The sequence below is a fragment of the Roseobacter sp. genome, from assembly GCF_039970775.1.
Lineage (GTDB): Bacteria > Pseudomonadota > Alphaproteobacteria > Rhodobacterales > Rhodobacteraceae > Roseobacter.
The window spans coordinates 57,672-114,200 of the sequence record NZ_JBDVLG010000052.1; the positions used below are offsets into that span (position 1 = coordinate 57,672).

The window sequence follows — 56,529 nt, forward strand, 5'->3', positions numbered from 1 at the left end:
AAAATAGTTCTTGCGGTCAAAGGCCGACGTCAGGTTGATCGCCGCCTTGAGGCCCAGACCCGTGCGCACGGCCTGTTCAACGCAATATTCGTTGATCGTGGGCAGCATGCCGGGCATCGCCGCATCGACAAAAGATACGTTGTTGTTGGGCTCGGCTCCAAATGTGGTCGAGGCGGCAGAAAACAGCTTGGCGTTCGAGGAGACCTGCGCATGCACCTCCATGCCGATCACGAGTTCCCAGTCATGCTTGGCCCCGGCAATGGTTTTGGGGGTCGGGGTGTCATAGGTCAAATCAAGCATCGCGGTCCCTCGTCAGGCGTGTCTGAGTGTGGGTGCGGTCTTAGGCCAGCGGGCGCGCTGCTGCAAGCCCCGCGATCACCTAGACTAGAGGGCGGTGGGCAGATCCGTCCAACGCATTTCCAACACGGTGTCACTGCTGGGGGGCAATTGTTTGCGCGCGACCATGCGGGCCTCTGAGGTAAAGTTCGTTTTGATGCGCACCACAATCAGGCAGCAAAAAGGCCGCACGAGATTGATGTGAACGATATTATTGGTAGCATATGGGGGCAGGGCGATGACCTGCACACCCTCTGGGGCGTCGGCGGCCAACAGCGGGTCCGTGGCGGGCAGATCCAGCGCGATGGCGGCGTGGACCCGCGCGATTTCGTCATAAATCGGCAGGTGCTGGCCGGTCAGGTCCAGATAGCCGCGCGCGCTGTGCAACAGGCGTGTGTGCAGGGCGTGCAGGCGGGCGATGGGGTCGTCTGAGGGGGCCGTGTAAAACCCCACACGTTGCTCAGAGACAGCGCTGGTGCGATGCCATTCGATCCAGTCTCCGCTGTCCCAGTGGGTGGCGTCTGCGGGGATGTTGCCCATGATCGTCCTTTCGGCGCCCGTGCGCGCAATGCTTGCTCAGACAATCACCTATAGCGGTGCTTTTTGTCTGAAACATGGCAGCAACACGGCAGCGGCGCGATGATATCCCGTGTGCCTGTTTCCTGACGCGCGGCGCATGTCAACGGCTGACGTGTATGTGGGGCCTTGCGCCCGCTATTTCAAAGAAAACACGCGGATGAGCCGTGCGAGGGAGCCGCGATACACGCCAGCCGTGTCGCGCAGGCGCAAATTTCGCCAACCGGGGCCGTGGTAGGCCAAGACAGTTGCGCAAGGTGGGCGTCTCGACGCATAGAAGACGGATGAAATTTACAGCTGTTCTTTTGACCGCCCTGATGTGCCTGCCGGTGTCGCCGATTGCCGCGGACACCGGCACCACCACGCCATTGCCCCCGATGCGGTGGAGCCATATGGACAATCACACCCAATGGAACGCGCGCGCGCTTGAGGCGCTGCGCACCCATGGCCAGCCGTTGGTCAGCATGGTGCCCCGCGATATTTCCGACTGGTGCCCTTATTACGAACAAGCCGGCCAAGCGGGCCGTGAAGCCTTTTGGGTCGGGTTCATGTCGGCCTTGTCGAAACACGAAAGCACCTACAAACCCTGGGCCGTGGGCGGCGGCGGCAAGTGGTATGGGTTGCTGCAAATCTTGCCTGCCACGGCGCGCGGGTACGGCTGTCAGGCGCGCAGTGGGGCTGCGTTAAAAGACGGCGGCGCCAATCTGAGCTGCGCAATCCGCATCATGGCGGTGACTGTGCCGCGCGACGGGGTCGTGGCGGGGCGGGATGCCAAATGGCGCGGTGTGGCCGCAGATTGGGGGCCGATGCGGGTGGCCTCAAAACGCAGTGATATCGCCGATTGGGTCAGCGCCCAGCCCTATTGCGCCGCCCCTCCGGCCCCCGAACCTGTCGTGCGCAAGAAGCCACGGTTTATCAGCGGGTCTGACAGGTAGCCTGCCCAACACCCTGTCGGAATAGCAGGTTAACGGCCCCCCGTGACATCCAGCGTCGACCCGGTCACGTAGCTCGCATCGTCGCTCAGCAACCAGACCGTGGCCCGGGCGACCTCTTCGGCAGTTCCTTTGCGTTTCATAGGCACCATATGGGCCAACCGGTCGGCGCGGCCGGGTTCGCCGCCTTTGGCATGAATTTCGGTCTCAATCAGCCCCGGCCGCACCGCCATCACGCGGATGTTTTGCGCGGCGACCTCATCAGACAAGCCTTTGGTAAAACAGTCAATCGCGGCCTTGGACGCCGCATAATCAAGGTACTGATTGCCAGACCCCAGCCGCGCCGCCGCCGAAGACATATTTACGATTACACCACCTGTGCCCTGCGCCTGCATGCGGATCACGGCTTCTTTGGCGACCAACATCGCGCCAATCACGTTGATGTCGAACATCCGGCGCAAGCGGGCGTGGTCGATATCGGTCAGGCGGGCGGTTTGATCGACCACCCCGGCATTGTTGATCACCGCATTCAATCGGCCAAATTCGGCATCGATTTTGGCGTAGATGTCGGCAATTGCCGCAGGGTCAGACACGTCGCCCTGGCACAATACCACCTTGGATCCGGCGGCGCGGCAATCTGCGGCGATGGCCTCTGCCTCTGTGGCGCTAGATCGGTAATTTAGCGCGATATCATAGCCTTGGGTTGCGGCGATCCGGGCGCAGGCGGCGCCAATGCCGAGCGACCCACCGGTGATCAAAAGAACAGGTTTCATGGTTTAGGATCCTCGGATGCGGGTGAGCATTTCGGTGGTGTCGCGCGACAAATCAGGCAGCGCAAGAATACGGTCCAGCTGTGCCGCGACGCGCGTTTGACGGTCGGTGTCATAGCGCGTCCAGGTCTGGAACACGGCACACATGCGCGCGGTGGTTTGCGGGTTGACCGGGTCAAGCTTGATCAACCAGTCGGCCAGCAGGCGGTAACCTGCACCGCTGGCGTGATGAAACCCTGCGTGATGCGTCGCCAAAGCGCCCATGACCGCCCGGAAACGGTTGGGGTTTTTCCAATTGAAATCATCGTGCTGGGTAAGGTTTTCGGCGATTTTCACCACCGTTTCCGGGGTGGCTTGCATGACTTGCAACCCAAACCATTTGTCCATCACCAGACGGTCATGCGCCCATTGGTTTTCAAAGGCGTGCAGTGCCGCGTCGCCCGCGTTTTGGCGCAACAAAACGGCCAATGCAGCCAGTTGTTGGGTCATGTTATCGGCGCTGTTATATTGCGCCTGCGCCCGGTCGGGGCCTTCGCGGCGCGCCAACAATGACAGGGTGGCATTGGCAAGGCTGCGTTGGCCTGCTTGATCGGCGTCGGGCGCGTAGGACCCTTGGACCTGATGGGCGGTGTAAAGGCCCGGCAGCAGGTCTGCGAAATGGTCCGCCTGTGCGTCGCGCATGGTTTCGGACGCGGTCCAGATCGCATCGGGGTCGGGCGTTACGCCGTCATCGTGCAACGCACGGGCCAGATCGGATTGTGACGGCAGCCCCAACATCAGCGCGCGGTAGGCAGGGTCGAGCGTCTCATCCGCCAAGACAGCACGCAACCCATCGAGGTATTTGGCGTCAGGCGCGGCGCCCTCGCGGATCATGCTGCGCAAACTGGCGCGGGCCAGATCGCGCCCGGCTTCCCAGCGGTTGAACGGATCGGTGTCGTGGGCCAGCAAGAACGCGGTGTGGTCTTCAGCCAGATCGTGCTTTAGCACAACCGGCGCCGAAAACCCGCGCAACACCGACGGGATAGGCCGTTCAGGCAACCCTTCAAAGGTGAAGGACTGGGTGCGGTCGGTTAGCTCTAAAACTTGGCTTGGCAGCAGTTCGTCACCGCTGGGCGACAGCAGGCCCGTGACAATCGGGATCACCTGCGGTTGCGGCGTTGGGGTGGTTGCCGAAGGGGGCAGATCTTGCGTGAAGGTCAAGGTGTAAACCCCTGACGTCCAGCTATCGGTGACAGTGACGGTGGGCGTGCCTGCTTGGCTGTACCAGCGCTTGAATTGGCTTAGGTCGCGGCCGGTGGCGTCTTCGAACACCTGCAACCAGTCTTCGATGGTACAGGCCTGCCCGTCGTGGCGGTCAAAATACAAGGTCAGGGCGGCGTCATAGGCTTGCTTGCCCACCAACCGGCGCAACATGCCGATCACCTCGGCGCCTTTGTCGTAAACCGTCGCGGTGTAAAAGTTGTTGATCTCTTGAAAGCTTTCGGGCCGCACCGGGTGGGACAGGGGGCCTTGGTCTTCGGGGAATTGCCGCCCGCGCAGGTCGATCACGTCCGAAATACGTTTGACAGGCGTAGACCGCATGTCGGATGTGAACTGGCTGTCTCGGTAGACGGTCAACCCTTCCTTGAGGCACAGCTGGAACCAATCGCGGCAGGTGATACGGTTGCCTGTCCAGTTGTGGAAATACTCGTGGGCGATGATCGCTTCGATGCGTTCAAAGTTGCTGTCGGTGGAGGTCTCGGGAGAGGCCAAAACCGCGGAAGAGTTGAAAATGTTCAAGCCCTTGTTTTCCATCGCCCCCATATTGAAGTCATCCACGGCCACAATGTTGAATATGTCCAAGTCATATTCGCGGCCATAGACCTGTTCGTCCCACGTCATACTGTCTTTGAGCGCCTGCATCCCAAAGGCGCATTTGCCTTCGTCGCCGGGCCGGACATAGAGGTTCAGCGCGACCTTGCGCCCGGATTGAGTGGTAAATTCCCCCGGATGCGCGACCAGATCACCGGCCACAAGCGCGAACAAATAGGCGGGTTTGGGCCAGGGGTCGTGCCATTCTGCGTGGCCGTCCGTTGCCGTGACCGGGTTGCCGTTGCTTAGCAACACCGGGTGGGGGCCGTTTACCGTTACGTTAAACGTGCTCATTACGTCGGGGCGGTCCGGGTAATAGGTGATCTTGCGAAACCCTTCGGCCTCGCATTGGGTGCAATACATGCCGCCCGACATATACAGACCCTCCAGCGCGGTGTTGCCTTGCGGGTCGATCTCGACCTCGGTCTCCCAGATAAAGGGCGTGTCTGGCACCGGGCAGGTCAGGCCTTCGGGGGTCACGTCGGGGGTGACGGCCACACCGTCAATATGCGCGGAAATCAGCGTTAGGTTTTCACCGTGCAAAAACATCTCGGGCGCGGCACCGGGTTTGGGGGCAAAGGCAATGCGGCTTGTGACCCGCGTGGCCGTTGGATGCAGGTCAAAGGTCAATGCGACCGAGGTCACATCAAAACCGAAGGGGGTGTAATCTTTGAGATAAATTGTCTGGGGGGCCGCGTCGCGCATCAGGTCACCTGCATCTTTCTTGAAACCGGAGAGAATGAGGCGACGTTAGTTAAGCGCGCTCGGGGTCGCAACCCGGCATTCGCAGGCTATGTCGGTGTAGAGGAACCGGCCCGCGCCCCGCGCAGAGATATCTGCCGCACAAATCCGCGAGGGATGCAGGGGTCAACAGACACGAGGTAAGCCACATGCGGCGCAAGAAAGATCTGCCACAAAAGACCTGTGCTGTGTGTGGCTTGCCCTTCACGTGGCGCAAGAAGTGGGAAAAGGTCTGGACCGAGGTGCGGTATTGTTCGGATCGGTGCCGGCGCAATCGCAACCGCGGCGACACGCAGAAACTGGTCAAATAATCCGACCAGTTTTGTTGCCTATCGGAAACATTCGCCCTACACCTTCCCCCAAATATCGGAAAAATCTGTAAGGAGCGCCCCGAATGGCTGGATATCAGCAGAAAAATGAGTTGCAGGTGGCACAAGCGCTTGCCGAATTTATCGACACGCGCGCGCTGCCCGGCACGGGGATCACACCCGATACGTTCTGGCAGGGGTTCAGCGACCTTGTGGGCCAGACGGCGCAGAAAAACCGCGACCTGCTGACGCAGCGCGAAGACATTCAGGCCAAGATCGATGCATGGCATGTGGGTCGCAAAGGCCAGCCCCATGACCACGACGCCTATTGCGACTTTCTCCGTGAGATCGGGTATTTGGTCAAAGAGGGCGATGCGTTCGAGATCGACACCGCCAACGTGGATGACGAGATCGCGCATGTGCCGGGCCCGCAGCTGGTGGTGCCGATCACCAACGCGCGCTATGCGCTGAATGCGGCGAACGCCCGTTGGGGCAGCCTGTATGATGGGTTTTATGGCACCGATGCGATGGGCAGCGTGCCGCCTGCGGGTGGGTATGACCATGGGCGCGGGGCGCGTGTTGTTGCCCGCGCACGGGTATTCCTGGACGAAGCCTTTCCCGTCACCCGAACCAGTCACGCGGATGCGCAGCGGTATTACGTGCACAAGGGCGCGTTGCTGATTGACGATCAGTTCTTGGTCGAGCCCGAGAAATTCGTGGGCTACACCGGCGACGCCAAGGCGCCCGACACGGTGGTGCTGTGCAACAACGGGTTGCATGTGGTGCTGGTGTTTGACCGCACCCATGCCATCGGCAGCCGCGATCAGGCGGGTTTGGCAGATGTTCTGATGGAAAGCGCGGTATCCGCGATTATGGATTGCGAAGATTCGGTGGCCTGCGTGGATGCCGAAGACAAAATAGGCGCTTATTCCAACTGGCTGGGCCTGATGAAGGGCGATCTGGAAGAGCGGTTTGAAAAGGGCGGCGCGCAGATCACCCGCGCGTTGAACCCCGACCGCATTCTGACGGGCCCTGATGGCACCAAGGTCACGCTGAAGGGACGCGCGCTGATGTTGGTGCGCAACGTGGGCCATCTGATGACCAACCCGGCCATTCTGGACAAGGACGGCAATGAGGTGTTCGAGGGCGTGATGGACGCCATGATCACCACCGTGATCGCCATGCATGACCTAGCGCGCGAGGGTGGCAATTCGTTGACCGGGTCGGTGTATGTGGTCAAACCCAAGATGCACGGCCCCGAAGAGGTCGCATTTGCAGACAGTATATTCACCCGCGTCGAAGAGATTTTGGGCCTGCCGCAGTACACCGTGAAACTGGGGATCATGGATGAGGAACGGCGCACGTCGGTGAACCTAAAGGAATGTATCCGCGCTGCGAAATCGCGTGTGGCGTTCATCAACACCGGGTTTCTGGATCGCACCGGCGACGAGATCCATACGTCGATGGAGGCGGGCCCCTTTAGCCGCAAAGATTTCATCAAGCGTAAAAGCTGGATCGGTGCGTATGAAAACCAAAACGTGGATATCGGGTTAGAATGTGGCCTGTCGGGGCGTGCGCAGATCGGCAAAGGCATGTGGGCCATGCCTGATCTGATGTCGGCGATGTTGGAGCAAAAGCTGGAGCACCCCAAATCGGGGGCCAATTGCGCCTGGGTGCCCAGCCCGACGGCCGCGACATTGCATGCGCTGCATTACCACAAGGTCGATGTGTTTGCGGTGCAAAAATCGCTGCGGGCCGGGGGGCGGCGCGCCTATGTGGATACGGTGTTGAACATCCCGCTGGCGACCTATCAAAAATGGACCGATGCGCAGAAAATCCGTGAAGTTGAAAACAACGCGCAGGGTATTTTGGGCTACGTGGTGCGGTGGGTTGATCAGGGCGTAGGGTGCTCTAAGGTGCCGGACATGCAGGGTGTCGGCCTGATGGAAGACCGCGCGACCTGCCGGATTTCTGCGCAACATATTGCCAACTGGCTGCACCACGACGTGGTCGATGCCCAGCAGGTCATGGCCGCGATGCGCAAGATGGCCGAGGTTGTCGATGGTCAAAACACCGGCGATCCGCTGTACCAGCCGATGGCACCGGGGTTTGACGGGATCGCCTTTCAGGCGGCTTGTGATTTGGTGTTCAAGGGCCGTGTGCAACCGGCAGGCTATACCGAACCGGTGTTGCACGCGCGCCGTCTGGAGCTGAAAGCTGCGACGTAACGCATGAATTGGGGGCCTACACCCCCGCCCGCAGCACAGATCTGCGATAGGACATAAGGAAACAACATGACGATTAACCTAAGAAAAGCCCGCACGATCATCCGCAAGACCTTTGAAAAGGGCCGCGAGATGGGTCTGAAACCACTGTCTGTGATTGTGTTGGACGCAGGCGGCCACCCCCAAGCGTTTGAGCGCGATGATGGCGCGGCACCGGGCCGGTACGAGATCGCGTTTGGCAAGGCATATGGGACGGTGATGTTGGGCATGCCCGGTTCGGCGCAAATGGCGCGCGCCGAAAGCCAGCCCTATTTCATGGGCTGTGTGAACGGCGCCTACGGCGGCAATGTGATCCCTGTTCCCGGCGGGATTTTGCTAAAGGACAAAAAGGGCGTCGTGATTGGTGCGGTCGGCGTGACAGGCGATACATCTGACAATGACGTCGTGGCGGGCTTGGCAGGTATTGAGGCAGCGGGTCTTATTGCTGAAAGCTAAGGCACTTTGCATTTTTGCACATATCTTTGCGCGGTGAGAGCCTATTAACCTTGTCCGTGCAAAGATAGGGTTTGCAGAGATAATCGAAAGGACTTTGTCATGACGCGGCCTGTTGTTGGCGTATTTTGCAACCATTATATGCTGAATGACGAATACCCCGTGCACGCGGGGGGCACCATGAATTCCGACGCGGTATCGGTTGTGTCGGGGTGCATCCCGATGATGGTGCCGACGGACCCCGACTATATCACCGTGGATGAACTGCTCGAGACATGCGACGGGTTCTTGTTCACCGGTGGGCGGCCAAACGTGCATCCCGAGGAATACGGCGAAGCCGCCACAGAGGCGCATGGCGATTTCGACCGGGCGCGGGATGCTTTGGCGTTGCCGCTGATCCGCGCCTGCGTGGAACGGGGTCAGCCGTTTTTGGGCGTTTGCCGCGGGTTTCAAGAGGTGAACGTGGCCATGGGCGGGTCGTTGCATCCCGAAATTCGGGATCTACCGGGCCGTATGAACCACCGTATGCCCCCTGATGGCACGTTGGAGGAAAAGTTTGAGCTGCGTCACACGGTGTCCTTCACCGAAGGGGGTGTGTTCCATGAATTGATGGGCGCCCGCGAGGTGATGACAAACACGCTGCACGGTCAGGGGATCAAAACGGCGGGGTCGCGCGTGGTGATCGATGGTGTCGCGTCCGACGGCACACCGGAGGCGTTGTTTATCAAGGACGCGCCGGGGTTCACGTTGTCGGTTCAGTGGCACCCGGAATATGAAGCAGACCGTGATCCTGTGTCGCGGCCGTTGTTTGCGGCCTTTGGTGAGGCCGTGCGGGCGTGGTCTGACGGGCGCAAGATGAACCCGGCGCAGGTGGCTTAAAGCGCGGGCAGGGTGCTGTGGTATATGTCTGGCGCGCAGCGCTGGGCGTGCCCGGCATAGAACGATGCATCGTTAAAACCGGGGGAGCAGAAAAGTCTGTTCGCTTGGCCGCAGCCCGCGAATGGCCCCACCAAAGGCCGCACTCCAACAGTTGTCGGCCCTGCGGCGGGAACATCGCCAGCGAAACCGTGTGACAGGCCACGGCGATAGGGCATTCCCTAGGCGTCTTTCCCGATCAAAAGTGTCTCGACGCTCTCAATTTCGGGCATAGATCGTCCCGCGATACCCTGCAGATCGCCGTGCATCCCAACCGTTGATGCAATCACCAGGTCGATCTGTTTGGCCCGTAGCGCCCATTGCCTTTCGATAAAGACCCGTTCTTTGCGCAAATTGTCCTGCATGTCCTCAAACCGCTCTACAATGGCGTCGACACGTTGTTTGAACTGCGTGCCCGTCAGGTAATCATAGATCATTTCCATCTTGGTTTCCTGCCCCATCGCGCGGCCTTTGGCACCGGCGACATCAATCAACCCCTGCCGCAACGACGACGCCAGCGGCACCGCATAGCGCGGCGCACACACCCAGATGCCGTCAACCATACCAAAGCTTTCGACCCCATCCGGCAGCGCCTGAGAGGTGATGACCGCGATCTCGCAGCCTGACGTCCTTTGGTCATCACGCAGTTTGGCCAACCAGCCCGCTGTCCAGTTTTTCGTGCGCTTGCTTTCCCACAAAATACTGCCTGCGACCCCGTTTGGCCCCGTCACGTTTTGGCGCACATCCGCGCCGCTAACGCCTTTGGCCACTGGCACAAACGCATCAATCGGAAAGGCCGCAGCCAAGGTTTCTTCCAGAACAATTTCAGCCGCCTCGCCTTGGGTCTGCATCGAGCCTTGTTCTGATTTTTGCTTTAACGCCTCGATCTGGCGCTTCATGCCTTCCATGACCTGCGCCTGTTCGGCCATCTTTAGTGCCGCCTTTTCATCCGCCTCTCGGGCCAGTTTTTCGGCCAAGGCCGGACGTTCCTGAGCGAGCATTTTCTGTAACGTCAGCTCCATCTCGGCCTCTTTGTCTTTTAACTCTTGCTCGCGTTTCAATGCAGCGGCTTGGGCGGCCTGCGCCTCGCGCAACTTTTCATCTTGGGCCTTTACTCGGTCGTGCAACGCGGCCTGTTCGGCGGCTGTTTCTGCCTGTGCGGCTGTTTTGGCCTGCGCGTGTGCCGCCGCCAATGCGTCTGCGGCCTTGGCATCGCGGGCGGCCAATTCGGCGTTAAACGACGCCTGAAGGTCGGCCACCATCGGGCCCGCCAATTGCTCGGTCAGCTCAATTTCGTTGGAACATTTGGGGCACTGGATTTTCAGCTCGGACATGCGGCTACCTTGGCAATTTTCAGAAGATCCACCCTATCATGGAACATGGCGCGTCTCCAGCCTGCACGCGCCGTGCGATGTTGTCTCGCCCGGATGCACGGGGTAGTTTGCGCCTAACAACAAAGGGGTGCGGTATGCGCAGCATAAACGAACATTCCCGTCGGCCCGACCTAACAGGCGGCCCCTTGCGGCGGGTGTCTGGCGGCATATCCACAGATTTCGGTGGTATGGCCCGATGAAATGGGTCGATATGCCGCCGGTTTGGTTGATTGGATGCGCTGCATTGGCTTGGGCGCAGGGGCGGCATCTGCCCTTTGGGCTGAGCCTTGCGCACCCTGTGACCCTGTTGTTGGCGGGGATATGCGTGGGCGGCGGCCTTATGTTGGCGCTTTTGGCGGTGATCGAATTCAAAAAACACAAAACGACGATTATCCCGCATGAAACGCCCGCCACATTGATTCAGTCGGGGGTGTTTGCACGCACACGCAACCCGATTTATCTGGCGGATGTGTTCATCTTGGCGGGGCTGTGTTTGTATTGGGATGCGGTGTTGGCATTGACGTTGGTGCCCATCTTGGTCTGGATCCTTGAGCGGCGATTTATCGACCCGGAAGAAGCCCGAATGCGGCGGGAATTTCGCGCCGATTTCGCCCGTTATGCCAAAAAAACACGCAGATGGGTTTGAGAAATGCCCGCCAAGAGGCGTTGCATGTTCTCGCGCGACTTGTACCTTAGGAGATCAAGCGGTAGTGGACAGGCCACGTCTGCGTACCAATTTGCGTACTCACGCATCAAAGGGGGGAGTTTCAGTTGAAGATCGGAACACCAAAAGAAGTTTTTGAAGGCGAAGCACGGGTGGCAATGACACCTGATAGTGCCGCGCAGCTTCAAAAGTTGGGTCATGAATGCATCATAGAAGCGGGGGCTGGCGCCAAGGCCGGCTTTGCGGATGCTGATTATCAAGCCGCGGGCGTCGAAATCGCCAAAACGGCAGCAGCCTTGTGGAAGGCCGCAGATGTGGTCGCCAAGGTTCGGGTGCCGGATGACGCCGAAATGAAACGCCTGCGGGCGGGTCAGACGCTGGTGTCGTTCTTTAGCCCCGTTGCGGATGAAACCAAAATGAAGGCCGCCGCCAAAAAAGGCGCCACGGTCGTCGCGATGGAAATGATCCCCCGGATCAGCCGCGCGCAAAAGATGGATGCCTTGTCGTCCATGGCCAATATCGCCGGTTACCGTGCGGTGATCGAGGCGGGCAACAACTTTGGCCGGTTCTTTACGGGCCAGATCACGGCGGCGGGCAAAGTGCCCCCGGCGAAGGTTTTGGTTGTGGGCGCTGGTGTTGCCGGGCTGGCGGCTATTGGCACGTCGACGTCGCTGGGTGCGATCACCTATGCCTTTGACGTGCGTCCCGAAGTGGCCGAACAGGTCGAATCTATGGGCGCCGAATTTGTCTATCTGGATTTCGAAGAAGAACAACAAGACGGGTCGTCTGCGGGCGGCTATGCGTCGGTGTCTTCGCCTGAATTCCGCGAGGCACAGTTGGCCAAGTTCCGCGAACTGGCACCTGATATCGACATTGTGATCACCACTGCGTTGATCCCCAACCGCGACGCGCCAGAGCTGTGGACCGAAGACATGGTCGCCGCGATGAAGCCCGGTTCGGTGATCATCGATTTGGCGGCTGAAAAGGGCGGCAACTGCAAGCTGACCGTCATGGACGAAAAGATCGTGACCGAAAACGGTGTGACGATTGTCGGGTATACCGATTTCCCCAGCCGGATGGGCACGCAGGCCTCTAGCCTTTATGCCACCAACATTCGCCATTTGTTGACAGATCTGACGCCCGAAAAAGACGGTGTGATTGATCACAACATGGAAGACGATGTGATCCGTGGGGCGACGATTGCCCACGCCAAAGAGGTCACCTTTCCGCCGCCGCCACCCAAGGTGGCCGCCATCGCGGTAGCCCCCAAGAAGGAGGCCCCAAAAGAGCTAACCGCAGACGAAAAACGCGCGCTCGAAACGGAAGCCTTCAAGGCGCAGACCCGCAATCAGGTCGGTTTGTTGGCCATCGGTGGCGCGCTGTTGTTGGCGGTTGGGCTTGTGGCACCTGCCAGCTTTATGCAGCACTTTATCGTGTTCATTCTGGCCGTGTTTATCGGGTTCCAGGTGATCTGGGGTGTGGCGCATTCGCTGCACACGCCGTTGATGGCGGTCACAAACGCGATTTCATCGATCATCATTCTGGGTGCGGTTATCCAGATCGGGTCGAGTTCATTTTTGATCACGCTTTTGGCGGCCCTTGCGGTCTTCATGGCATCGATCAACATTTTTGGCGGCTTCCTTGTGACACGGCGCATGCTCGCCATGTTCCAGAAATCTTAAGGGGGTAGGGGACCATGGAATACGGATTTACGATTGCGGCCTATGCGGTCGCGGCGGTTCTCTTCATCCTGAGTTTGGGTGGTTTGAGCGGCCAAGAAAGCGCAAAACGCGCGGTATGGTACGGAATTGCTGGGATGGGGATCGCAGTTGCTGCGACCTTGATCGGCCCCGGACAGGGGTTGGGCTTTGTCTCGATCATCCTGATCGCGCTGGGTGCGGCGGTTGGCTATCAACTGGCCACCAAGGTGCAGATGACGCAGATGCCCGAATTGGTTGCGATCATGCACAGCCTTGTGGGCTTGGCGGCGGTGTTTGTCGGCTTTAACGCCGATCTGATGATCAACGATGTCAGCGCGCTTTATGCGGAAAACGGTGGCGTTTTGGGTGCATTGTCGGCGGATGGCTACAGCGCCGTTGGCCTGCCCAAAGAGATCTACGAGGGGCTGTCGTCTTTCGGTCAACTGATCGCCAAGAAAACCGGCGTTGAAATCAGCATCCTTCGGGTTGAACTGGTGCTGGGTATCTGGATCGGTGCGGTCACTTTCACCGGGTCGGTCATTGCGTATGGCAAACTGGCAGGCAAGGTCGACAGCTCTGCGTCGAAACTGCCCGGTGGGCACATGCTTAACGCAGGTGCGGCGGGTTTGTCGCTGATCCTGGCGATCATGTATATGGGCGGATCGGGCAGCTGGACGTTGGTTGTGCTGACGGTGCTGGCGCTGTTTATTGGCTATCACTTGATCATGGGCATCGGCGGGGCGGATATGCCCGTCGTTGTATCCATGCTAAACAGCTATTCTGGTTGGGCGGCAGCGGCGATCGGGTTTAGCCTTGGCAATGATCTTTTGATCGTTGTGGGTGCGCTTGTGGGCTCTTCTGGGGCGATCCTTAGCTATATCATGTGTAAGGCGATGAACCGGTCGTTTGTCAGCGTTATCTTGGGTGGCTTTGGCGGCCCTGCGGGCGAACAGATGGCCGTGGAAGGCGAACAGATCGCGATTGAAGCGGACGGCGTTGCCACAGCCCTCAACGAGGCCGACAGCGTGATCATCATCCCCGGTTACGGCATGGCGGTGGCACAGGCACAACAAGCGGTCAGCGAGCTGGTCAAAAAGCTGCGCGCCCAAGGCAAGAACGTGCGATTTGCGATTCACCCTGTAGCGGGGCGTTTGCCCGGCCACATGAACGTGCTGCTGGCCGAAGCCAAGGTGCCCTATGACATCGTGATGGAGATGGACGAGATCAACGAGGACTTTCCTGAGACGGATGTGGCCATTGTGATCGGGTCCAACGACATCGTGAACCCAGCGGCACAGGATGATCCAAACAGCCCCATCGCCGGTATGCCGGTTCTGGAATGCTGGAAAGCCAAGCAGGTGTTTGTGTCCAAGCGTGGGCAGGGCACGGGCTATTCGGGCATCGAAAACCCGTTGTTTTTCAAAGACAACACTCGAATGTTCTATGGGGATGCCAAGGCATCGCTGGATAAACTGTTGCCGATGATTGACTGATAGCACGTCTTTTGTAGATGTGATGCGCCGCTCCCGAAGGGGGGCGGCGTTTTGCGTTTGGGGGCTCGGGCGTGGCTGGCGCGCGGGTGTTGCGCCTTTTGGTATGCGATGGTATCCACTTAACGCATTGATAAATATTTAGAAAATATTTGACATCGCTGGGCCGAGCATTACCCATAAGAGGGAACTTGGAGTTCTAATATGCCCCCGATCTGCGACCACCCGTTACGTTATAAGCTGGCCAACGAGTTACACGCACGGCCATTTCCATCGATGTCTGCGCCGTGTTCTGCGGTTTATGTGGCGATCAAACAACCCGACGATGCCGTGAGCCGGGACCGGGCGCAGGATGTAGCGCATCTTGTGGCGCTATTGGACCGCCACGGCGCGCCGCACCCACAACCCGGGGCCACGCATTACTACGGTCAGATCGGGCGGTATTGGCTCAAGTGGGAGCAGCACACAGAGTTTGTGACCTACACGGCCTTTGCGGAAAACGGGGTGGGGCGGGCGTTTGACCCCGCAGCATTTGATGTGTTTCCTTCTGATTGGCTGGATGCGGCACCGGGCCAGCGCATGACGTCGATATTGTTAAATATCGTGCCCATGCCTGAAACTGCGGATGATATTTCGGGGCCTTTGCAAGACTGGTTCGTCTCTGAGAGCTTGGCGGTGTCGTCGGTGTTGGATGATGCAGCTGTTGTGGCGGGGGACTTTCGGATCGACCTGAATGGGCATCTGAGGTTCGCGGTGTTTGTGGATGCGCAGACCGGTGCACGGCGCATTGGACGGATCGTACAGCGCCTGTGCGAGATCGAGACCTACAAAACCATGTCGATGCTGGGGTTTGCGCGTGTCCGGTCGTTGCAACCGCAGTTGAACGCGCTGGATACCAAGCTGACGGGGTTGATGGGCACGATGAGCGACGATAGCGCATCGGCCGACGAGACGTTGGAGGATTTGCTGGCGATTTCGGCCGAGTTGGAGACCTTATCGGCGCGGTCGTCGTTTCGGTTTGGGGCGACGGGGGCCTATGAGGCTTTGGTGGATCAACGGATTGCCGCGCTGCGCGAGCAACGGTTTCAGGGGCGGCAGCATTTTGCGGAATTTATGATGCGCCGGTATGCGCCTGCGATGCGCACGGTACATTCCGCCGAGGCGCGGTTGGAGGCGATGTCGGGCCGGTCTATCCGGGCGTCGAACCTGTTGCGGACGCGGGTGGATGTAGAGCGGTCTGCGCAGAACCAGTCCTTGTTAGAAAGCATGGACCGGCGGTCAGATTTGCAATTGCGGTTGCAGCGGACGGTTGAGGGGCTGTCGGTGGTGGCGATCAGCTACTACGCGGTGTCGCTGGTGGGGTATGCGTTATATCCGCTGACGCAGGTCACGGGGATGAGCAAGGGCATGTTGACCGCGCTGATCACAGTGCCGGTTGTGGGGATGGTGTGGTGGATGGTGGGACGCTTGCGCAAGAGCGCTGAGTAGGCGGGCGGGACGACGCGCTTTGGGCGGTGCCAAAGACGCCCCGCCCGCCGTCCCGTATTTTTAGCGCCCGCGGATGCGTGGATCTAGGGCGTCGCGCAGGCCGTCACCGAGGTAGTTGACGGACAGCACCGTGAGCGAGATCAGGATGCCGGGTAGCATCACCCGTTCGGGGAAGTCTTCCATGCGGGGGACGGCATCTGACAGCAGTTTGCCCCATGTTGGGAAGTCCGATGGGAAGCCGACACCCAAAAAGCTAAGGGCGCTTTCGGTGATGATGGCAGCCGCCAGCCCAAGTGTGGCCGAGACCATGATCGGTGAGATCACGTTGGGCAGCAGGTGGCGCCGGATGATCGCGAAGGGGGTTGTCCCGATGGAGCGGGCGGCGAGGATGAATTCGCGTTCCTTGAGGGCCAAGACTTCGCCGCGCACGATCCGTGCCGTTTGCATCCACGATGTGATGCCGATGACCCCGACGATCAGGATGAACATCCCTGTTTCGGGCCCAAAATTCGCACGTAGGGGTTGGCGAAAGAGCGTCACGGCCACCAGCAGCAAGGGCAGGATCGGCAGAGACAAGAACAGGTCCGTCAGGCGCATCAGCGGGCCATCCAGCCGGCGGAAGTAGCCCGAACAGACGCCGATGGCTGTACCGATGGACAGGGCAAGGCCCATCGCCATCCAGCCTACTGCCATAGACGCGCGACCGCCTGCGATGAGGGTTGCGAGGATATCGCGCCCCAGATTGTCAGAGCCAAGCGGTTTGGCCCAGCTGGTGCGCGCGTCGCTATCCCACAGCAGCGTATAGAGGGGCCGCATGTCTTTGTTGCGGATATCCAGCGCTTTGGCATCCACCGACCAGATCAGCGGCCCAAGCAGCACCGCCAAGGTAACGAAGAGCAAGAAGCCCCCGCCAAACAGCGCGCCTTTGTGTTTGCGGAACTGGTCCCAGACATCGCGCCATTGGCTGCGCGGTTCTTTTGGGGGCTCTTTGTCCTTGAGCGCCCCGTATTGTGCGGCATCCACGTTTTGGTCAGTCATAGCGGATCCTCGGGTCGAGCACGCCGTAAAGCACATCGGCGATGAGGTTAAAGAGGACGATCAGGATGGCAAAGATGAACGTCAGTGTCATCACCATCGGCAGATCGTTGGCAAAGAGCGCGGTCAGCAGCAGCTGGCCGATGCCGTTCACCTTGAACAGGGTTTCGGTGATGATCGCGCCGCCAAAGATCGCAGGCACGCCCAGAGCGATCACCGTGATGATCGGGATCATCGAGTTGCGCAGCACGTGCACCAATACCACGACGCTTTCCTTGAGGCCTTTGGCCCGGGCCGTGCGCACGTAGTCTTGGTTGAGGTTGTCGAGCATCGAGGCACGCATGAACCGGCTGATCTGGGCTGTGGTTTGCAGCGCCAGAACCATCACGGGCATGATCATCTGTTTCAGTTGCACCACAAAGCTGTTCCAGTCGGTGACGACGTGGGTTGTGTCGTAGATCGATGGGAACCAGCCCAGATTGACCGAAAAGACTACGATCACCACAACACCCGAAAAGAACGGCGGGATCGAAAAGCCGATCATCGACACAAAGGTGCCGGCCTGATCGAAGATCGAATATTGTTTGTAGGCCGAATAAATACCGATGGGCAGGGCGATCATAATGCCAACGATGTAGGACATGCCCACAACCCACAGGGTTTGCGGCATACGCTGGATGACGATGTCCATCACCGGCGATCTGGTTTGCCAAGAGATAACGCGCAGTTTGCCTTCGGAAAACGACGTGCCAAACCAATGATCCATCAGGACCTGGGGTTCGACCCAGAAAAATTGCACCAACCATTTCCAGTATTGCACATGGACTGGTTCGCCCAAGCCAAGGGCTTCGCGCATCTTTTGTTTGACTTCGGGGGGGACGGTCAGGGGCACTTGGGCCATGGGGTCGCCGGGGGCCAGTTGCAGCAGCAAGAAGATCACCAAGCTGATAAACAACAGCGTTGGGATCGACAGGACCAACCTGCGGATCGTGTATGTGAGCATGGGGTGGAGCCTTTATACGGCAGTCTTATTGTTTTTCGCAGAAGCGACGGTGTGCCGGTGTCACGGGCGGGGACAAACCCCGCCCGCACGCACGCGCATCAGTTGCTGATGCGGTACCAGTCTGCGATGTTCCACAGTTCGCTATCCCAGTCAGACATTTTCACACCACCAAGGGTGTTGACGTAGGCCGATGGGTTGCCGCGGTGGACCAGTGGAATGATCGAATAGCTTTGCATGATCATGTCGTTCATCTGCTTGGCCAATGCGCCGCGCTCGTCCAGGTTGGACGTGACGGCCATTTTCTTGGTCAGAGCGTCATATTCTGGGTCACAGAACCGCTGAACGTTGTTGCCTTGCCACTGTGTTGCAGGGGACGGGATGTCCGAGCAGAGCCAGCTGGTCATATAGGCCTCTGGGTCTACGCCCGCGAAGTTGTTGGTGTACATTTCGACGTCTGCATAGAACTTTTGGAACGTGTCAGGGGACCCTGGGTCACCGCCAAAGAACACTGACGCATCGATGTTGCGCAGCTCAGACCCGATGCCGATTTGGCTCCACCAGTCTTTGATCAACGCTTGGGTGTCCTGACGGACGGCGTTGGTCGAGGTTTGGTACAGCACCGACAGTTCAACACCGTCTTTGTCGCGTGTGCCGTTGCCGTTGGTGTCAACCCAACCTGCGGCGTCCAGAACAGCCTTGGCACCTTCAAGATCTTGCGTCAGGCAGGCGTCATTCGCTGTCGAGGCATAAAGATCGGGCGCGGGCAAAACGTTACAGGTGGGCTGGCCACCAGCACCATAACCGATCTCGACGATCAGCGCGCGGTCGATCGCCATCGACATGGCTTTACCAACGGCTGGGTCAGTCAGGAAGGGGTGGGCGTTGTCGCCACCTTTGTAAACCGCACGGTCGTCAGGCCCAAGGTTGGCATCTGCGTTGGTTTGGTTCAGGTGCAGACGTTCTACGGATGTGCCGTAGGCTGCAACGACGGTGCCTTTGCCGGCTTCTTCCATACGCGATAGTACGTCGGGCGCCAGTTGCAGGTTCCATGCATAGTCGAATTCGGCGGTTTCCAGAACAGAACGCGCAGCCGCTGCGGCATCGCCGCCACCTTTGAATGTGACGCTGGCAAAGGCAGGTTTGCTGGCATCGCGGAAGGTGTCGTTAGCGGTGAACGTGATCACGTCATTGGGACGGAAATCATTGACCACGAAGGGGCCGGTGCCGATGGGGCCAAAGTTGGCCGTTGTGCATTCTGGTGCGCGGGCACCGAGGCATTCAGCAAACTGTGCCTTTTGGATAATCGGGGATTCCGCACCGACAAACGCCGTGTAGGGGAAGGGTTTTGGCGCATCAAAAGTGATCTTGACGCCACGTTCGCCCGCAGCCTCGACAGAGGACACACCGTCAAAATAGCTCAGCTGCGCGCAGCCGCTTTCGGGGTGGGTGCAATAGGCGTGGGTAAAGATCAGATCATCTGCGGTCAGCGCGCTGCCATCAGACCATGTCACGCCTTCTTTGAGCGTCCACGTGATAGAGGTCAGGTCTTCAGAGACGCCGCCGTTTTCGACCGTGGGGATGGCTTCAGCCAACCACGGAACCATCACGCCGTTTTGGTCAAACCGCGCGAGCGATTCCAAAACAAGGCTGGCCGCTTCGATTTCTTTTGTGCCGCCCGACAAGAACGGGTTCATCGTTGACGGGGCTTGCCAATAGATAATGTTAAGCTGTCCATCGCGGCCGCGTTCGCCCGAATGACCATCTGCATAAACGGCCGGTACAAAAGCGCTTGCTGCGATTGCCCCCATTAAAAGGGTTCTGATTTTCATGTTATACTCCGTGTTGGGCACGTGTGTGCCAGACTTTGCATCGTTTCGAGACGACACATGTTGTGTTGCATATCGACAGGTTCAAACCGACGCCAGACGTTCTTGAATGTGCACCTAGATTATTCGCCCCCCGCAAATGCATGTGCACATCGAAGCAGCTTTTGGCGAAAAAGCAACCCTTGTCGTTGTGCGGTTTGTCGATTGTGGCTGCTGTCTGTTTGACAGTGATGTGCGCTTGGGCATAGCGTCCAAATCAATCGATTGTCAGGAGCTACGATGCTAGACCAAGCCCCCCAAACACCCAAGGTAGCCCCTATTGCGCGGCTCAAAGGCCTGCGTGTGGAATTCCAAACCAAAGACGGCCCCGTTGTCGGGGTCGAAGACGTGTCGTTTGACATAAATCCCGGCGAAACCGTTTGCGTGGTGGGCGAAAGCGGGTCCGGCAAATCGGTATCGTCGTTGTCGCTGATGCGGTTGGTTGAATTCGGCGGCGGTGCGATCACGGGTGGTGAGCTATGGTTTGACCGGCCCGATGGCGCAGATGTCGATCTGGCGCAAACCGATGCAGACCTGATGCAGCAGATCCGCGGCAACGAGATCGGGATGATCTTTCAAGAACCGATGACCGCGCTGAACCCGGTGTTTACGGTGGGGCGGCAGTTGACCGAAGGGTTGCGGTTGCACAAACACCTTAGCAAATCCGAGGCGCGCGCGCGGGCGTTGGACCTGCTGCGCGAGGTGCGCATTCCCGAGCCCGAACGCCGGTTGGATCAATACCCTCACGAATTGTCAGGCGGCATGCGGCAGCGTGTGGTGATCGCGATGGCGCTGGCGTGCAAACCACGTTTGTTGATCGCGGACGAACCAACAACCGCGTTGGATGTGACCATTCAGGCCGAAATTCTGGCCCTGATGGATCGGTTGAAACGCGAAACCGGGACGGCGGTGATGTTTATCACCCATGACATGGCGGTGGTGGCGCAGATGGCCGACCGTGTGGTCGTGATGTTCCGTGGCAATAAGGTCGAAGAGGGCCCTGTCGCCGAGATTTTCGAAAACCCGCAGCACCCCTATACCAAGGCGCTGTTGGCCGCTGTGCCCAAATTGGGCGAGATGAGCGGCAAGGCCTACCCCGAACCGATGAAGCTGTTGGGCAAACCGGGTGCTGAAATCAAACCGATCCCAGGCACGGACGAGGTACTGCTGAACGTGCAAAACCTGACAACGCGGTTCCCGGTCAAGGGTGGGTTCTTTCGCCGTACGGTTGCGAATGTCCACGCGGTCGAAGACCTTTCGTTTACGCTCAACAAGGGGCAGACCCTATCGTTGGTAGGCGAAAGCGGGTGTGGTAAATCGACTGCGGGCCGGTCGATCCTGCGGTTGGTAGACCCGCTATCGGGGCAAATTCATCTGGATGGCACCGATGTCATGGCGCTGGATCAACCGGCGTTGCGTCAGGCGCGGCTGGACATGCAGATGATCTTTCAGGACCCGTTTGCCTCGCTCAATCCACAGATGCAGCTGAGCGATCAGGTGGCCGAACCGATCTACAACTTTGGCACGCTCAAGGGCCAAGCAGTGCACGACCGGGTTGCGATGTTGTTTGACCGTGTGGAATTGCCGCGCAGCTTCATGCGACGGTTCCCGCACGAATTGTCGGGTGGGCAACGCCAACGGGTTGCGATTGCGCGCGCCTTGGCGTTGAACCCCAAGCTGATCATCGCGGATGAGGCCGTTTCGGCGTTGGATGTGTCGGTGCAGGCGCAGGTGCTGAACCTGATGATGGAATTGCAGGCCGAATTGGGGTTGTCGTTCTTGTTTATCAGTCACGACATGGCTGTGGTTGAACGGGTTAGCCACCATGTGGGCGTGATGTATTTGGGCCGTATCGTCGAAATGGGGCCGCGTGATCGGGTGTTTGAAAACCCGCAGCACCCCTATACGCAGGCCTTGATGAAGGCGGTGCCTATCGCTGATCCGCGCCAACGCCGCGACGAAAAAGACTTGACTTTCAAACCGATCCCGTCGCCCATTCACCCCGCCAGCCATCAGGCCGAACCGTCGCGGTACCACGAGGTGGAACCGGGCCATAAAGTGCTGGCAACCGAATGGGGCGGCTATGACCGCAGCGACGTGGTTATAGCCGCCGACACTGCGCGTGCGCAAGGCACAGCACAGTCTGGGGTCGCGTCCTGATGGCCCAACGTTTGTCGCCGCTCGAGATCATGCAGCGGTTGGTGGCGTTTCCAACGGTCAGCCGCGATAGCAACCTGCCCTTGGTGGACTGGGTCGAGGGCTATCTGGCGGATCACGGCATCACCGCGCATCGCTACACGGATCCGGACCAACCGAAGGCCGCGTTGTTTGCGCATGTGGGGCCATTGGAGGAAGGCGCGGTTGTGCTGTCGGGTCACACCGATGTTGTGCCCGTCGATGGCCAGCCCTGGGATACGGACCCGTATGAGGTCGTCGCGCGTGACGGCCGTTATTACGGGCGCGGCACCTGCGACATGAAGGGGTTTGATGCGCTTGCCATTTGGGCCATGGTCGAGGCACAGCACAGCGGCGTCAAACGCCCGCTGCAAATCGCGCTGAGCTTTGACGAAGAGATCGGATGTACCGGTGCGCCCCCGATGATCGCGGCCATGCAGCCGGTGTTGCCCAAGGGGTCAACCGTGATCGTCGGAGAGCCATCCAACATGTGCGCGGTGTCTGGCCACAAGGGTGGGACAGCTTATGACACGCATGTGCAGGGTTTCGAGGTGCACAGTTCTCTGATGGATCGGGGCGTGAATGCGATCATGTTCGGGGCCAAGCTGATCGACTGGGCCAACCAGATGAACGCGCAAAACCAAGCCGCCAAGCCGACGGATATCGCGGCGCTGTTTGATCCGCCCTTTAGTACCGTGCATGTGGGGGTGATCAACGGGGGCACGGCGCATAACATCACCGCCAAAGATTGCCACTTTGCGATGGATTTCCGCATTGTCCCCGGCGAGGACAAACGCACCTGGGAAGCCCGGTACCGGGCCCGTGTCGCCGAGGTCCAAGCAGAAATGCAGGCGATTGTGCCCGACACCCGCATCACAATCACCCCGCGGTTTGATGTGCCGCCCTTGCAACCCGAGCCCACTGGCACCGCCGAACCGCTGGTGCGGGCGATCACCGGCGACAACGCCAGCCATGTGGTCAGCTATGGCACCGAGGCCGGGCAGTTTCAGCAGGCGGGGTATTCGGCGGTGATCTGCGGGCCCGGCGATATTGCGCAGGCGCACCAGCCCAACGAATACATCACGATCGCTCAATTTGACGCGGGGCACTTGTTTATGCGGCAGCTGCTGTCGCGGCTGGCGGAATGAAACGTCGCTGCAGTCAAATGGCTGTTGGTGGCGGGGTGACTGACAGGCCATGATGCCCTTCCCGATATCGGACCAAACACCGGTGCAGTTCTCGGACCCTTTGCCAGATCAGGCGGATGTGGTCGTGATTGGCGGTGGGGTTGTTGGCGTGTGTACGGCGCTGTTTCTGGCGCGTGCGGGTCTGCGGGCGGTGGTGCTGGAAAAAGGCCGGATCGCGGGCGAACAATCCAGTCGCAACTGGGGGTGGATCCGCCAGCAAGGGCGTGATCCCGGCGAGTTGCCGATTATGATAGAGGCCCGCGACCACTGGCGGGCACTGGCGGCGCAGACCAATCGCGATATCGGGTTGGTGCAGGGCGGCGTGACGTATCTGGCCGAAACCGAAAGCAAATTGGCGCGGTATGCGGCGTGGCTGCCCAATGCGCAGGCGCACGGGGTGGATACGCGGCTGTTGAGCGCGCAAGAGACGCGCAATATGCTGCCCAATGCGACGACGCCCTATGTGGGTGCGTTGCACACCGCATCGGATATGCGTGCAGAACCTTGGGTCGCCGTGCCCGCGTTGGCCGAAATCGCGGCGCGCGACGGGGCGGTGATCGTCGAAAACTGCGCGGTACGGTGCCTTGATATTCAGGCGGGGCGCGTCGCGGGGGTGGTGACTGAACAAGGGCGCATCACGGCGCCGCAGGTTGTGTTGGCGGGGGGTGCATGGTCTGCGTTGTTCTTGCGCAATCATGGCGTGCGCTTGCCCCAGCTGTCGGTGCGCGCGACCGTCGCCAAAACCACCGCATTGCCCGAGGTTACGGCGGGTGCGATGGCCGATGGTAAGGTGGCGTTTCGCCGCCGGGCCGATGGTGGCTATACCTTGGCAGCCGGTGGGTTCAACGAGCTGTTTTTGGGGTGGGATGCCCTGCGCGCGTTTCCCAAATACCTGACCCAACTCAAGGCCGACCCCTTGGGCACACGGCTGTTGCCCGCAGCGCCGCGCGGCTACCCTGATGCCTGGGGCACGCCGCGCCGGTGGTCTGCCGATGCGTCCAGCCCATTTGAACACCACCGCGTGCTGAACCCCGCGCCGAACACCGCCAAGGTGCGCGCAATGACTCGCGATTTTGCCGCGCTGTTCCCAGATCTGCCTGACATCACGGTGTCGCACAGCTGGGCGGGGATGATAGATACGATGCCCGATATTGTGCCCGTGGTCGACCGCATCGCCGCCCTGCCGGGGCTGACATTGGGCACCGGTATGAGCGGCCACGGGTTTGGCATTGGCCCCGCCATGGGGCGTATTTTGGCGGACCTTGCGCGGGGTGTGGCGCCGGGGCACGACCTGACGCGGTTCCGGTTTGATCGGTTTAACGATGGCACTATTATGGACTTGGGTCCGGGGTTGTGATGCAATATTGTGCAACCAGTCCGCTATGTCTTGTAGACCCTGCGGCGCGCGTTAATATGCCGTCAGATACCTGACACGGCCAGCATTTGGGGTCCGCCCCCGTGCTGTAGTGCTGATGCAGATATCGTCACCCCAATGGCCCATGCCACTTCAAAGAAAGAGCTTTCATGCCTGTGAAGAACCGTTTTGCCGAACTGCAAGATGAAATTACCGCCTGGCGACGTGATTTACATGAACACCCCGAACTGCTGTTTGATACGCACCGCACCTCTGCGCTGGTGGCTGAAAAACTAAAGGACTTCGGCTGTGACGAGATCGTAACCGGCCTGGGCCGGACCGGTGTTGTTGGTGTCATCAAGGGCAAGGCAAACGGATCTGGCAAGGTGATCGGCCTGCGCGCAGATATGGATGCGCTGCCTATTTTGGAACAAACCGGGGTGGAATACGCCTCCAAAACGCCCGGTGCGATGCACGCGTGCGGCCATGATGGGCACACGGCGATGTTGCTGGGGGCTGCGAAATATCTGGCGGAAACGCGTAATTTTGACGGCACTGTGGTGGTGATATTTCAGCCCGCCGAAGAAGGCGGCGGCGGCGGTCGTGAGATGTGCAAAGATGGCATGATGGACCGCTTTGGCATCCAAGAGGTCTACGGCATGCACAACTGGCCCGGGCGCCCACTGGGCAGTTTTGCGATCCGGCCGGGTCCGTTTTTCGCCGCGACTGATATCTTTGAGATCGAGGTCGAAGGCATGGGCGGTCACGCCGCCAAACCGCAAGAAACCATCGACACGACCGTTGTGGCCAGCCACATCGTGATCGCGGCGCAAACCATCGCCAGCCGCAACGCGGATCCGGTGGATCAGGTCGTGGTCTCGGTGACCTCGTTCGAGACGTCATCCCATGCGTTCAATGTCATCCCCCAACGTGTGACGTTAAAGGGCACCGTGCGCACCCTAGAAGGGCATGTGCGCGATTTGGCCGAAACACGCCTGAAAAAACTGGCGACCGGCGTGGCCGAGAGCTTTGGCGCGACCGCCAAGGTCGATTACACGCGCAACTATCCGGTTATGGTCAACCACGATGAACAAACCGCCTTTGCCGCCGAAGTGGCCGCATCTGTGTCGGGTGATTGCGACGAGGCGCCGTTGGTCATGGGCGGTGAGGATTTCGCGTTTATGCTCGAAGAACGGCCCGGCGCGTATATTTTGGTTGGGAACGGCGCCAGCGCGGACGTGCACCACCCCGAATATAACTTCAACGATGATGCGATCCCTGCGGGCTGTAGCTGGTGGGCCGAGATCGTCGAAAAACGGATGCCCGCGGCCTAACCCCTAGGGTCGTGACAGCAGGTCGCGGTAAAGCGTGACCAATGTGGCGGCTTCGGTTTCTATGGAAAACCGGGCTTCCACATGCTGGCGCGCCGCGACAGACCAATCTTGCAGGCGCTGCGGGTCCGACAGGATCGCATCGGCGGCGCGTTCCAGCGCCCCTGCATCATCCGCATCCACCAACAGCCCGGTTTCGCCGTCGCGCACCAGTGCCTCGAATGCGCCGACACGTGTGGCGACCACGGGGCAGCCACAGGCCATTGCCTCGATCGGGGTCAGGCCGAACCCTTCCCACCGTTGCGGGGCCACGTAGACATCCAAAATACGGTACCAATCCGCCATCGCCTCGGGGGGGACTTCGGGCATGAACCGCAGCCGGTCTGACAGACCCGCCGTGTCTATCCGCGCGCGCAGGTCGTCCTCAAACGCGCGGTGTTCGGCGGTGGCGCGCCCCATGACCAGCGCAGTGGCCGTCGGGTGCTTGTACAGCAACGCGATCATGGCATCTACATAGGCATCGGTGCCCTTTTGCGCGCGGATCCGCCCGTAGCATCCCAACACCGGCCCATCATCGGCCACGCCCAGTTTGCGGCGCAACGCCGGGCGGTCTAGGCTGGGAGAAAACGTATGTATATCAATGCCGTGCATGATCACTTGGGCGGGCACCTGCAGATAACGGGCGGTTTTGTCTGAGGTTGCAACAACCGCATCCATGCGCCTAATCAGCCACCGGGTCAGCCCGCTTTGTTGGCGTTGCGATGCAGAGGTAAACAGCAGTCGTAGTTTTTTGCCCAATAGGTACCTAAGTACCAAGCCGCCAATCATTTCGACATTGCGGCGCGCGTGCCAGACCCGCCAGCCCGAGGGCCCGCGCCGCGACATAAACGGCAACGCCGACAGCGCAACCTGAGGCACGTCGTCTGGCAAGACCGGGCCCGTTGCGGCAATCGCGATCTGCGCCGATTGCACCGGCACCAACCGCACAATGGTCGCCGTGACGCCGGACAACCGACGTTTGAAATTGGGGGCAATCACGTCGATGTCGCGCAAGGCGGGACGGGGTGGTGGGGTCATCGGGGGTCTTCTTCTAGGCGCAGCATGTGGATCAGTCGGCTTGCGATCTGGCTTAGGGCGTTGGATTTGTCGCGCACGACGGTTTCGGCGGCCTGATGGGCAGAAAATCTGGCGGCGTGGCTGTCGAGCAAGGTTGCAACCGCGTCTGTTAACGCACGCGTATCCGCGACGATTTGTGCCGCACCTTTGGCCTGCATGTCTGCAAAGGTTTCGGCAAAGTTGGTGACATGCGGCCCTGATATCGCAACAGCACCAGCCTGCACCACCTCAAACGGGTTGTGCCCGCCGATGGGGTGCAAGGACCCGCCCAGAAACACCATGTCTGTCAGGGCGTACCAACTGCCCAATTCACCCAGCGTATCGGCCAGATAGACGGCCTCGCCGTTGCGGGGCAGGGAGCCTTCTGACCGGATCGCAACGCTCATCTCGCGGGCGCGGATCAGTTTGACAATCTCATCGCGCCGGTCCGGATGCCGGGGCACAAGGATCAACACCAGATCAGGGTGGTACACTAGAAGGTTAGCGTGCGCATCAAGCACGGTGGCTTCTTCGCCGGGATGGGTCGAGGCTGCCACCCAAACGGGCCGCCCCTTGAGTGCCGCGCGCGATTGCGCCAGCACCGCCGGATCCGTGGGCAGCGGCGCCGAGAGCGATTTGAGGTTGGTGCCCCGCGCCACACGGTCCACGGGGGCATGCATATCGACCATCGCCTGCGCCATTTCGTCGTTTTGCGTCAGGATCAGATCAAAGACACCCAGAATAAAGGATGCAAGGGCGGGATAGCGGACCCATGTCGCGCGCGACTTTGCACTGAGGCGGGCATTGACCAGCGCCATAGGGGTGCCGCGTTCATGGGTCATGCGCAGCATCCGCGGCCACAGTTCGCTTTCGACAAAGATCGCCGCATCTGGGCGCCAGTGTTTGAGAAACCGTGTCAGTGGGCCGCGTGCGTCCAGCGGCGCAAATTGGTGCACCGTGCGAGGGGGCAGGCGTTTGGAGACCAATTGCGCCGATGTGGCGGTGCCGGAGGTGATCAGAAAATGGGCACGCGGCAGCATTTCACCCATCTTGGCGATCAGTGCCAACACCGACAGGCTTTCACCGACAGAGGCCGCGTGGAACCATATCAGGTGCCCGCTGCCCGATCGGGGTTGGCTGGCATGGCCCATCTTTTCATGGGCGCGTAACGCCGAAACACCCTGCCGCCGTAGTTTTTTGATTTCTAAGTAGGCGGCGAAAGGGGCCAAAACGACCGTCGCTGCAACATAGACATAAAAGAGCGGCGGAACGCGCATTCGCTCCGTCAGCCGCCTGTGTGGCTCATGTGGCGGGGCATTTGGCCATCGAGCGCCTGGCGCGAATAGTCAAAATCATGCCCTTTGGGTTTCAGGGCGATGGCCGCGTGGATCGCGTCTTGTAGGGGGGTGTCGTCGTCTGGGTAGTTGCGCAGAGGCGTGCGCAGGTCGGCGCGATCTTCTTGGCCCAGACATAAATAAATCTCGCCGGTGCAAGTGATCCGCACGCGGTTGCAGCTTTCGCAGAAATTATGGCTCAGCGGGGTGATGAACCCGATTTTCTGACCGGTTTCTTCAAGCCGCACATACCGCGCAGGCCCGCCGGTGCGTTCGGCTAAATCGGTGACGGTGTAATGCTCGCCGTATCGCGCGCGCACCTCTTTAAGGGACCAATATTGGTCCAGCCGGTCTTCGTTTCCAATATCACCCATGGGCATCACTTCAATCCAGGTCAGGTCGATCCCGCGCTCGGCGCACCATGCGGTTATGGTGGGCAGCTCGGGTTCGTTGAACCCCTTTAGCGCCACCGCGTTCAGCTTGACCCGCATGCCCGCAGCCTGCGCGGCGTCTATTCCGCGCAACACCTGAGGCAAACGGCCCCAGCGGGTGACAGCCGCGAATTTTGTCTCGTCCAGCGTGTCGAGCGACACGTTCACCCGCCGCACACCGGCGGCATACAGATCTTTGGCATAGCGTTCCAGCTGGCTGCCATTGGTGGTGAGTGTCAGCTCTTTTAGGGTGCCGGCATCCAGATGGCGCGACATGCTTTGAAAGAACGTCATGATGCCTTTGCGCACCAAAGGTTCGCCCCCGGTGATCCGCAGCTTTTCAACCCCCAGCCCCACAAAAGTGGAACACAGGCGGTCAAGCTCTTCTAGGGTCAACAGTTCCTTTTTGGGCAAAAAGGTCATGTTTTCAGACATGCAATAGACGCATCGGAAGTCACAGCGGTCGGTGACAGAGACCCGAAGATAGGTGATTGCACGGGCAAACGGATCGATCAAAGGAGCATTCATAAAGACATTGGTAATGGTCTGCGCCAGATGCAGCAAGAGGTTAACGGCATAGGCGGCATTCTAATGCGGATGGTTTGGCCATTCATGCACCGGCTGGGGCGGGTGTTCGGGCCTAAAATATATGCGATTACGCCGCCCTATGCCGATGTGTGGCGCGGGCTTTGGGGGCTGGAATACTGCACGGCGCGGGCGATAGGCGCCCAGTTTTTCAGCATTTCATGGTTGTGAGGGGGCTGCTGAACCCGAATACGCCAGAGCTGCAGACCAGCCCTGCGACACAATCATGGGCGCCTTGGCGCGCAAACTAAAAAACATGCGACGGATTGCGGCGGTGATCGCGTATAATGCTCAACACAGGGTTGGAGGACACGCGATATGAAATCTATTCTTACGACGTTGGCTTTGCTGGCATCATCGGCGGTTCCGATTTACGCAGAGCCGTTTTCGGCGGATGTTTGGGCCGACAACTGGTTTGAGATGCGCATTGATGGCACGCAGGTGGCCCAAGACAGCGTGCCCATTACCACGGAGCGGTCTTTTAATGCCGAAAGTTTCACCTTTGAGGCGACGCGCCCGTTTGTGGTGGGGCTGGTTGCCAAGGATTTCAAGGAAAACGACACCGGGTTGGAATACATCGGGTCGCGCCGTCAACAGATGGGCGATGGCGGTGTGATCTTGCAGATCCGGGATCAGGCGGGCGCCCTTGCGGCGGTCAGCAACGCGGGCTGGCAGTGTCTGGTGATCCATTCCGCACCGCTCGATAAATCCTGCGAAGGGTCATCCAACCCTGTTGCGGGCGAAGGCGCTTGCACGTTCGAGGCCTCCGAAGAACCGGACGGTTGGGATCAGGCGGGGTTTGATGCCTCTGATTGGCCACAGGCCGCTGTGTATTCCGAACGCGACGTGGGCCCCAAGGATGGGTACGACGACATCACATGGGCGCATAACGCCGAGCTGATCTGGGGCCCGGATCTGGAACAAAGCAATACGGTGTTGTGCCGGCTGATGGTCGAATAACCCCATAGGAGAATCTGACTATGATCTGTCCAAAACCCATCGCGATTGCCACGTTTTCGGCGATGTTTTTCCCGACGCTTGTTACGGCGCACGAGGACCATTGCGATGCGGTTGTAAGGTCGGTCGCTGAGGCGGGGTTTGGGGGGGACGTCACGGTGACTTGCACGGATGACCACGCGACACTGACCTCAGACGCCTACCCCAACCACGACATGATGACGGGGATTGTCGGCACAAACGAACAGGTGCCTGTTCCCGCAGAATATGGCGCGCCGGTTCTGTTGGCCCCGACCCTTGGGGCCACGCCGCTGACCCGCGATGCCGCCTTGGGGGTTGCTGTGAACGGTGTGCCTATCTACGATTACACAGGTGGCGGCGAGATGAGCCAAGCCGACCTTGCCCACCATCAGGCCCAACATGACACGGTCATTACCCGGCAACTGGATGTTTGCGGTGGTCATGCGGGGCGGGGCGATGACTATCATTATCACGCTGAACCCGTGTGTATGATCGCGCAGATGGCCAATGCGGGCGATGATGCCATTATCGGGTGGGCGTTTGACGGGTTTCCGATTTACGGCAGTGCAAACCCCGATGGGTCGGTGATTGCAGAGGGGGTTTTGGATGTGTGCAATGGCCAGCCCGACGACAGGTTTGGCTACCGATATCACACGTCACCCGAGGCCCCCTACATCGTGCAATGCCTCATGGGGGAGGTGCCCGATTTTGACGCATTGCCGCGTGTGCGCCCGCTTTCGGCGGCTGCGGGGGGTGGCGCCGCACCGGGCCGTCCGCCGCAGGGTGGTGTCGAGAACCTCGTCTTTACCCAGACCAGGGGCGGCGCGCGGAGCATGGATTATACCTATCACGGCAAGGATTATTTTATCCGCTACCAACCGACGGGCACCAAAGGGTGCTACATGTTCACAACACAAACGGTAACCAATGCTGGGGCGCTAAAAACCGGCGAATTTTGTCGTTAGGCAGGCGGTGGTCACGGGCCGCACCGCCAAACCGCAGACCTGTGGGTCAGCCCAGCCAGACCAAGCACATGATACTGCCAACAATCAGCGCGCACCCCAGAATTTCGACCCGGTTTATGGTCTCTTTGAAGATAAGGATGCTTGAGCCAAAGCTAAAAATCATCTCGACCTGTGCCAGCACTTTAACCAAGGCGGCCTGTTGCAGTGTGAAGGCGGTGAACCACCCAAACGTCGCTGTGGCACCGACAAACCCAACCAGCAGCGCGGGCTTCCACGCCACGCGGATACGGGCGATTTCGGCGCGATCTTTGCAGACCATATAGCTGAGCATAAAGACCGTCTGGAAGGTAATGCCAATCAACAATGTGGTGGCCGCTTGTACGACAAATGCGTCCGACACAACACTGCGCGCGGCGGTCTGAAACCCAATGGCGGCGAGGCCAAACAATGTGCCCGCCGCAAGGCCAGTCAACGCGGTTTTGCTAAACACAGACGTGATCAGCGACCGCGGTGTGATCTTAGATTGGGCGACCGATATAAGCATCACCCCCATGACGGCAATGACAATCGCAAGGATGGCGCCCGCGCTGAAACTGGCCCCAAATAGGACAAAGGCGAATATCGCCGTCTGCATTGGTTCGGTGCGCGAATACGCATTGCCCACGGCGAAATTGCGCAGGGAAAACAGGTGCACCAGTAGAAAGGTCGCCGCGATTTGTGCAAGTGCGCCGATGACCATCCAGATGGCAAACCGGCCGGTGAGCGTTGGCAGATCAAAACCAAACCCCCAGATCAGGATCGCCCAATAGAGGGCCGCAAAAGGCACCCCGAACCCAAACCGCACAAAGGTCGCGCCGGTTGTGCCCATCACACCCTTAAGGTGCTTTTGCAGTGAGGACCGCAGGTTTTGCAAGAACGCAGCACCGATGGTGATGGAGATCCAAAGTTCCATGAGGGGCTTTCGAGATTTGGGGCAATCGTGTGGGGCGGTAGGGCACCCCACGCCCTAATGCGATTTTATGGGTGCGGATACCAGTCTTGGCCACGGGTTTTTACGCATAGCCTCGCCACCATGTGCCGCGCCGGCGCTGACGGCCCGCGCGCGGCATTATTCCACGGTTACGGATTTCGCCAGATTGCGCGGCTGATCCACGTCGGTGCCTTTGGCAACGGCCGTGTGATAGGCCAGCAGTTGCGCGGGGATCGCGTATAAGATCGGCGTTAGGGCATCGGGCACGCTGGGCAGCTCGATGGTGGCAAAGGCGCCTTCACCGGCTTCTTCTAGGCCCTGCCTGTCCGAGATCAGAATGACCTGACCCTTGCGCGCCATGACCTCTTGCATGTTGCTGACGGTCTTATCAAACAGCGCGTCGCGTGGGGCCATCACCACAACGGGCACGGATTTATCGACCAGCGCGATGGGGCCGTGCTTTAGTTCACCTGACGCGTAAGCTTCGGCGTGTATATAGCTGATTTCTTTTAATTTTAGCGCGCCCTCATGGGCCAGTGGATACATCAACCCGCGCCCCAAAAACAAAACATCGCGAGCTTCGGCCAAGTGCAACGCGGCCTGTTGCATCTTTGGGTTGGCGTCCAGCGCAGTGGCGATCACGCTGGGCAGGCTGCGCAGGGCGGACAGGTGGTCAGCCAAGGTATCGGCGTCCATTTCGCCGCGGTCCTGCGCAGCCTTGAGCGCCAGAATAAACAGCACCGTCAGCTGGCAGGTGAACGCCTTGGTCGAGGCCACGCCGACCTCAACCCCCGCATGGATCGGCAACACCAAATCACTGTCCCGCGCGATAGAGCTTTCGGGCACATTGACCACAGACACGATTTTCTGGGCCTTGCCCTCGCAATACCGCAACGCTGCCAAGGTGTCGGCTGTTTCGCCCGATTGGCTGACAAACAACGCGGTGGTGCCTTTGGGGATGGGCGGTTCGCGGTAGCGAAATTCTGACGCGACATCTACATCGACGGGCAGGCGCGCGATCTGTTCAAACCAGTATTTGGCGGTCAGACAGGCGTAAGAGGCGGTGCCGCAGGCGACCATGGTCAGGCGGTCGACCTTGGCGAAATCAATGCCGGGGTCGGGCAGGTGGATATTGCCATCGTGATCAAGGTAGTTGCCCAAGGCCTGGCCGATCACGGTAGGCTGTTCGGCGATTTCTTTGGCCATGAAATGCTTGTGGCCGCCCTTGTCGATCAGGGTGTCGCTGATCTGTATGGTCTTGACCGCGCGATTGGCCAGCGCCCCGTTGTGGTCGCGTATCTCGGCACCTGCGCGGGTCACCACGGCGCAATCGCCTTCCTCCAGATAACTGATCCGGTCGGTCAGCGGCGACAGGGCAATGGCGTCCGAGCCCACGAACATTTCGCCGTCGCCGTGACCAATCGCCAGCGGCGACCCTTTGCGCGCAGCCACGATCAGATCGTCTTGGCCAGAAAACAAAAACGCCAATGCAAAGGCCCCCTGCAACCGGCCCAAGGTCATCTTAGCGGCCTCAACGGGGCCGTGGCCTTCGGTCATGTAATGTTCGGCCAACAGGGCCACGGTTTCTGTGTCGGTTTGGGTCACAAAGGTGACGCCATGGTCGGCCAGTTCGGTGCGCAATTCGCGGAAATTCTCGATGATACCATTGTGCACCACCGCGACGCGCCCGGCCTGATGGGGGTGCGCGTTTTTCACGGTGGGCGCGCCATGGGTGGCCCAGCGAGTGTGCCCGATGCCGGATTTGCCCGTAAGTGGTTCATGTACCAGCAGATCCGACAGGTTCACCAGTTTGCCTACCGCGCGGCGGCGATCCAGAATGCCATCTTCGACGGTGGCGATGCCCGCACTGTCATAGCCGCGATATTCGAGCCGTTTGAGCGCCTCAACAAGGATCGGCGCAGCCTCGTGGCCGCCCAGCACACCTACAATTCCACACATGATCAACTGCCTCTTTGGAGTTTGGCCTTTTTGGCCTTTAGGATCGTCCGGAGCTTTGTCGCCATGCCCGGTTTTTCGACTTGGGGCGCGCGGGCGATGGCCAACGCGTCGGGGTCCACATCGGAGGTGATGACCGACCCGCTGCCTGTCAGCGCGCGGTCTCCGATGTGCACAGGGGCCACCAGCATTGTGTTGGACCCGATAAAGACGTCATCGCCGATGTCGGTATGGTGTTTGAGCACGCCGTCATAGTTGCACGTGATGGTGCCTGCGCCGATGTTGGTGCGCGCGCCCAGGGTGGCATCGCCGATATAGCTTAGGTGGTTGACCTTGGTGCCTTCGCCGATTTGTGCGTTCTTGATTTCGACGAAATTGCCAACACGGGTGTTCTCGCTTAGTTCAGCACCGGGGCGCAGGCGGGCATAGGGCCCGATGATCGCACCGCGCGCCACATGGCAGCCTTCGAGGTGCGAAAACGCCCGGATCGTTGCACCGGTTTCCACTGTCACACCGGGGCCAAACACCACGTTGGGCTCCACAATCGTGTCGCGCCCGATCACCGTATCAAAGGCGAAGTGCACCGTGCCGGGGGCTGGCATCGTCACGCCATCGTCAAAGGCCTGTGCCCGCGCGCGCCCCTGAAATGCTGCCTCGGCGCTGGCCAATTCGGCGCGGGTGTTGATGCCCAATGTTTCGCTTTCGTCACAGGTGACAACGGTTGCGCGGCGCCCATCCGCGCGGGCCAGCGCGATGATATCTGTCAGGTAGTATTCGCCAGATGCGTTGTCGTTGCCCACGGCGTTGATCAGGTCAAACAGTAGGCCTGCGTTGCATGCGACCACCCCGCTGTTGCACAGCGAAATGGCGCGTTCGTCTGGGGTGGCGTCTTTAAATTCAACGATCCGTTCGAGGGTGTCGCCCTGCATCACCAACCGCCCATAACGTCCGGGATCGGCGGCGGTGAAACCCAATACCACCACATCATGGTCGGCCTGCGCGGTGATCATGGCCTCTAGGGTTTCGGGCTGCACAAAGGGCGTATCCCCAAAGAGCACAACCACCGTGCCGTCAAACCCCGCCAGGGCGCCGCGGGCCTGACCTGCGGCATGGGCGGTGCCCAATTGTTCGGTTTGTTCAACGACCTGCGCGGTCTCGTCGTGATCCTGCGCTGCGGCGCGCACAAGGTCGGCGCCATGCCCTGCCACGATCACGGTTTTTTCGGGCGCCAGGCTGGCCCCGGCGCGCATAGCATGCGCCAACAGCGGTGCGCCGCCAAGCGGGTGAAGAACCTTGGGCAGGTCCGAATTCATCCGGGTGCCTTTGCCTGCGGCGAGGATGACCAATGCGGTGTTCATGACGTTTCTCTTTGTGTTCTGCTATGCACCTCTTTATCGCTCTGACGCAGCGGCGCAAGCGTTGGGCCCATCAAAGAAGGTTGCGTGTTGCAACATGGGTGCGCGATCTGCCGCCGAAAACCATACCGAGGGGTGCTGCGATGAAAACGGTGATCTTTGATCTGGATGGGACGTTGGCCGACACCAGCGGTGATCTGATCGCGGCGGCCAACCAGTGTTTCCGGGATATGGGGGCGGGCGATGTGTTGGACCCCGCGCAAGACGCAGGCACAGCGCTGCGCGGTGGGCGCGCAATGCTGACGCTGGGGCTGACGCGGTTGGGGCGCGGCGATGATGCGGCCGCGATTGACCAATATTACCCCGTGCTGCTAGAAGCCTACGCCGGTGCCATTGACGTGCATACGGTGATGTATCCCGGCGCTATGGCGGCGGTCGAAGAGTTGAAAACAGCCGGGTACGGTGTGGGCATTTGCACCAACAAGCCCGAAGGTCTGGCCGAGACGTTGTTGCGCAATCTGGGCGTGCGGGATGCGTTTGCGTCACTGGTGGGGGCCGATACGTTGCCCGTGCGCAAGCCCGACCCAGAGCCCTTGTTTGAAGCCGCGCGCCGCGCCGGGGGCGACCCTGCAAAATGCGCGTTGATTGGCGATTCCGATACCGACCGCAATACCGCGCGCGCGGCCGGGGTGCCGTGTGTTTTGGTGACCTTTGGGCCTGCGGGCGGCGATATGGCGGCGTTGAGCCCAGACGCGTTGTTGCATAATTACACGGATTTACCCGCCGTGGTAGACCGTCTGTTGGCTTGACCGTACAGGCGACCCCCTGCAAGGTCGCCGCGACAACAAGGGTGCACCATGACCGAGAGTTTCAAAGGCAGTTTTACGCAACAAGACCCCATTCCCGAAGCAGGCATAGAGGCCGCCATCGCGATCATGCGGCACGGGCGGTTGCACCGCTATAACACCGACGCGGACGAACTTAGCGAAACCGCCTTGCTGGAACAGGAATTCGCCGCGACCGTAGATGCACCATATTGTCTGGCTGTGGCGTCAGGCGGCTATGCGATGGCCACGGCCCTGCGTGCGGTTGGCGTCACACCCGGTGATACGGTGCTGACCAATGCCTTTACGCTGGCGCCGGTGCCGGGGGCCGTTGCGGCCGTCGGGGGTGTGCCAATTTTCGTAGGTGTGACCGAAGCCTTGACCATCGATTTGGAGGATCTGCGCGCCAAGATCGGCCACGCCAAGGTGCTATTGCTCAGCCATATGCGCGGGCACCTGTGCGATATGGATGCGTTGATGGCGATCTGCGATGCGGCGGGTGTGGTGGTGGTTGAGGACTGCGCCCACACCATGGGGGCCGCGTGGAATGGCACGCCTTCCGGGCGGCATGGGCGGGTGGGGTGCTATTCGTGCCAGACCTATAAACACGTAAATTCCGGCGAGGGCGGGTTTCTGGTCACTGATGACGCCGATGTCGCCGCGCGGGCGGTGATGATGTCGGGGTCCTACATGATGTACGAACGGCATCTGGCCGCGCCCCCCAAAGAGGCGTTTGAAACCATCCGCTATGAAACGCCCAATATATCGGGCCGCATGGACAACCTGCGCGCCGCGATCCTGCGCCCGCAGGTGGCAGATTTGGCCGCGCAATGCGCCCGTTGGAACGCACGCTACCGGCAGCTTGAGGCGGGTCTGCGCGGCACGCCGGGTCTGACCATCGTGGAACGCCCCGAGGCCGAAACCATCGTGGGCTCGTCCATTCAGGTGCTGTTGTTGGATTGGGCCACGGCGGATGTTCAGGCGGTGGTGGCGCGCTGCGCGGCCCGTGGAGTAGAACTAAAATGGTTCGGCGGGGCAGAACCCGTGGGCTTTACCAGCCGCTATGACAGTTGGCGCTATGCGCAATCCGACCCGATGCCCGCGTCTGACCGGGTGCTTGCGGGCATCTTGGATATGCGGGTGCCTTTGACGTTTTCATTGGACGATTGCGACCTGATCGCGCGGATCATCCGTGTCGAGGTGGGTGCGGTCTATCAACAACGGACCACCGCCGCCCAATAGCACCACGCTTGACCGATCTGACCTGCCGTGACATTAATGAACAGGTGTTCATTAAATTCTGAGGGGAGGTCAGGACGATGTTCATGGCAACCATGGCGTTCGATCTGGGCGAAGACGTGAACGCGTTGCGCGATATGGTGCACCGCTGGGCTCAAGACCGCGTGGCCCCAATGGCCGCTGAGATCGATGCGACAAACGCATTTCCCGCCGACCTATGGACCGAGATGGGCGAACTGGGCCTGTTGGGGATCACGGTGCCGCAAGACGATGGGGGCGCGGGCATGTCCTATCTGGCGCATACCGTTGCCATCGAAGAAATCGCGCGGGCCAGCGCGTCTGTGTCGTTGTCCTATGGGGCGCATTCCAATCTGTGCGTCAATCAGATCAAACTGAATGGCACCGCCGCGCAACGGCAAAAATACCTGCCGGGGCTGATTGCGGGCACCCATGTGGGCGCGTTGGCGATGTCCGAGGCGGGCGCCGGGTCAGACGTGGTGTCGATGCAGCTACGTGCCGAAAAACGCAACGATCACTACCGCCTGAACGGTACGAAATACTGGATCACCAACGGCCCCGACGCGGATACCTTGGTGGTCTATGCCAAAACGGACCCGGATGCGGGCAGCAAAGGCATAACCGCCTTTATCATCGAAAAAGACATGGTCGGGTTCTCAACCAGCCCGCATTTTGACAAGCTGGGCATGCGCGGCTCCAACACAGCCGAGCTGATCTTTGACGACGTCGAGGTGCCGTTTGAAAACGTACTGGGCGACGAAGGGCGCGGTGTTGCGGTGTTGATGTCGGGCCTCGATTACGAACGCGTGGTTTTGGCGGGCATCGGTACGGGCATCATGGCGGCCTGTCTGGATGCGATCATGCCCTATCTGGCGACCCGCAAGCAGTTCGGCCAACCGATCGGGAACTTCCAACTGATGCGGGGCAAAATCGCCGATATGTACACGGCGATGAATTCTGCGCGCGCCTATGTCTACGAGGTCGCCAAGGCCTGCGACCGGGGGGATGTCACCCGCCAAGATGCAGCGGCGTGTTGTCTTTATGCCTCGGAGGAGGCGATGAAACAGGCCCACCAAGCGGTGCAAGCCATGGGCGGCGCGGGTTTCCTCAATGACAGCCCCGTCGCGCGTTTGTTCCGTGATGCCAAGCTGATGGAGATCGGCGCAGGCACCTCCGAGATCCGCCGCATGTTGGTGGGCCGCGAAATGATGGGGGCGATGGTGTGACAGTGGCACATTCGGCATGATGCCACGGTGGCTATGGTGGGTGCCGTTTGGGGTGGTGACGCTGTGCTGCGCGTTGTTTTGGTTTCGCATGGGGTGGATCGCGGCCTTCACGACGGAGACTGACGTGATCAACACATACGCTGCGCGATATCTTGAAGACCGCGCGCATGATGAAATCGGGCAGGGCGCAAAACCCACCGACTGCGTGGCTTATCCGGGCAAGACCCACGGCATTTGGATTGTTGTAAGCTGCGGCCCAAGCCACTTCGATGCGCGCAGACATTACGAATACTACGTCAATCGCTTTGGCGGCCTTGAATTTAGCAGCAGCCCTTTGTCTGAGGGCGTCGCGCCGGGCAGCGGTGCCAGCCGACCGAAAATATGAATATCGGGTGATAAAATGAAGCTTGTATCAAATTCCCAAAGCGGGTCAGCGGCCTTCAAAGCGAATACCACAGCCCATCTGGCGGCATTGGCAGAGGTCGCAGAGGTGGCCTCTGCTGCGGCGCTGGGCGGGGGCGAACGACCTCGTGCGCGCCACCTAAGCCGGGGCAAGATGCTGCCGCGCGATAGGGTGGCGAATTTATTAGACCCCGGCAGTCCGTTCCTTGAGGTGGGCGCGACGGCGGCGCATGAGTTATACGGGGGGGCCGCACCCTGCGCAGGGGTGATCGCAGGCGTCGGGCAGGTGCAGGGCCAACAGGTGATGGTGGTGTGCAACGATGCCACGGTAAAGGGTGGCACCTACTATCCGATGACGGTGAAAAAGCACCTGCGGGCCCAAGAGATCGCGCAGGAAAACCATCTGCCGTGTATTTATCTGGTCGACAGCGGCGGGGCGAACCTGCCCAACCAAGATGAAGTCTTTCCCGACCGTGACCATTTTGGCCGGATATTCTACAATCAGGCGCGGATGTCGGCACTGGGCATTCCGCAGATCGCGGTGGTGATGGGGTCGTGCACGGCGGGGGGCGCCTACGTGCCGGCCATGTCGGATGTGACGATCATCGTGCGTGACCAAGGTACCATTTTTCTGGCCGGGCCGCCGCTGGTCAAGGCCGCCACCGGCGAGATCGTCAGCGCCGAAGATCTCGGGGGGGGCGATGTGCACACCCGTCTGTCTGGGGTCGCGGATTATCTGGCCGAAGATGATGCCCATGCGCTGGCGTTGGCGCGGCAGGCGGTTGCGTCGTTGAACCGCACCAAGCCCAGCACAGTGCACTGGGAAACGCCCGAAGACCCGGCCTATGACCCTGAAGAAATCTTGGGTGTGGTGCCTGCCGATCTGCGCACCCCTTATGACATCCGCGAGGTCATTGCCCGGTTGGTGGATGGTTCGCGGTTTGATGAATTCAAACCTCGGTTCGGCGAAACGCTGGTGACGGGGTTTGCCCATCTGCGCGGCTGTCCCATCGGGATCATCGCCAACAACGGCGTGCTGTTTTCGGAAGCCGCGCAAAAGGGCGCGCATTTCATCGAGATCTGTTCGCAGCGCAGTATCCCGTTGGTATTTTTGCAAAATATCACCGGCTTTATGGTCGGGCGCAAATATGAAAACGAAGGCATCGCGCGCCACGGGGCCAAAATGGTCACGGCGGTGGCCTCGACCAATGTGCCCAAGGTGACGATGCTGGTGGGGGGCTCGTTTGGTGCGGGCAACTACGGGATGGCGGGGCGGGCCTATTCGCCCCGGTTCTTATGGTCGTGGCCCAACAGCCGCATTTCGGTCATGGGGGGGCCGCAGGCGGCGGGGGTGTTGGCCACGGTGAAACGCGACGCGATGGACCGTGCAGGCCACCCCTGGAGCGACGCCGAAGAGGCCGCGTTCAAGCAGCCCACGATTGATATGTTCGAAACCCAAAGCCACCCGCTTTATGCGTCGGCGCGGTTGTGGGATGACGGCATCATCGACCCACGCAAAAGCCGCGATGTGTTGTTTTTATCGCTGCAGGCCGCGTTGAACGCCCCCATCCAGGAGACGCGCTTTGGCGTTTTTCGGATGTGATGGCGGCCAAGGGGGGCACGTTTGGATCAAGTGCCGCATGGGCCGTGCCGCAACGACAAGACATACATACACCCCGTCTGGGGCCTGATTTAACCGCTGACCAACGACGTACAACAAAGGGCTGTCGGCTCATGGTGGTGACTGATGTTTGATACAATCCTAATTGCCAATCGCGGCGAAATCGCCTGCCGTGTGATGGCGACGGCGCAGGCTATGGGGGTGCGCTGTGTCGCGGTGTATTCTGATGCGGATGCGCAGGCCAAACATGTGGCAATGGCCGATGCCGCGGTGCATATCGGCGGGTCCGCCCCTGCAGACAGCTATCTGCGTGGCGACGCGATCATCAAGGCGGCGCTGGACGCAGGCGCGCGGGCGATCCACCCCGGCTATGGGTTTCTCAGCGAAAACCCCGACTTCGTCGAAGCCGTCGCGGCGGCGGGCCTGACATTCATCGGGCCGTCTGCACAGGCCATTCGCGCGATGGGTCTCAAGGATGCGGCCAAGGCGCTGATGGTCGAGGCCGGTGTGCCGGTGGTGCCGGGCTATCACGGCGCAAATCAAGACGACGCGGTGCTGGCCGCCGAGGCTATGAAAATCGGCTACCCGGTGCTGATCAAGGCCGTCGCGGGGGGGGGCGGCAAAGGCATGCGGCTGGTCGAGACCCCGGATGAGTTTGCCACCGCCCTCGCGTCAGCCCGCTCCGAGGCGCAAACCGCTTTTGGCAATGCGGATGTGTTGGTTGAGAAATTCGTGACCCATCCGCGCCATATCGAAATTCAGGTCTTTGGTGATGGCACCCGCGCCGTGCACCTGTTTGAACGCGATTGTTCACTGCAACGCCGCCACCAAAAGGTCATCGAAGAGGCCCCCGCACCCGGCATGACCGAGGATATGCGCGCAGCCATGGGGGCCGCGGCCGTCCGTGCGGCCGAGGCGATCGGCTACAGCGGCGCTGGCACGGTGGAATTCATCGTCGATGGGACGGACGGCCTGCGCCCTGATGGGTTCTTCTTTATGGAAATGAACACCCGGCTGCAGGTGGAACACCCTGTAACAGAAGCCATAACAGGCATCGATCTCGTAGAGTGGCAGCTGCGGGTGGCCGCAGGCGAAGGCCTCCCGACCGCGCAAGAGCAGCTTTCGATCAACGGGCATGCCTTCGAAGCGCGGCTCTACGCCGAAGACGTGCCCGCAGGGTTTCTGCCCGCCACCGGCACCCTTAGCCACTTGCAGTTCGCGCCCAGCATCCGCGCCGACAGCGGCGTGCGTGCAGGCGACACCATCAGCCCCTTTTACGACCCGATGATCGCCAAGGTGGTCGTGCATGGTCCCACCCGCGACATTGCACTGGCGCGATTGCGGCAAGGCTTGGCGGGGTGCGAGGTCGCGGGCACGGTGACCAATCTGGCGTTTTTGGGGGCGTTGGCAGATCATCCGGGGTTCGCAAAGGGCGAGATCGACACAGGCCTGATCGCACGCGACATCGATGCATTGACCGCGGTGCCCGGTCCGAGCCCATGGCATATGGCGCTGGCGGGGATGGCTGCGCTTGGTCTGTTGGCACCGGGGCCGCAGTCGGGGTTCACCTTGTGGGCACCGCTGCGCCGCGATGTTGTGCTGGACGAGGGCGGCGAAACGCATGACCTGTGCGTTGAGGTGCGATGCCCCGACCGTCAACGCTGGCATATCGCAGATCAAACCGTAGACGCAGAGCGCCGCAACGGGCAGTGGTATTTGGACGGACATATGGCCCCCCCGGTGGCCATCGCGGGCCCGGCGATCACGGTGTTTGATCGGTATGGCCTGACATTCAGGCGCGTGGATCCGTTGGACCAAACAGGGGCGGCGGCAGGCGATGACAGTTTGATCGAAGCCCCGATGCCGGGCCTTGTGCGCGCGTTGGATGCGGTTGTGGGGCAGGGGGTCGCGGCGGGCGACCGGTTGGCCGTGCTCGAGGCGATGAAAATGGAACACGCCTTGTTGGCGGCGCGCGATGGGGTCGTGGCCGAGGTATTGGCCGCCCCCGACGATCAGGTCGAGGCAGGTGCCGCATTGATCCGGTTGGCGCCCCAAGACCAAGAGCCGTGACCACATTGCGCCATCCCTTTCAGGCGGGATTTTGACGCGGCGCGCGTAGGGGGAAGACAAAGGGTGTTCGTGCAAGACATGCGCGGCTATGGTTTTGCAGGCAGGCTGCGTGTCATGCGGGGCCATCGGAGGTGGGAGAGACCGAATGACTATGGGACCATGCGAAATATTTGAGGTGGGCCCGCGCGACGGCCTGCAAAACGAACCACGCGATATACCCGTCGACGCCAAGGTCGCGTTGGTTGATTGCCTCAGCCGCGCGGGGTTTCGCCGGATCGAAGCGGCCAGTTTTGTATCGCCGAAATGGGTGCCGCAAATGGCGGGATCAGCCGACGTTATGGCGCGCCTGACCCGCGCCGACGGCGTGCGCTATGCGGCACTGACCCCAAATATGCGTGGCTTCGAAGACGCCCGCGCCGCGGGTGTCGATGAAATCGCGGTGTTCGCATCTGCCTCCGAAGGGTTTTCGGCCAAGAATATCAACGCCAGCATCGCCGAAAGCCTCGCGCGGTTTGCCCCCGTTCTGGAACAGGCCCGCCACATTGATCTGCCGGTGCGGGGGTATGTGTCATGCGTGGTCGAATGCCCTTATGACGGGCCTGTGGCGCCGGCGGCTGTGGCGGCTGTGGCCGACAAATTGTTCGGTATGGGCTGCTATGAAATCAGCCTTGGCGATACCATCGGTGCAGGCACCCCCGACAGCATCGCGCGTATGTTGCTGGCGGTGCGCGATGCCGTGCCTGTGGGCCGGTTGGCAGGCCATTACCACGACACCACAGGCTACGCGATGGACAACATCGATGCCTCTCTAAGCCTTGGTGTGCGGGTGTTTGATGCCGCGGTTGGTGGCTTGGGCGGATGCCCCTATGCGCCCGGCGCTGCGGGCAATGTAGCGACCGAAGCCGTTGCGCGGCATCTGGCGGCATTGGGGTATGAAACGGGGCTTGATCTGGATGTGTTGGAGGAGGCCGCGCACATGGCGCGGACGATCCGTGCGGCCTAGGCGCGATGTTTGATATTTTCAAAAGCGCCGAACGGATCATGACGATGGACGACGCGGCCTGGGGGCGCCATGCCAACCCGTGGTCTGTGTGGACGCGCATGCTGACCTGTTTGCCCTTGCTTGTCCTTGCCATCTGGAGCCGCGTCTGGATCGCGGGTTGGGCCGTCGTGCCGGTGGGGCTTGCGCTGCTGTGGATTTGGCTGAACCCGCGCGTCTTTCCGGCCCCGGCCCGGTTGGACAGCTGGGCCAGCCGCGGCGTCATGGGCGAACGTATCTTTCTGACCCACCGCGCCCAGATCGCGGATCATCACCGGCGGGTGGCGTTGGTTCTAAGCAGCCTGAGCGTGCCGGGCGCAATCGTGATGGTTTGGGGGCTGTGGTCGGTGTGGTGGGAAGGTGCCGTGTTCGGGATGATCCTGACGGCGGTGCCCAAGATCTGGTTCGTGGACCGGATGGTGTGGATATATGACGACTGGGTGCGCGCGGGTGGCGCGGTACCCGGACAGGAGAACACGGATGTTTGAGACCTTAACCCTGACGACCGACCCGCGCGGGGTCGCGACCCTCACGTTGAACCGGCCCGAAAAACACAACGCAATGTCGGCGCAGATGTTGGCCGACCTGACCCAAGCCGCCACGCAGTTGGGCGCGGACCCAGACGTGCGTGTGGTGATTTTGGCCGGCACGGGGCGGTCTTTTTGCGCAGGCGGCGACTTGGCGTGGATGGCCGCACAGCGCGACATGGACCCCGACACGCGGGGCCGCGAAGCGCGCAAACTGGCCACGATGTTGGGCGCGCTGAATACCTTGCCGAAACCCTTGGTGGGCCGGGTGCACGGCAATGCCTTTGGCGGGGGCGTGGGGCTGGCCTGTGTTTGTGATGTGGTCATCGCGGCGGACACGGCCAAATTTGGTCTGACAGAAACGCGGCTGGGGCTGATCCCCGCCACCATTGGACCCTATATTTTGGCACGCATGGGCGAGGGGCGCGCGCGGCGGGTGTTTATGTCTTCGCGGCTGTTTGATGCAGGCGAAGCCGTGGATCTTGGCATTGTGTCGCGCGCGGTGGCTGCCGATACGTTGGATGCCGCCGTCGAGGCCGAAGTGGTGCCTTATCTGTCGTGTGCCCCCGGCGCGGTGACGGCGGCGAAACAATTGGCGCGCGCATTGGGGCCGCGTATTGATGATGCGGTGATTGACCACACGATTGCCGCATTGGCCGCGCAGTGGGACACAGACGAGGCCGCCGAAGGGATCGCGGCGTTCTTTGACAAACGCAAGGCAGGCTGGATGTAGCGGGCGCCTAGGGGGCGTCTTCGTCCGCGGCGTGCCATTGGGCCCCAGTGGCGCGTGGGTCAATCGCGATAAACGCGACCGCTTTTTCAATGTCGCGTTCGGCGGAGCCTTCGCCGTGAACCTGAGCGACAATCTGCACCGTTTCCCCCCCGGAAATCAAATTAATCTCGTGTAGAAACAGCTTGTTGTCATTGAGACAGCGCATAAGAAGCCCGCGCATTTCGCCTTCGTCGGATGCAGCACACCGCAGGCACACCTGAAACAGGCGGTCACGCACGGGGTTGGATTTGCGCACGGTGTTGACCAACCGCACAATCGGGCGCAGCGCGAGGTTGATAAAGACAATCAGCCCGGTCATCGTGGCAGCATAGGGCAGATACCCCGCACCCGCCATCATCCCCACGGCCGCCGAACACCACAATGTCGCGGCGGTATTGATCCCTTGGATGTTGAACCCATCGCGAAAAATGATGCCCGCCCCCAGAAACCCGATGCCCGAAACCACCTGTGCGGCGACCCGCGTGGGGTTGATGTCATCCGGAAACAGCGCGGCAAATGTCACGAACCCAGCGGCCCCCAACGACACCAACGCATTGGTGCGCAACCCCGCCATCCGCCCTCGTATCTGGCGTTCTGACCCGATTAGCGCGCCCATAATCAGCGCAAAGGCCATATTTAGCGCAGCAAAAAGCAGCTGTTGATCAATACTAACCCACTTTTCCAACACGATGATGTGACCTTTTGTTTATTGTTGTGCCAAAGGCGACAGGCTGCTGCGGCGATACACCGTGAAAACCACATGGAATCGCAGGGTTATATTGCTTTGAATGCCCCTGATCGCAAGTCTAGGCGGGTTTTTAGCGCGGTGCAGCGCCAAACGTTGGCGCGGCGTTGCAAACAGGTTGCGGTTGAGTTTGCCTCGCAACCCTTGCTTGTATAGGGGAGCCAGGTCATTGATTAAGAAAACATAAACAACTGTGTAAAAAATTCGGGTTATCGGGGGTGCCTTTGCGCACCGGGTCTGTTGACGCTGCCAAGACACCCGCGTAAACCCAATACCAGCAACATACGCTGCCTGGCAGCATGCGCAGCCGCGCGGTAGCAGACAGAAGGAGACGCGCCTTGGACGAGATGCTTCGGGAATATCTTCCCATTCTCATGTTTCTTGCCGTAGCCATAGGGTTAGGCATTGTTCTGATCCTTGCAGCCGTTGTCTTGGCTGTGCGCAACCCGGACCCGGAGAAAGTCTCGGCCTACGAATGCGGATTCAACGCCTTTGATGATGCGCGGATGAAGTTCGATGTGCGCTTTTATCTGGTGTCGATCTTGTTCATCATCTTCGACTTGGAGATCGCGTTTTTGTTTCCCTGGGCGGTCGCGTTCAAAGACATATCGATGGTCGGGTTTTGGTCGATGATGGTGTTTTTGGGCGTGCTGACGATTGGGTTCGCCTATGAATGGAAAAAGGGAGCACTGGAATGGCAGTAGCCGCCGGAGCCAACACCGCGGGCATGGACCGCGATGTCGCCACGCAGGATCTGAACCGCGAATTGCAGGATAAAGGCTTCCTGCTGACGTCAACCGAAGACATCATCAATTGGGCCCGCACCGGGTCCTTGCACTGGATGACCTTTGGGTTGGCTTGCTGTGCGGTTGAAATGATGCACACCGCCATGCCGCGCTACGATATGGAACGCTTTGGCACGGCGCCGCGCGCCAGCCCGCGCCAGTCTGACCTGATGATCGTCGCGGGGACGCTGACCAACAAAATGGCGCCCGCCCTGCGCAAGGTCTACGACCAAATGCCTGAACCGCGCTATGTGATCTCTATGGGGTCGTGTGCGAATGGCGGCGGGTACTACCACTATTCCTATTCGGTTGTGCGTGGCTGTGACCGTATTGTCCCGGTCGATGTTTATGTGCCGGGTTGCCCACCCACAGCCGAGGCGCTGCTGTATGGTATCATGCAGTTGCAACGTAAGATTCGCCGCACCGGCACCATCGTTCGCTAAGGGGGCTGTCATGTCTGACGCAATGAAAGAACTCGGCGAGTATATCGAGGCCAAGCGCACCGATTGTGTGTTGGCGTGGGATGTCACCCATGGTGAGCTAAATCTGGATGTGACCCCGTCGAATATCTCGGGGCTGATCGAGTTTCTCAAGACCGATCCAAACTGCCAATTCTCGACATTGGTCGATATCACGGCCGTTGATTACACCGGCCGGGCCAAGCGGTTCGACGTGGTGTACCACCTGCTGTCGATGTACCAAAACCACCGGGTACGCCTGCGGGTCAGCATCCGCGAAGACGCCATGGTCCCGTCGATCACCGAGGTGCATCCATCGGCCAATTGGTTTGAGCGCGAAGTGTTTGATATGTTCGGGATCTTGTTCTCGGGGCACCCGGATCTGCGGCGCATCCTGACGGACTACGGGTTTCGCGGCTATCCGCTGCGCAAAGATTTCCCGACGACGGGGTATACCGAAGTTCGTTATGACGAGGCGCAAAAGCGCGTGGTCTACGAACCTGTGTCGCTTGTACAGGAATACCGGCAGTTTGATTTCATGTCCCCCTGGGAGGGCGCAGAATACATTCTGCCCGGCGACGACAAGGCGGACGACAAAGCGGAGGCCAAGTAATGGGCGGCTTTTGGTGGCTGATCCTGTCGGCGCTGACGGCGATCCCGATGCTCAAGCTGCTGCCGTTCTTTGGCATCAATAAATACTGGGCGGCGGGTTGTCTGATCCCACTGGGCACCATCGCCCTGCTGTGGTGGATGGGCCTGAAGCTGCAAGAATTGGAGAAGCGATGATGCCTATGGGGTGTCTAGTGGAGGGCGACTTTTATGGATGTGCCTTTACGTGTTTTTACGTCGGTGCCGTAAGGCGTTCGAACCAATATGGTGAGGACGGCAGATGAAAGATGTCGCATTGGAGTTTATGTCACTCGGGGCCGGCGATTTTATCTTGCTTGTCGGCAGTATTACTGCTGCATTTTTTTGGATGTTTGGCCCGATATTACTAACCGTGTGTATTGCTCGTCGCCACGCGACACAAATGGTGAAGGAATAGATGATGGACGGCACCAAAGGTTTCGATGACGCCCTGACAGGCGAGCAGAAGATCCGTAATTTCAACATCAACTTCGGGCCACAGCACCCGGCGGCGCACGGTGTGCTGCGGCTGGTGCTAGAGCTCGACGGCGAGATCGTCGAACGGTGTGACCCGCACATTGGCTTGCTGCACCGCGGCACCGAAAAGCTGATGGAAAGCCGCACATACCTGCAAAACCTGCCCTATTTCGATCGGCTTGATTACGTGGCTCCGATGAACCAGGAACACGCCTGGTGTCTGGCCATCGAAAAGCTGACAGGTGTCGAAGTGCCCCGCCGCGCCAGCCTCATCCGGGTGCTGTTCTGCGAAATCGGCCGTATCCTCAACCACATCCTCAACATCACTACACAGGCGATGGATGTGGGCGCGTTGACCCCGCCGCTTTGGGGGTTCGAAGAACGCGAAAAGCTGATGGAATTTTACGAACGCGCCTGTGGTGCGCGCCTGCACGCGGCGTATTTCCGCCCCGGTGGGGTGCACCAAGATCTGCCCGATGCGTTGATCGACGATATCGAGGTTTGGGCGCAGGAATTTCCCCGTGTGATCGCGGATATCGACGGGTTGCTGACCGAAAACCGTATCTTCAAACAGCGCAACGCCGATATCGGCATCGTGACGGAAGACGATATCCTTGAATACGGGTTCTCGGGCGTGATGGTGCGTGGATCTGGCCTTGCGTGGGACCTGCGGCGTGCGCAACCCTATGAATGCTATGACGAATTTGAATTCCAAATCCCCGTGGGTAAGAACGGCGATTGCTACGACCGGTATTTGTGCCGCATGGAAGAGATGCGCCAATCGCTGCGGATTATCCTGCAGGCCGTTGAAAAACTGCGCGCACCTGATGGGCAGGGCGATGTGTTGGCTCGTGGCAAAATCACCCCGCCGTCACGTGGTGATATGAAGCAATCGATGGAAAGCCTGATCCATCATTTCAAGCTTTATACCGAAGGGTTCCACGTGCCCGCCGGCGAGGTTTATTGCCCGGTTGAGGCACCCAAGGGCGAATTTGGTGTATATCTTGTGGCCGATGGCACCAACAAACCCTACCGCAGCAAGATCCGCGCACCGGGGTTTTTGCATCTTCAAGCGATGGATCACATGTCGCGCGGCCACCAATTGGCCGATGTTGCTGCGATCATCGGGACGATGGATGTCGTGTTTGGCGAGATCGACCGGTGATCTTGGCCGCGCTCCACTCTTATTCTCATACTCCCGCCGGAGGCTGCCGTAGTCTCTGCAAACTGACAGGTCCGAACTGATGCTGCGCCGTCTCCATTCCGAACAACCCGATAGCTTTGCCTTTACGCCAGACAATCAGGCCTGGGCGGAGGGGCAGATTACCAAATACCCAGAGGGCCGTCAGGCCAGTGCGATCATTCCTTTGTTGTGGCGCGCGCAAGAACAAGAAGGCTGGCTGACCCGCCCCGCCATTGAGCATGTGGCGGCGATGTTGGGGCTGAGCTATATCCGCGCGCTCGAAGTGGCGACGTTTTATTTCATGTTTCAGCTACAGCCCGTGGGTGCGATTGCGCATATTCAGGTCTGTGGAACCACGTCATGCATGATCTGTGGTGCCGAAGATCTGGTGGCCGTGTGCAAAGACAAGATCGCGGATGCACCGCACGCCTTGTCTGCGGATGGCAATTTCAGCTGGGAAGAAGTCGAATGCCTTGGGTCGTGTTCTAACGCGCCGATGGCCCAGATCGGCAAGGATTACTACGAAGATCTGACCGCTGCCCGCATGGGCGAGATCATTGATGAACTGGCCGCAGGCAAGGTGCCAGTACCCGGCCCGCAGAACGGGCGTTATGCGGCTGAGCCCCTTAAGGGGCTGACATCGTTGACAGAATACGATAGCGGCAAGACGCAATATAACGCCAGCGCGCAATTGGCCGTTGATATCGGTGATACGGTGAAACGCATTGATGGCACCGAGGTGCCGTTGTTGACGCCGTGGCAGGGGCGAGCGGCGAATGCGCAGGCCAAACCCGCCGTTGCAGCCGATGAAACCCCAGCGCCAAGCGGTGAAAAACCTGCTGTGTTGACTGCGGCCCGTGACACTGGCCCGGATGATCTGAAAAAGATCAAAGGGGTTGGTCCCAAGTTGGAAAAACTGTTGCACAGCATGGGGTTCTATCATTTCGATCAGGTTGCAGCCTGGACGGCGGCGGAAGTCGCTTGGGTCGATGAAAATCTCGAAGGGTTCAAAGGGCGGGTCAGTCGCGACAAATGGGTCGCGCAGGCGCGTGATCTGGCAGAAGATACGGCGACTTGACGGCGCCGGTGATGAAATTAGCTAAGGTATTAAACTAAGACGGGAAAAATAGGGCAAAGGGGCGCAGTCATGAACAACAACCACGGTACAATCAGCATGGCGCTAGGCAGTTGGCTGGTCGCAGGCGCAGTTGGCGCTTTGGCCACGATTCTGTTGTGGGTGCTCGGTGGTTGGGGGTTCATACAGGGCGTCGTTGGCGGTGCGGTGATTTTTGCGGTCGTTGGTGCGATCATCAGCTGGATCATGACGCGACCGTTGCCTGCGCCGGTTAACATGGCGGCGGCACAGCCGGTGTCACCCCCTACGCCGCCCGCGCCGGTGGTGTCTGCCACGCCTGCCGCATCTGTCGCGCCACAGGATGATCCGGTTGAAGAGATGCAGGTACCGGTTGAGGCCACGCCGGAGCGATCAGATGATCGCCCGACATTATTGAGCGACACCGCGCGGGAAGGTGCCGCCGACGACCTGAAACTGATCGGCGGCGTTGGCCCCAAACTGGAAGAGACGTTGAATGGCCTAGGGATCTGGCATTTCGATCAGGTGGCCGGTTTGGCCAAGACTGACATCGCTTGGGTTGATGCGCGGCTGCGTTTCAAAGGGCGGATAGAACGTGATGATTGGGTGGGGCAGGCCAAAATTCTGGCCGCCGGTGGTGAAACTGAGTTTTCGAAGAAGAAACGCAAACGTTAAGAGAGAGCCGGGCAACCGCGATGAGCACAAATCATCAACAGACTGCGCCGAATGAAGCGGCCTTGGCCGCCCGAGGGCGGCTTGTGGGCGTTGTGATCATGGGCACGATGGTGGTGTGGCTGGCGTCTCTTTGGCTTGGCCCAGCATTGGGATTGCCCGGACGTTATGCATTTCTTTTTGATTTTGCGGCACTTGCAGGGCTCTTTTGGGCGTTGATGGTGTCTTTACAGATACGGCGCGCGCGCAATTCGCTGCGCGGCAATGAGTAGAAGGGGAGCGTCATGCTTCAGGACAAGGACCGCATTTTTACCAATATCTACGGGATGCATGACCGCACGCTGAAGGGTGCGCAGGCGCGTGGCCATTGGGATGGGACCGGTGGGATCATCAAAAAAGGTCGCGATTGGATCGTGGATCAGATGAAAGCATCCGGGTTGCGTGGCCGGGGTGGTGCGGGTTTCCCAACGGGTCTGAAATGGTCGTTTATGCCCAAGGAATCCGATGGTCGCCCGGCCTATCTGGTGGTCAATGCGGACGAATCCGAACCGGGCACCTGCAAAGACCGCGAGATCATGCGCCATGATCCGCATACGTTGGTCGAAGGCTGCTTGATCGCGTCTTTTGCGATGAATGCGCATGCTTGCTATATCTATATCCGCGGTGAATACATCCGCGAAAAAGAGGCGCTGCAGGCCGCGATAGACGAGGCTTATGACGCAGGTCTCGTGGGCAAAAACGCGGCCGGGTCGGGGTGGGATTTTGACATCTATCTGCACCACGGCGCAGGCGCCTATATCTGCGGCGAAGAAACCGCATTGTTAGAAAGCCTTGAGGGTAAAAAGGGCATGCCGCGCATGAAGCCGCCGTTTCCGGCGGGTGCGGGGCTATATGGCTGCCCGACGACGGTGAACAACGTTGAATCCATCGCCGTGGTACCGACGATTTTGCGGCGTGGCCCTGAATGGTTTGCGGGCTTTGGCCGCCCCAACAACGCGGGCACCAAACTGTTCGCGATCAGTGGCCACGTAAACAACCCATGTGTGGTCGAAGAGGCGATGTCCATCACCTTCGAGGAGCTGATCGAGACCCATTGCGGTGGTATTCGCGGCGGTTGGGATAACCTCAAGGCGGTTATTCCGGGCGGGTCGTCGGTGCCGATGATCCCCGGCAAGGACATGAAAGACGCGATCATGGATTTCGATTATCTGCGCGAACAACGCTCGGGCCTAGGTACGGCGGCGGTGATCGTGATGGATAATTCGACAGATGTGATTAAGGCGATTTGGCGGTTGTCGAAGTTCTACAAACACGAATCATGTGGGCAGTGCACGCCGTGTCGTGAGGGTACGGGGTGGATGATGCGCGTGATGGACCGTCTGGTTACAGGCGAGGCAGAACCAGAAGAGATCGACATGTTGCTGGATGTGACCAAACAGGTCGAAGGCCATACGATTTGTGCGCTGGGTGATGCGGCGGCCTGGCCTATTCAGGGGCTGATCCGCCATTTCCGCGACGAAATTGAGGACCGGATCAAGCACAAGCGCACGGGCCGCGTGTCGGCCGTGGCGGCCGAGTAGCTATGACAGGGACCAGGCAACAGAATTTGGTCGGGGCGGCGTTTGAATTTGCCCATGTTGCCGGCTTTTTATCGGCGGGGGCGTCATGAACGGATACCATCTCGCAGAACTCAACGTCGGGCGCCTTGTTGCGCCCACGGATGATCCGCGCGTAGCGGATTTCATGAAAAACCTTGACCGGATCAATGGCCTTGGCAAGCGCATGCCGGGGTTTGTGTGGATGATGGAAGGGTCGGGCGCGCCGGGCACGGGCAATACCGAAAGCGCCATTGATGGCGACCCTTTGTTCGTGCCGAATATGACCGTCTGGGAAGATGCCGCGAGCCTGGAGACCTTTGTTTGGGGTACGGTCCACAAGCAATTTTACGAACGCCGGGCCGAATGGTTTGAGGTGCTCGCAGAGATGCATTTTGTGATGTGGTGGGTGCCTGCGGGACACCAGCCCACGTTGCAAGAGGCGCTGGACCGATTGGCGCACCTGAAGGCGCATGGAGACAGCGATCACGCCTTTGGCTGGTCGCATTTAAATGAAGCAAGCAAGTGGCGCGACAATCGATGCGCCCCTGTCGCGGCGGAGTAGTATGATGACACGAGTTTACGCAGCATTGATGGTCGCGGGGGCATTGGCCGCCTGTGGCAGTGCCGCAGAAGATGTGGCCTTTGATGGCCATTTTTACCGCACCGGTATCAAAGACCTAGATGCGCGCCACAAGTTTCAGGTGACGGCGGCGCCTGTGTCGGCGTCCTTGGCAGGCGCACGCGAGGCCGCCCGATATGAGGCCACGATTTTCTGCGTGAACGAATACGGCAGCTCTGCGATTGAATGGGTCGCAGGCCCCGATGATGCAGACGAAACATTGCGCATTTCCAAGGACACTCTGACGTTGGAAGGGGCATGCCCACAGTGATGTGTCACACGTTATATCCGGTGTTATTGCATAACACACCCCGTGGCCCGATGTCGGGCATGAACAGGCGCGCCGTGCGTCTTTGGGGAGATTGGGTATGACGAAGATCAGTGTGATATGTGGTGTTGTGGCGATGATGATTGCGCCGCATGTGGGCGCCGCAAAGCCGCCCCTGCGCGATGTTCAGGCGATAGATGACGGGCTGTTTGCGATTGGGCTGGCCGATCAGATCCGCAAGAATTGCCCTGTTATTTCGGCACGATTGCTGCCGGCGTTGGGGGCGTTACAAGGCCTGCAAACGACAGCGCGTGATATGGGCTACACCAAGGCCGAGATCGACGCGCACGTGAATTCTGACGTGGAAAAGGCGCGGCTGCGCGCACGGGGCGCTCAATATATGGCGTCAAAAGATTTAAAGACAGATCAGGCGGGCTTTTGCACGCTTGGCAAAGAGGAAATCGCTCGGAATAGCACAGTTGGTGTGTTGTTACGGGCAACGAATTGAGGCGCGCGACCAGATGCGCGACAACTAAAGGCGAATGATATGAGCGACTTACGCAAAGTTGTCATCGACGGTAACGAAGTCGAAGTAGACGGGGCCATGACCCTGATCCAGGCCTGTGAAGAGGCCGGGATCGAGATTCCGCGGTTTTGTTACCACGAACGGCTGACTATCGCGGGCAACTGCCGGATGTGTTTGGTGGAGGTCGTTGGCGGCCCTCCCAAACCCGCTGCGAGTTGTGCGATGCAGGTGCGCGATTTGCGGCCCGGCCCTGAAGGCCAGCCCCCGGTTGTTAAAACCAATTCGCCCATGGTCAAAAAGGCCCGCGAGGGCGTTATGGAATTCTTGCTCATCAATCACCCGCTGGATTGCCCGATTTGCGATCAGGGCGGCGAATGTGACCTGCAAGATCAGGCGATGGCCTACGGCGTTGATTTTTCGCGGTACCGCGAGCCCAAGCGTGCCACCGATGATCTGGATCTGGGGCCATTGGTCGAAACCCACATGACGCGCTGTATTTCGTGCACGCGGTGTGTGCGGTTCACCACCGAAGTCGCGGGGATCCACCAGATGGGTCAGACGGGGCGTGGCGAAGACGCCGAGATCACGTCTTATCTGGGGCAAACGCTGGATAGCAACTTGCAGGGCAACATCATTGACCTGTGCCCGGTTGGTGCCTTGGTGTCAAAACCCTACGCTTTTACCGCCCGCCCGTGGGAACTGAGCAAAACCGAATCCATTGATGTCATGGATGCGCTGGGGGCCAACATTCGCGTTGATACCAAAGGCCGCGAAGTCATGCGGTTCTTGCCACGCAATCATGACGGCGTGAACGAGGAATGGATTTCCGACAAAACGCGGTTTGTGTGGGATGGGTTGCGCCGGCAACGGTTGGATAAACCCTATATCCGCGAAAATGGCAAGCTGCGCGCGGCCACGTGGCCCGAAGCGTTGGCGGCGGCGGCAGTGGCGATGCAGGGCAAATCGGTTGCCGGTGTCATCGGTGATCTGGCCCCGGTCGAGGCGATCTATGCGCTAAAACAGATGATCGAAGGGCAGGGCGGGGTTGTGGAATGCCGCACCGATGGCGCCTATTTGCCAGCGGGCAACCGGTCTGCCTATGTGGGAACCGCGACCATCGAAGACATTGATATCGCCGAAAAGATCGTGCTGATCGGCGCCAACCCAGCGGTAGAAGCGCCTGTGTTGAACGCCCGCATCCGCAAGGCGTGGACCACCGGCACCGATATTTCATTGGTCGGGCCTGCCGCCGATCTCACCTACGAACACACGCATCTTGGCAATACGCGCGACGCGATCAAACAGGCGGTTGACGGTGACTTTGGGCCCGCCACCTTGGTGATCGTAGGGCAAGGCGCGCTGCAAGGTGCCGATGGCGGCGCCGTGTTGGGGCATGTGATGCAAGCCGTCGAAAAAGCAGGTGCCAAGTTGCTGGTGCTGCACACGGCCGCATCGCGGGTCGGTGCGCTGGATGTTGGGGCCGCCAATGACGGCGGCATGGCTGCCGTGGCCAAAGCCGAGGTGATTTATAACCTTGGCGCCGATGAAATCGATATCGCGGCCGGGCCTTTGGTGATCTATCAGGGCAGCCATGGCGACCGGGGCGCACATCGGGCCGATATCATTCTGCCAAGCGCGGCCTACACCGAAGAACCTGGGTTGTTTGTGAACACCGAAGGGCGGCCACAATTGGCGCTGCGGGCGGGGTTTGCACCGGGCGAGGCCAAAGAAAACTGGGCGATCCTGCGGGCGTTGTCGGCTGAAATAGGCGCGCAGCTGCCTTTTGATAGCATTGCACAATTGCGTCAGGCCTTGGTGAAGGATGTGCCGCATTTGGGCCGCATCGACGAGGTGGCCGCCACCCCGTTACAGCCGATTGAGGCGGGCGCATTGGGCACCGGCGGTTTCGCCCCTGCCATCGCGGATTTTTATCTGACCAACCCCATCGCGCGTGCCTCTGAATTGATGGCGCAACTTTCAGCCGGGGCCAAAGCGCGGCGCGGCGCGGCACTTGCGGCGGAATGAGAGGTATGATGCTCGGAGCCATGATGATCTTGGGGGCCTGTGCAGAACGGGCACCTTTGGCATCCGATTTCGTGCCCGACTATCTGGGCGCCGAAATTGAGCAACTGGCGGGCGATCTTGTTCGGGTTGAGGCCCGCATGACGAAGGCCGGTACGGCAGCGACGGTGTTTGAGTACGCAGATTGTGCGTTGGCGTCTTTTATGCAGGAGGGTGCTGTGCCATATGCGCGATACTT

55 protein-coding genes (2 of these 55 running past the window's edge) are annotated in these 56,529 nt (G+C 59.9%); 40 read left to right on the top strand and 15 right to left on the bottom strand.

Annotation, left to right across the window (positions count from 1 at the left end):
* A protein-coding gene (gene gatB / locus ABJH13_RS14115) for an Asp-tRNA(Asn)/Glu-tRNA(Gln) amidotransferase subunit GatB (protein ID WP_348406859.1) crosses the window boundary here: on the bottom strand, nt 1–300 show its start. It extends 1,212 nt beyond the left edge of the window; only the first 300 of its 1,512 coding nucleotides appear in the window; its start codon is at nt 298–300; the stop codon falls past the left edge of the window.
* Nucleotides 301–384: 84 nt separating this feature from the next.
* A complete protein-coding gene (locus ABJH13_RS14120) occupies nt 385–876 on the bottom strand; it encodes a hypothetical protein (RefSeq protein ID WP_348406860.1) in 492 nt (163 codons plus the stop codon).
* A 320-nt stretch (nt 877–1,196) separates the two neighbouring features.
* Here ABJH13_RS14120 and ABJH13_RS14125 point away from each other — a divergent pair, with 320 nt between their 5' ends.
* Nucleotides 1,197–1,847, top strand: coding sequence for a transglycosylase SLT domain-containing protein (locus ABJH13_RS14125; protein ID WP_348406861.1), 651 nt, complete (start codon nt 1,197–1,199; stop codon nt 1,845–1,847).
* Nucleotides 1,848–1,876: 29 nt separating this feature from the next.
* On the opposite strand, the gene ABJH13_RS14130 is transcribed toward ABJH13_RS14125, so the two are convergent.
* Both ABJH13_RS14130 and pepN read right to left on the bottom strand, forming a co-directional pair.
* On the bottom strand, nt 1,877–2,617 hold the full coding sequence (locus ABJH13_RS14130) for an SDR family oxidoreductase (protein WP_348406862.1): 741 nt from the start codon (nt 2,615–2,617) through the stop codon (nt 1,877–1,879).
* 3 nt (nt 2,618–2,620) lie between these two features.
* The gene (gene pepN / locus ABJH13_RS14135; protein WP_348406863.1) at nt 2,621–5,170 is read right to left on the bottom strand and encodes an aminopeptidase N; all 2,550 of its coding nucleotides are present in this window, start codon (nt 5,168–5,170) and stop codon (nt 2,621–2,623) included.
* A gap of 185 nt (nt 5,171–5,355) precedes the next feature.
* On the opposite strand from pepN, the gene ABJH13_RS14140 reads away from it, so the two are divergent.
* The 4 genes from ABJH13_RS14140 to ABJH13_RS14155 all read left to right on the top strand — a co-directional run bounded on the left by ABJH13_RS14140 (nt 5,356) and on the right by ABJH13_RS14155 (nt 9,110).
* Nucleotides 5,356–5,517: a DUF2256 domain-containing protein gene (locus ABJH13_RS14140; protein WP_348406864.1), complete on the top strand. Its 162-nt coding sequence runs from the start codon at nt 5,356–5,358 to the stop codon at nt 5,515–5,517.
* Nucleotides 5,518–5,600: 83 nt separating this feature from the next.
* A complete protein-coding gene (locus ABJH13_RS14145) occupies nt 5,601–7,742 on the top strand; it encodes a malate synthase G (RefSeq protein WP_348406865.1) in 2,142 nt (713 codons plus the stop codon).
* A gap of 66 nt (nt 7,743–7,808) precedes the next feature.
* On the top strand, nt 7,809–8,234 hold the full coding sequence (locus ABJH13_RS14150; protein WP_348406866.1) for a heme-binding protein: 426 nt from the start codon (nt 7,809–7,811) through the stop codon (nt 8,232–8,234).
* 99 nt (nt 8,235–8,333) lie between these two features.
* Nucleotides 8,334–9,110: a gamma-glutamyl-gamma-aminobutyrate hydrolase family protein gene (locus ABJH13_RS14155; RefSeq protein ID WP_348406867.1), complete on the top strand. Its 777-nt coding sequence runs from the start codon at nt 8,334–8,336 to the stop codon at nt 9,108–9,110.
* 218 nt (nt 9,111–9,328) lie between these two features.
* Here the strand turns inward: ABJH13_RS14155 and ABJH13_RS14160 are convergent, their stop codons facing one another.
* Nucleotides 9,329–10,480 (bottom strand): DUF2130 domain-containing protein, encoded by a 1,152-nt coding sequence (locus tag ABJH13_RS14160; RefSeq protein ID WP_348406868.1) that lies wholly within the window; start codon nt 10,478–10,480, stop codon nt 9,329–9,331.
* Nucleotides 10,481–10,715: 235 nt separating this feature from the next.
* On the opposite strand from ABJH13_RS14160, the gene ABJH13_RS14165 reads away from it, so the two are divergent.
* The 4 genes from ABJH13_RS14165 to ABJH13_RS14180 all read left to right on the top strand — a co-directional run bounded on the left by ABJH13_RS14165 (nt 10,716) and on the right by ABJH13_RS14180 (nt 15,861).
* Nucleotides 10,716–11,165 carry an isoprenylcysteine carboxylmethyltransferase family protein gene (locus ABJH13_RS14165; protein ID WP_348406869.1) on the top strand — a complete coding sequence of 150 codons (450 nt, stop codon included), beginning with the start codon at nt 10,716–10,718 and terminating at the stop codon, nt 11,163–11,165.
* 125 nt (nt 11,166–11,290) lie between these two features.
* Nucleotides 11,291–12,865, top strand: a complete 1,575-nt coding sequence (locus ABJH13_RS14170) for a Re/Si-specific NAD(P)(+) transhydrogenase subunit alpha (protein ID WP_348406870.1) — start codon at nt 11,291–11,293, stop codon at nt 12,863–12,865.
* A 14-nt stretch (nt 12,866–12,879) separates the two neighbouring features.
* Nucleotides 12,880–14,376: an NAD(P)(+) transhydrogenase (Re/Si-specific) subunit beta gene (locus ABJH13_RS14175; RefSeq protein ID WP_348406871.1), complete on the top strand. Its 1,497-nt coding sequence runs from the start codon at nt 12,880–12,882 to the stop codon at nt 14,374–14,376.
* A gap of 201 nt (nt 14,377–14,577) precedes the next feature.
* The gene (locus ABJH13_RS14180; protein WP_348406872.1) at nt 14,578–15,861 is read left to right on the top strand and encodes a DUF3422 domain-containing protein; all 1,284 of its coding nucleotides are present in this window, start codon (nt 14,578–14,580) and stop codon (nt 15,859–15,861) included.
* A 60-nt stretch (nt 15,862–15,921) separates the two neighbouring features.
* Here ABJH13_RS14180 and ABJH13_RS14185 read toward each other — a convergent pair whose 3' ends face one another.
* The 3 genes from ABJH13_RS14185 to ABJH13_RS14195 all read right to left on the bottom strand — a co-directional run bounded on the left by ABJH13_RS14185 (nt 15,922) and on the right by ABJH13_RS14195 (nt 19,728).
* Nucleotides 15,922–16,899, bottom strand: coding sequence for an ABC transporter permease (locus ABJH13_RS14185; RefSeq protein WP_348406873.1), 978 nt, complete (start codon nt 16,897–16,899; stop codon nt 15,922–15,924).
* A complete protein-coding gene (locus ABJH13_RS14190) occupies nt 16,892–17,899 on the bottom strand; it encodes an ABC transporter permease (RefSeq protein WP_348406874.1) in 1,008 nt (335 codons plus the stop codon). The genes ABJH13_RS14185 and ABJH13_RS14190 overlap by 8 nt, the downstream gene beginning before the upstream one ends.
* A 98-nt stretch (nt 17,900–17,997) precedes the next feature.
* A complete protein-coding gene (locus ABJH13_RS14195; RefSeq protein ID WP_348406875.1) occupies nt 17,998–19,728 on the bottom strand; it encodes a peptide ABC transporter substrate-binding protein in 1,731 nt (576 codons plus the stop codon).
* 276 nt (nt 19,729–20,004) lie between these two features.
* Here ABJH13_RS14195 and ABJH13_RS14200 point away from each other — a divergent pair, with 276 nt between their 5' ends.
* From ABJH13_RS14200 to ABJH13_RS14215, 4 genes are all read left to right on the top strand, one after another.
* The gene (locus ABJH13_RS14200) at nt 20,005–21,924 is read left to right on the top strand and encodes an ABC transporter ATP-binding protein (protein WP_348406876.1); all 1,920 of its coding nucleotides are present in this window, start codon (nt 20,005–20,007) and stop codon (nt 21,922–21,924) included.
* Nucleotides 21,924–23,087: an acetylornithine deacetylase gene (gene argE, locus ABJH13_RS14205; RefSeq protein ID WP_348406877.1), complete on the top strand. Its 1,164-nt coding sequence runs from the start codon at nt 21,924–21,926 to the stop codon at nt 23,085–23,087. Before ABJH13_RS14200 ends, argE begins: the two co-directional genes overlap by 1 nt.
* 49 nt (nt 23,088–23,136) lie before the next feature.
* Entirely contained in the window at nt 23,137–24,483 is a 1,347-nt protein-coding gene (locus ABJH13_RS14210) for an FAD-binding oxidoreductase (protein ID WP_348406878.1), read from the top strand.
* A gap of 167 nt (nt 24,484–24,650) precedes the next feature.
* Nucleotides 24,651–25,814, top strand: a complete 1,164-nt coding sequence (locus tag ABJH13_RS14215) for a M20 aminoacylase family protein (protein WP_348406879.1) — start codon at nt 24,651–24,653, stop codon at nt 25,812–25,814.
* Between the two features lie 3 nt (nt 25,815–25,817).
* On the opposite strand, the gene ABJH13_RS14220 is transcribed toward ABJH13_RS14215, so the two are convergent.
* From ABJH13_RS14220 to moaA, 3 genes are read right to left on the bottom strand one after another with little or no spacing between them, the layout of a single operon-like run.
* A complete protein-coding gene (locus ABJH13_RS14220; RefSeq protein WP_348406880.1) occupies nt 25,818–26,888 on the bottom strand; it encodes a glycosyltransferase family 4 protein in 1,071 nt (356 codons plus the stop codon).
* Nucleotides 26,885–28,183 (bottom strand): 3-deoxy-D-manno-octulosonic acid transferase, encoded by a 1,299-nt coding sequence (locus ABJH13_RS14225; protein WP_348406881.1) that lies wholly within the window; start codon nt 28,181–28,183, stop codon nt 26,885–26,887. The genes ABJH13_RS14220 and ABJH13_RS14225 overlap by 4 nt, the downstream gene beginning before the upstream one ends.
* Before the next feature lie 8 nt (nt 28,184–28,191).
* A complete protein-coding gene (gene moaA, locus ABJH13_RS14230; RefSeq protein ID WP_348406882.1) occupies nt 28,192–29,199 on the bottom strand; it encodes a GTP 3',8-cyclase MoaA in 1,008 nt (335 codons plus the stop codon).
* Nucleotides 29,200–29,262: 63 nt separating this feature from the next.
* On the opposite strand from moaA, the gene ABJH13_RS14235 reads away from it, so the two are divergent.
* The 3 genes from ABJH13_RS14235 (at nt 29,263) to ABJH13_RS14245 (ending at nt 31,199) form a co-directional block, all read left to right on the top strand.
* Nucleotides 29,263–29,427, top strand: a complete 165-nt coding sequence (locus ABJH13_RS14235; protein ID WP_348406883.1) for a hypothetical protein — start codon at nt 29,263–29,265, stop codon at nt 29,425–29,427.
* A 147-nt stretch (nt 29,428–29,574) separates the two neighbouring features.
* Nucleotides 29,575–30,216, top strand: a complete 642-nt coding sequence (locus tag ABJH13_RS14240) for a PEBP family protein (RefSeq protein ID WP_348406884.1) — start codon at nt 29,575–29,577, stop codon at nt 30,214–30,216.
* Nucleotides 30,217–30,236: 20 nt separating this feature from the next.
* Nucleotides 30,237–31,199, top strand: coding sequence for a YHYH protein (locus tag ABJH13_RS14245; protein ID WP_348406885.1), 963 nt, complete (start codon nt 30,237–30,239; stop codon nt 31,197–31,199).
* Between the two features lie 46 nt (nt 31,200–31,245).
* Here ABJH13_RS14245 and ABJH13_RS14250 read toward each other — a convergent pair whose 3' ends face one another.
* The 3 genes from ABJH13_RS14250 to glmU all read right to left on the bottom strand — a co-directional run bounded on the left by ABJH13_RS14250 (nt 31,246) and on the right by glmU (nt 35,483).
* Nucleotides 31,246–32,151 (bottom strand): DMT family transporter, encoded by a 906-nt coding sequence (locus tag ABJH13_RS14250; RefSeq protein ID WP_348406886.1) that lies wholly within the window; start codon nt 32,149–32,151, stop codon nt 31,246–31,248.
* Nucleotides 32,152–32,307: 156 nt separating this feature from the next.
* Nucleotides 32,308–34,128, bottom strand: coding sequence for a glutamine--fructose-6-phosphate transaminase (isomerizing) (gene glmS, locus ABJH13_RS14255; protein ID WP_348406887.1), 1,821 nt, complete (start codon nt 34,126–34,128; stop codon nt 32,308–32,310).
* 2 nt (nt 34,129–34,130) lie between these two features.
* A complete protein-coding gene (glmU, locus tag ABJH13_RS14260) occupies nt 34,131–35,483 on the bottom strand; it encodes a bifunctional UDP-N-acetylglucosamine diphosphorylase/glucosamine-1-phosphate N-acetyltransferase GlmU (protein ID WP_348406888.1) in 1,353 nt (450 codons plus the stop codon).
* Nucleotides 35,484–35,623: 140 nt separating this feature from the next.
* Here glmU and ABJH13_RS14265 point away from each other — a divergent pair, with 140 nt between their 5' ends.
* The 9 genes from ABJH13_RS14265 (at nt 35,624) to ABJH13_RS14305 (ending at nt 45,179) form a co-directional block, all read left to right on the top strand.
* Nucleotides 35,624–36,289 (top strand): HAD-IA family hydrolase, encoded by a 666-nt coding sequence (locus ABJH13_RS14265; protein ID WP_348406889.1) that lies wholly within the window; start codon nt 35,624–35,626, stop codon nt 36,287–36,289.
* Between the two features lie 48 nt (nt 36,290–36,337).
* Nucleotides 36,338–37,546 (top strand): DegT/DnrJ/EryC1/StrS family aminotransferase, encoded by a 1,209-nt coding sequence (locus tag ABJH13_RS14270; protein ID WP_348406890.1) that lies wholly within the window; start codon nt 36,338–36,340, stop codon nt 37,544–37,546.
* A gap of 77 nt (nt 37,547–37,623) precedes the next feature.
* On the top strand, nt 37,624–38,787 hold the full coding sequence (locus ABJH13_RS14275; protein ID WP_348406891.1) for an acyl-CoA dehydrogenase family protein: 1,164 nt from the start codon (nt 37,624–37,626) through the stop codon (nt 38,785–38,787).
* Nucleotides 38,788–38,803: 16 nt separating this feature from the next.
* Nucleotides 38,804–39,172 (top strand): hypothetical protein, encoded by a 369-nt coding sequence (locus tag ABJH13_RS14280; protein WP_348406892.1) that lies wholly within the window; start codon nt 38,804–38,806, stop codon nt 39,170–39,172.
* Between the two features lie 15 nt (nt 39,173–39,187).
* Complete coding sequence (locus ABJH13_RS14285; RefSeq protein ID WP_348406893.1) at nt 39,188–40,792, top strand: carboxyl transferase domain-containing protein; 1,605 nt, start codon at nt 39,188–39,190, stop codon at nt 40,790–40,792.
* A 144-nt stretch (nt 40,793–40,936) separates the two neighbouring features.
* A complete protein-coding gene (locus ABJH13_RS14290; RefSeq protein WP_348406894.1) occupies nt 40,937–42,880 on the top strand; it encodes an acetyl/propionyl/methylcrotonyl-CoA carboxylase subunit alpha in 1,944 nt (647 codons plus the stop codon).
* Between the two features lie 145 nt (nt 42,881–43,025).
* Nucleotides 43,026–43,883 (top strand): hydroxymethylglutaryl-CoA lyase, encoded by an 858-nt coding sequence (locus tag ABJH13_RS14295; RefSeq protein WP_348406895.1) that lies wholly within the window; start codon nt 43,026–43,028, stop codon nt 43,881–43,883.
* A 5-nt stretch (nt 43,884–43,888) separates the two neighbouring features.
* A complete protein-coding gene (locus ABJH13_RS14300; RefSeq protein WP_348406896.1) occupies nt 43,889–44,407 on the top strand; it encodes a DUF6653 family protein in 519 nt (172 codons plus the stop codon).
* On the top strand, nt 44,400–45,179 hold the full coding sequence (locus ABJH13_RS14305; RefSeq protein ID WP_348406897.1) for a crotonase/enoyl-CoA hydratase family protein: 780 nt from the start codon (nt 44,400–44,402) through the stop codon (nt 45,177–45,179). Before ABJH13_RS14300 ends, ABJH13_RS14305 begins: the two co-directional genes overlap by 8 nt.
* Nucleotides 45,180–45,186: 7 nt before the next feature.
* Here ABJH13_RS14305 and ABJH13_RS14310 read toward each other — a convergent pair whose 3' ends face one another.
* Entirely contained in the window at nt 45,187–45,906 is a 720-nt protein-coding gene (locus ABJH13_RS14310; protein WP_348406898.1) for an MgtC/SapB family protein, read from the bottom strand.
* Between the two features lie 395 nt (nt 45,907–46,301).
* Here ABJH13_RS14310 and ABJH13_RS14315 point away from each other — a divergent pair, with 395 nt between their 5' ends.
* From ABJH13_RS14315 to ABJH13_RS14385, 15 genes are all read left to right on the top strand, one after another.
* Nucleotides 46,302–46,667: an NADH-quinone oxidoreductase subunit A gene (locus tag ABJH13_RS14315; protein WP_348406899.1), complete on the top strand. Its 366-nt coding sequence runs from the start codon at nt 46,302–46,304 to the stop codon at nt 46,665–46,667.
* Nucleotides 46,658–47,191 (top strand): NADH-quinone oxidoreductase subunit B family protein, encoded by a 534-nt coding sequence (locus ABJH13_RS14320; protein ID WP_348406900.1) that lies wholly within the window; start codon nt 46,658–46,660, stop codon nt 47,189–47,191. The genes ABJH13_RS14315 and ABJH13_RS14320 overlap by 10 nt, the downstream gene beginning before the upstream one ends.
* A 10-nt stretch (nt 47,192–47,201) precedes the next feature.
* Nucleotides 47,202–47,819, top strand: coding sequence for an NADH-quinone oxidoreductase subunit C (locus ABJH13_RS14325; protein WP_348406901.1), 618 nt, complete (start codon nt 47,202–47,204; stop codon nt 47,817–47,819).
* Nucleotides 47,819–47,992: a hypothetical protein gene (locus tag ABJH13_RS14330; RefSeq protein ID WP_348406902.1), complete on the top strand. Its 174-nt coding sequence runs from the start codon at nt 47,819–47,821 to the stop codon at nt 47,990–47,992. Before ABJH13_RS14325 ends, ABJH13_RS14330 begins: the two co-directional genes overlap by 1 nt.
* A 103-nt stretch (nt 47,993–48,095) precedes the next feature.
* A complete protein-coding gene (locus ABJH13_RS14335) occupies nt 48,096–48,251 on the top strand; it encodes a hypothetical protein (protein ID WP_348406903.1) in 156 nt (51 codons plus the stop codon).
* Between the two features lie 3 nt (nt 48,252–48,254).
* Entirely contained in the window at nt 48,255–49,475 is a 1,221-nt protein-coding gene (locus ABJH13_RS14340; RefSeq protein WP_348406904.1) for an NADH-quinone oxidoreductase subunit D, read from the top strand.
* A gap of 79 nt (nt 49,476–49,554) precedes the next feature.
* Nucleotides 49,555–50,571, top strand: a complete 1,017-nt coding sequence (gene nuoE, locus ABJH13_RS14345) for an NADH-quinone oxidoreductase subunit NuoE (protein WP_348406905.1) — start codon at nt 49,555–49,557, stop codon at nt 50,569–50,571.
* 69 nt (nt 50,572–50,640) lie between these two features.
* Nucleotides 50,641–51,261 (top strand): hypothetical protein, encoded by a 621-nt coding sequence (locus tag ABJH13_RS14350; protein ID WP_348406906.1) that lies wholly within the window; start codon nt 50,641–50,643, stop codon nt 51,259–51,261.
* A gap of 20 nt (nt 51,262–51,281) precedes the next feature.
* The gene (locus tag ABJH13_RS14355; protein ID WP_348406907.1) at nt 51,282–51,530 is read left to right on the top strand and encodes a DUF5337 domain-containing protein; all 249 of its coding nucleotides are present in this window, start codon (nt 51,282–51,284) and stop codon (nt 51,528–51,530) included.
* Between the two features lie 12 nt (nt 51,531–51,542).
* Nucleotides 51,543–52,838 carry an NADH-quinone oxidoreductase subunit NuoF gene (gene nuoF / locus ABJH13_RS14360; protein ID WP_348406908.1) on the top strand — a complete coding sequence of 432 codons (1,296 nt, stop codon included), beginning with the start codon at nt 51,543–51,545 and terminating at the stop codon, nt 52,836–52,838.
* Nucleotides 52,839–52,923: 85 nt separating this feature from the next.
* Nucleotides 52,924–53,418 carry a DUF3291 domain-containing protein gene (locus tag ABJH13_RS14365; protein ID WP_348406909.1) on the top strand — a complete coding sequence of 165 codons (495 nt, stop codon included), beginning with the start codon at nt 52,924–52,926 and terminating at the stop codon, nt 53,416–53,418.
* A gap of 4 nt (nt 53,419–53,422) precedes the next feature.
* On the top strand, nt 53,423–53,746 hold the full coding sequence (locus ABJH13_RS14370) for a hypothetical protein (RefSeq protein WP_348406910.1): 324 nt from the start codon (nt 53,423–53,425) through the stop codon (nt 53,744–53,746).
* A gap of 97 nt (nt 53,747–53,843) precedes the next feature.
* A complete protein-coding gene (locus ABJH13_RS14375; RefSeq protein ID WP_348406911.1) occupies nt 53,844–54,251 on the top strand; it encodes a DUF5333 domain-containing protein in 408 nt (135 codons plus the stop codon).
* A gap of 39 nt (nt 54,252–54,290) precedes the next feature.
* Nucleotides 54,291–56,294 carry an NADH-quinone oxidoreductase subunit NuoG gene (nuoG, locus tag ABJH13_RS14380; protein WP_348406912.1) on the top strand — a complete coding sequence of 668 codons (2,004 nt, stop codon included), beginning with the start codon at nt 54,291–54,293 and terminating at the stop codon, nt 56,292–56,294.
* Between the two features lie 5 nt (nt 56,295–56,299).
* Nucleotides 56,300–56,529: the 5' portion of a hypothetical protein gene (locus ABJH13_RS14385; RefSeq protein ID WP_348406913.1), read on the top strand. It continues 145 nt past the right edge of the window; 230 of the gene's 375 nt are visible here — the first part of the coding sequence; it begins with the start codon at nt 56,300–56,302; its stop codon lies beyond the right edge, outside the window.

Coding starts and splice junctions, on each gene's coding strand:
- ABJH13_RS14120 (WP_348406860.1), bottom strand. CDS start 876: ATGGGCAACATCCCCGCAGACGCCACCCACTGGGACAGCGGAGACTGG.
- ABJH13_RS14125 (WP_348406861.1), top strand. CDS start 1,197: ATGAAATTTACAGCTGTTCTTTTGACCGCCCTGATGTGCCTGCCGGTG.
- ABJH13_RS14130 (WP_348406862.1), bottom strand. CDS start 2,617: ATGAAACCTGTTCTTTTGATCACCGGTGGGTCGCTCGGCATTGGCGCC.
- pepN (WP_348406863.1), bottom strand. CDS start 5,170: ATGCGCGACGCGGCCCCCCAGACAATTTATCTCAAAGATTACACCCCC.
- ABJH13_RS14140 (WP_348406864.1), top strand. CDS start 5,356: ATGCGGCGCAAGAAAGATCTGCCACAAAAGACCTGTGCTGTGTGTGGC.
- ABJH13_RS14145 (WP_348406865.1), top strand. CDS start 5,601: ATGGCTGGATATCAGCAGAAAAATGAGTTGCAGGTGGCACAAGCGCTT.
- ABJH13_RS14150 (WP_348406866.1), top strand. CDS start 7,809: ATGACGATTAACCTAAGAAAAGCCCGCACGATCATCCGCAAGACCTTT.
- ABJH13_RS14155 (WP_348406867.1), top strand. CDS start 8,334: ATGACGCGGCCTGTTGTTGGCGTATTTTGCAACCATTATATGCTGAAT.
- ABJH13_RS14160 (WP_348406868.1), bottom strand. CDS start 10,480: ATGTCCGAGCTGAAAATCCAGTGCCCCAAATGTTCCAACGAAATTGAG.
- ABJH13_RS14165 (WP_348406869.1), top strand. CDS start 10,716: ATGAAATGGGTCGATATGCCGCCGGTTTGGTTGATTGGATGCGCTGCA.
- ABJH13_RS14175 (WP_348406871.1), top strand. CDS start 12,880: ATGGAATACGGATTTACGATTGCGGCCTATGCGGTCGCGGCGGTTCTC.
- ABJH13_RS14180 (WP_348406872.1), top strand. CDS start 14,578: ATGCCCCCGATCTGCGACCACCCGTTACGTTATAAGCTGGCCAACGAG.
- ABJH13_RS14185 (WP_348406873.1), bottom strand. CDS start 16,899: ATGACTGACCAAAACGTGGATGCCGCACAATACGGGGCGCTCAAGGAC.
- ABJH13_RS14190 (WP_348406874.1), bottom strand. CDS start 17,899: ATGCTCACATACACGATCCGCAGGTTGGTCCTGTCGATCCCAACGCTG.
- ABJH13_RS14195 (WP_348406875.1), bottom strand. CDS start 19,728: ATGAAAATCAGAACCCTTTTAATGGGGGCAATCGCAGCAAGCGCTTTT.
- ABJH13_RS14200 (WP_348406876.1), top strand. CDS start 20,005: ATGCTAGACCAAGCCCCCCAAACACCCAAGGTAGCCCCTATTGCGCGG.
- argE (WP_348406877.1), top strand. CDS start 21,924: ATGGCCCAACGTTTGTCGCCGCTCGAGATCATGCAGCGGTTGGTGGCG.
- ABJH13_RS14210 (WP_348406878.1), top strand. CDS start 23,137: ATGATGCCCTTCCCGATATCGGACCAAACACCGGTGCAGTTCTCGGAC.
- ABJH13_RS14215 (WP_348406879.1), top strand. CDS start 24,651: ATGCCTGTGAAGAACCGTTTTGCCGAACTGCAAGATGAAATTACCGCC.
- ABJH13_RS14220 (WP_348406880.1), bottom strand. CDS start 26,888: ATGACCCCACCACCCCGTCCCGCCTTGCGCGACATCGACGTGATTGCC.
- ABJH13_RS14225 (WP_348406881.1), bottom strand. CDS start 28,183: ATGCGCGTTCCGCCGCTCTTTTATGTCTATGTTGCAGCGACGGTCGTT.
- moaA (WP_348406882.1), bottom strand. CDS start 29,199: ATGAATGCTCCTTTGATCGATCCGTTTGCCCGTGCAATCACCTATCTT.
- ABJH13_RS14235 (WP_348406883.1), top strand. CDS start 29,263: ATGCGGATGGTTTGGCCATTCATGCACCGGCTGGGGCGGGTGTTCGGG.
- ABJH13_RS14240 (WP_348406884.1), top strand. CDS start 29,575: ATGAAATCTATTCTTACGACGTTGGCTTTGCTGGCATCATCGGCGGTT.
- ABJH13_RS14245 (WP_348406885.1), top strand. CDS start 30,237: ATGATCTGTCCAAAACCCATCGCGATTGCCACGTTTTCGGCGATGTTT.
- ABJH13_RS14250 (WP_348406886.1), bottom strand. CDS start 32,151: ATGGAACTTTGGATCTCCATCACCATCGGTGCTGCGTTCTTGCAAAAC.
- glmS (WP_348406887.1), bottom strand. CDS start 34,128: ATGTGTGGAATTGTAGGTGTGCTGGGCGGCCACGAGGCTGCGCCGATC.
- glmU (WP_348406888.1), bottom strand. CDS start 35,483: ATGAACACCGCATTGGTCATCCTCGCCGCAGGCAAAGGCACCCGGATG.
- ABJH13_RS14265 (WP_348406889.1), top strand. CDS start 35,624: ATGAAAACGGTGATCTTTGATCTGGATGGGACGTTGGCCGACACCAGC.
- ABJH13_RS14270 (WP_348406890.1), top strand. CDS start 36,338: ATGACCGAGAGTTTCAAAGGCAGTTTTACGCAACAAGACCCCATTCCC.
- ABJH13_RS14275 (WP_348406891.1), top strand. CDS start 37,624: ATGTTCATGGCAACCATGGCGTTCGATCTGGGCGAAGACGTGAACGCG.
- ABJH13_RS14280 (WP_348406892.1), top strand. CDS start 38,804: ATGATGCCACGGTGGCTATGGTGGGTGCCGTTTGGGGTGGTGACGCTG.
- ABJH13_RS14285 (WP_348406893.1), top strand. CDS start 39,188: ATGAAGCTTGTATCAAATTCCCAAAGCGGGTCAGCGGCCTTCAAAGCG.
- ABJH13_RS14290 (WP_348406894.1), top strand. CDS start 40,937: ATGTTTGATACAATCCTAATTGCCAATCGCGGCGAAATCGCCTGCCGT.
- ABJH13_RS14295 (WP_348406895.1), top strand. CDS start 43,026: ATGACTATGGGACCATGCGAAATATTTGAGGTGGGCCCGCGCGACGGC.
- ABJH13_RS14300 (WP_348406896.1), top strand. CDS start 43,889: ATGTTTGATATTTTCAAAAGCGCCGAACGGATCATGACGATGGACGAC.
- ABJH13_RS14305 (WP_348406897.1), top strand. CDS start 44,400: ATGTTTGAGACCTTAACCCTGACGACCGACCCGCGCGGGGTCGCGACC.
- ABJH13_RS14320 (WP_348406900.1), top strand. CDS start 46,658: ATGGCAGTAGCCGCCGGAGCCAACACCGCGGGCATGGACCGCGATGTC.
- ABJH13_RS14325 (WP_348406901.1), top strand. CDS start 47,202: ATGTCTGACGCAATGAAAGAACTCGGCGAGTATATCGAGGCCAAGCGC.
- ABJH13_RS14330 (WP_348406902.1), top strand. CDS start 47,819: ATGGGCGGCTTTTGGTGGCTGATCCTGTCGGCGCTGACGGCGATCCCG.
- ABJH13_RS14335 (WP_348406903.1), top strand. CDS start 48,096: ATGAAAGATGTCGCATTGGAGTTTATGTCACTCGGGGCCGGCGATTTT.
- ABJH13_RS14340 (WP_348406904.1), top strand. CDS start 48,255: ATGGACGGCACCAAAGGTTTCGATGACGCCCTGACAGGCGAGCAGAAG.
- nuoE (WP_348406905.1), top strand. CDS start 49,555: ATGCTGCGCCGTCTCCATTCCGAACAACCCGATAGCTTTGCCTTTACG.
- ABJH13_RS14350 (WP_348406906.1), top strand. CDS start 50,641: ATGAACAACAACCACGGTACAATCAGCATGGCGCTAGGCAGTTGGCTG.
- ABJH13_RS14355 (WP_348406907.1), top strand. CDS start 51,282: ATGAGCACAAATCATCAACAGACTGCGCCGAATGAAGCGGCCTTGGCC.
- nuoF (WP_348406908.1), top strand. CDS start 51,543: ATGCTTCAGGACAAGGACCGCATTTTTACCAATATCTACGGGATGCAT.
- ABJH13_RS14365 (WP_348406909.1), top strand. CDS start 52,924: ATGAACGGATACCATCTCGCAGAACTCAACGTCGGGCGCCTTGTTGCG.
- ABJH13_RS14370 (WP_348406910.1), top strand. CDS start 53,423: ATGACACGAGTTTACGCAGCATTGATGGTCGCGGGGGCATTGGCCGCC.
- ABJH13_RS14375 (WP_348406911.1), top strand. CDS start 53,844: ATGACGAAGATCAGTGTGATATGTGGTGTTGTGGCGATGATGATTGCG.
- nuoG (WP_348406912.1), top strand. CDS start 54,291: ATGAGCGACTTACGCAAAGTTGTCATCGACGGTAACGAAGTCGAAGTA.